Origin of the sequence: Acinetobacter sp. YH12208 (assembly GCF_013418055.1) — a bacterium.
GTDB lineage: Bacteria > Pseudomonadota > Gammaproteobacteria > Pseudomonadales > Moraxellaceae > Acinetobacter > Acinetobacter pseudolwoffii.
In genome coordinates this window covers 1-57,671 of record NZ_VPCT01000014.1, presented here as the reverse complement: position 1 = coordinate 57,671, position 57,671 = coordinate 1, and the positions used below count along the sequence as shown (strand labels likewise).

The window sequence follows — 57,671 nt, the reverse complement described above, 5'->3', positions numbered from 1 at the left end:
TAAATGCGCCTGTTTAATCAGCTGCTCCAGTTTTTGTGCTGCAATCCGAATATGTAAATGCAGCTGACCTTCATCATCATAATGTTCTGACTGGATTACATTTAAACCATAAAGCTGGTTGCGCAGCTTGCCGTAGGCGGGTTTCAGAATCAGGTCAAAGGATTGCAATTGTCCCATCAGGGCTTCATGTACCGCTTTACGCAGCAGGTCGATCCCTTCGCCACTATGTGCTGAAACATAGACACGTTCTGGCTCGCCCGGGCGTCGATAAATAATTTTGGCCTCATCGCCGCTATAGTCAATTTTATTGTAAACCTGCAGGATCGGAACATCGGCACCAATTTCTTTCAGGACTTTTTCAACCGCTTCAATCTGCTCCAGCATTTCTGGACTACTTGAATCGATGACATGCAGCAACAGGGTAGCTTCTACGGTTTCTTCCAGGGTCGCCTTAAAGGATTCAACCAGCGAGTGGGAAAGATTGCGAACAAAACCCACCGTATCTGCCAGTACCAGATTACCGATGCCATCCCATTCCAGACGTCTTAAAGTCGGGTCCAAGGTGGCAAAAAGCTGATCGGCTGCATAGACATCACTCTTGGCCAGCAGGTTAAACAGGGTCGATTTGCCGGCATTGGTATAACCGACCAAAGACACAGTTGGGACAGCTGCTTTTTGACGGGCAATACGACCTTGCATTCGGGTCTGGCGGACTTTATCAATTTTGGCTTTCAGTTGTCCCATGCGAATACGCAGTAAACGACGGTCAGTTTCAAGCAGGGTTTCACCCGGGCCACGCAAGCCAATGCCGCCTTTTTGGCTGTCGAGATTGCCACGGCTGCGAATTAAGCGGGATGATAAATGTTGCAGTTGTGCCAGTTCGACTTGCAGCTTGCCTTCATAGGTACGGGCACGCTGGGCGAAAATATCTAAAATCAGTTCGGTACGATCGACCACACGGCACTTGATGACCTGTTCCAGATTACGGGCCTGGGCCGGTGTCAGGGCATGATCGACAATGACCAGATTGGCGTCCAGTTCTTTTACGCGTTCGGCGATTTCTTCTGCTTTGCCTGACCCGATAAAAAATTTGGCATCCGGTTTGACGCGTTGAGCATGAATATGTTCCAGAATTTCGGCATCTGCAGATTGCGCCAGCAGATTAAACTCTTCAGCATCAAGGTCATCCAGCATTTGTACGCTGACACTCACCAGAATGACGCGTTCTTTCCCCCGATGTTGTTCTAAATATTCCACTCAGGCCAATCTCCACTTGAAAGCTTTAGTGTAGTTGAAAAAGAGCGAGGCAGATACTGAATTAGCGCGGCTTTGGTTTAAAGTGCGGTGACAAACAGTTGTGCAAGTGTTACCAGTACAGCGGCATAGATACAGGTACCACCCAAAATATATTTGAGCACTTGTAAAGGCTGAAGCTTTTCATTCGCAGGCTGGGTTTGATCTGGCATGGCAGCGATCCTTTTTGATCCAATATTCCGATATTTTTATTATAAATAATTCATTAATCCAATTAAAATTGAAGATATAGATCTTATTGGTCGGTTTTTATTATCAATGCATGTTGCGAATGAACAGTATAGAATGAGTTTAATTCGTGGATATTCCCTGTATCTAGCTTAGGATTTAGTGACGTTTTTATGAACCCAACTGTACAAGATCAAACATCTCACCGACATGGCTTGGCAAAATTCTGGCTTTATATGCGAAAAGTAACAGCTTCACTGGCTGTTATCAGTGAAGGGTTCTATTTGGTTTTCCGTCACGGTTTATACAAAAATCCGAACAATCCAACCAATACCCGTTATGTGCAACATTTTTGTCGACAGTTGTGCAAAGTATTCAATATAGAAGTCCAGGTGCACGGTGAAATTCCGCGCGAACCCGCTTTATGGGTGAGTAACCATGTGTCCTGGCTCGATATTGCAGTTTTAGGTTCAGGGGCACGCGTATTTTTTCTGGCCAAAGCAGAAATTGAAAACTGGCCAATTCTGGGTAAATTGGCCAAAGGTGGCGGCACTTTATTTATCAAACGTGGTTCTGGTGATTCGGTGCGTATCCGCGAACAGATTACCGGATTTTTAAAACAGAATATTCCCGTATTATTTTTTCCTGAAGCCACCACTTCAGATGGGCGAGCCATTAAAAAAGTACACGGCCGGATTTTGGGTGCTGCGATTGAGGCACAGCGTCCTGTGCAAATTTGCCTGATTTGTTATGTGAATCAGCAGGGCGACCTCGATGTGGTTGCGCCGTTTATCAATGACATCAGTTTTGCAGCCCATGTCAAAAAAGTACTGGAAATGCCACAAGTGATTGCACATTTAGTGGCTTTACCTGCAATCGCGACTGAGGGGCACACTGTTGAAAGCCTGACCCGTGTGGTACAGCAAACCATGCAGGCTGGCTTGGTGGAGTTGCAATCGCGTGTACTAGAAAAGACTTAATAAAAAAAACTGGATGAGGAATTTAGGCATTTGATGTCTATTCTTAGGAACAGACGTGTATAGCTTCATCTTTGCTTTAAACATTTAAATGGCTTTGTGTTGGCGAAACTCTACTTTTGACAGACCCAAAGTAGGCAAAAGTCTTTATTAGCCATACACGACGTCCTGTCGTGATAGATAATATGTGACATCCTTGCCACACTCGTATCTTTGAAACTTGGGTAAATCCACTAGAAGCAGGCAGCGTTAAAGAAGAGGCTATTTTAAATAGTTCAACTCAAGCTGTTTGTCACTTACATAAACCCTTCGATTGGTAACCATGACACCAGTTTGAGTCCAGCTTTTTGGTACCATTTTATTCCGGGTTCTTTGGTGAAGGTTTTAATCTCTCCATTGGCTTTCTTGATTTTCCAGTTAATATTCTGGTTGGCATCCAGCACCAGTTTATAGGCATATTTACTTAAGTTCTGATCCATGGTTTGGTGCACTGCCTGTGCTAAAGAGGGACTATTCAGTAAGACACCAATTTCAGTGTTGAGATAGGCAGAACGTGGATCAAAGTTAAAAGAACCAATAAACACCTGTTTTTGATCGATTGCCATTAGCTTGGCATGCAGGCTGGAGCGGCTTAAACCTTTCAGGCTGACTTTGGCTTTTTTGGAAATTTCCGCTGTATTGGCATTGAGATGATCGGCATCTGGCGCTGCAAGAAACTCATACAGCTGCACATCATTTTCCAATAAATCCTGACGATATTTGGCATAAAAGGCATGTACCACGGCAACATCATTGGCTTTAAACGAATTGGTCAAGACACGGACCTCGATATTTTCATCCGCCAGTTTCTTTAAACGATCTGCGCCAATTTTTTCCGGAACAAAATAGGCAGAGACAATATCAACACTTTGTTCAGGTTTTTCCAGATGTTGTAATAACTGGAAGTTGAGATGTTCTTCGGCTTTGGCCTTGGCCTTGATTTTGCTTGGAGGATCTTTGACCACTTCGGCTTCGACCCAATCCAGTTGAATGTTTTGTTCCAGCCATTGGTCAAATGCTCTGGAACGATTGGCCAGATCCAGATAATTCTGTGTGGCCTGATCCTGACTGTGCTTTTCCAGTTGTTGCTTCAGGCTTGGAAAGCGTAAGCCATGATGGCGCGGATTGACAATCTGTTGCACCGGATAGGCATAATCATCATTCCAGTATTCATCGAAGGAATGAATGATTTCATCCGATGCTGCACCGACCAGCATCACATCGACATCGGAAAACTGATAAATTTCACTGACATTATAATACTGGTTACTCATATTGCGTCCACCAATCAGGGCAATCTGGTTGTCGGCAATAAAGCTTTTATTATGCATGCGGCGATTAATACGTTTTAAATCCAGCACCATGTCCATGGCACGATATTTTCGAAAACGGTAGGGATTATACAGTTTGACATCGATATTCTGATGCTGGTTTAAGGCCAGATAAATGCCTTCCATTTTCTTGGCATTATTGTCATCCATTAACAGACGCACTTTTACGCCACGATCTGCCGCCTGAATAATCGCATGCAGGGCAAGGGTGCCAATCCGGTCGTTGTCCCAAATATAATATTGTAGATCCAGACTACGCTCGGCCTTCTTAATCAGCTGGATACGCGCACCCAGTGCTTCGAGTGGGTCATAGAGCACACGATAGCCGGTCAGGCCGATGTTCTGTTCACGTAAAGGTTCAACAATTTGCGCCAAACTGGTTTGTGAGGTATCTGTTTCAAATGCCATCTGGCTAGGCTGCTCAGTTTGCTTGGGCAAAGTACTGCATGCAGGAAGACCCAAGATCATGCTACAGCTCAGTAAAATCCCAGCTTTATAGCGGTAAATTGATGAAAAGCTGGGAGATTTTGAATGAGCTTGAACGTGGGGAGCAGTGGCCATATAAGTCGAAGAATGAAAAATTAGAATTGAGTATAATTGCCAGCTATGAAAAGATAAATATAAAGCCAGTAATCAGCTTCTCGACTCGACAAGGCAAATCTATGTGGGATACCAGTTCCGTACTTTTTTATTTTTATTTAGGCATGGCCATTCTGGCCATCTGGGCTGTGTACCAGGCATGGTCGAGTCAATCTCGTACCGAGACCATTCATCCATTTAAAGCATTTTGTCATTTGTTGGCTTTTTACCTGTCCTATTTACTGGTTCCACTGGTGTTCTTCAGTATTTATGCCGGATGGAGCGGTTATTATTCCTTGCATGAAGCTGTTTTTGTATTTTTCATCAGCGCCGTCTTGAGTTATGCACGCTTTATCGAGCCGCATTTAATTCAAGTGAAAACGACACAATATCAGATCAATGCGGATAAACGCTTAAAGCAACCCGTCCGGATTGCCCTGATTGCAGATTTACATATCGGTCTGTTTTCTGGTCATGAACGGCAGTTGCGACAAATTGTGCATAAGTTAAATCATGTTCAACCCGATTTGGTGGTGGTGGCCGGAGACTGGACTTATGAGCCGGAAAATAAACTGGCACAAGAACTGGCAGTTTTAAAAGAAATTCATGCCCCAGTCTATTCCGTCAATGGCAATCATGACGAGCAATATCCGGGACCACCGATTCAGGAACTGCTGCGTTATGCACTGCAAGTCAATCAGGTCATGGATATTGAAGGGCAAATTGTCGAATTTGATGAATTTCGGCTCTTGGGTGTGGGCGATCTCTGGGCGGGTAAAGCCGATATGCGCAGTCTGCCAGATTTACCTCAGGACAAGCCTTGGGTCATTTTGTCGCATAATCCCGATACGGTGGATATGATTCCCAAATTGCCGACACGTCCTCTCATGCTGGCTGGACATACCCACGGCGGACAGGTGGAATTGCCTTGGCTGACCGATTATGTCATGAAAAAAGTGTCAATTTTGGGGCATAAGAAGGGCATGTACCGTCATGAACATGCAGATGTGTTTGTCACGGTTGGCACCGGTTTGGTCGGCGTACCTTTTCGTTTTAGAGTACCACCCACCATTGATATTATTGAACTGATCTAAATGGAGATATTGTCCTGTTCAGCTTTAACTGATGATCCAGATCAGGATCAATAACAGCACTGCAATGGCTGCCAGAATCCAGATTTTATTTTCAATTTTTCGGGTTGGGACGTCTTCGCGTAATTGTCGTGCGGTGATTTCAGCTTCTGTGGGGGTATTCAGGCTCGGATGGGTCGGAATTTCAAGGGGAGGCGTTACCAGGTCAATCTCACCCGCATCATCACTAAAGCGCGGTCCTGTGCTTTCAGTTTTCATGACCACATCGTGCTCACGGACAATTTCCTCAATCACTTGCAGCGCCTGGATTTCATCCAAGGTCGTGTGCTCGGTGATATAGCGAACGGCCTCTATTTTTTTATCATCTTCCAGCAAAATAATAATATTGACCAACTGTTCCTGGGTTAGGGATTCAATAAGTTCCTGCATTGCCTTGCCTCATTGTCTGGTTGAGTCCATTTGATTGTTGAGCAAATTTAACGAGATAAGTAGCAGAGTTTTGTTGTGAAATCATAAAAAAGCCAGCATCGAATGCTGGCTTTTAAATCAAACTAAGACTTTAAATTTGATTATTTACATCATCATTCTTGGTTTCACGAATCAACAGAAATGCAATCAGTGACAGGATTGATGCTGCGGTCAGGTAATAACCGACTGCAGACAGACCATAAGTTGTTGCCAGTTTGGTGGCAATCAGCGGAGCAAAGGATGCACCAAAGATGCCTGCCAGGTTAAAGGTCAATGCAGAACCGGTATAACGTACTGAAGTCGGGAATATTTCAGACAATACAGTACCGATTGGCCCATAGGTTAAGCCCATGATCGCCAGACCAATACACAAGAACAGGAATACCACCAGCGTGCTGCCAGATTCCAGCATATCTGCAAAGAAAATCCCGAAGATGGCAGAGATAACACAGACTGCAATCGAGGTGGTTTTACGGCCAAATTTCTCGGCCAATACTGCAGAAAGTGGGATAAAGGCAGCAAAACATAGGGTTGCAACCAACTGCAATTGCAGGAATTCTTCACGAGAATAACCTAGCTGTTTAGTACCCCATTGCAATGCAAATACTGTGGTGAGGTAGAACACCACGAAGGTACAGATTGCAGCGATGGTGCCGAGTACCAGCATGCGAGAATGTTTTTTGAAGACTTGAACAAATGGAATGTTCACTTCTTTTTGTTTATCTAGCACCTTTTGGAATGCCGGGGTTTCATGCAGTTTTAAACGAATCCATAAACCGACAATCACCAGCAAGGCACTTGAGATAAATGGAATACGCCAGCCCCAAGCCATAAAGTCAGCCTCAGACATGAAAGCGCCCAACGTCAGGAAAGAACCTGTTGCCAGAATAAAGCCGATTGGAGCACCCAGTTGCGGGAACATGCCATACCAGGCACGTTTACCTTCAGGTGCATTCTCGGTGGCAAGAAGTACTGCACCTGACCATTCACCACCCAGCCCCAAGCCCTGACCTAAACGACAGAGTGCAAGCAAGAGTGGTGCAGCAATCCCGATTTGCGCATAAGTGGGCAAGAGGCCAATCGCAACGGTGGAAATACCCATGGTCAGCAAGGCAGCGACCAATGTGGCTTTTCGCCCGATCCGGTCACCCAAATGACCAAAGAGTGCCGCACCAATCGGGCGGGCAATAAAGGCAATGGCGAAAGTGGCAAGCGACTGAATGGTGGCAGTCATCGGATCTGTACTTGCAGGGAAGAACAGATATGGAAAAATAATGACAGCAGCAGTGGCATAGATATAAAAATCGAAGAACTCGATTGTAGTACCGACCAAGCTCGCGGTTAAAACGCGAAATTTTGAATTTTGTGCTGGCTGAGCAGCAGAATTAGACGACGCCATGAAGAACCTTACACTTACTAAAAATAAAAAAGCTTAGTTTTAAAAGCGTAATCTTTTTAAAAAAGGCGTAATTTTTTAAAAAAACAACTGCAATCTTCTCGCTTTAACTCGCTCAGGGTCACTGAAATGAAAAAGAAGATGATTAAATCACGTAAAGATAGATAGACAGAAAATGTGATCCTGCGCCTATCAATACAAATATGTGCCAGATAGCGTGGGTATATCTTACTCTTTTTAAAGCGTAAAACAATGCACCTACGGTATAAGCCAATCCGCCAATGATCAGAAAGGTCAAAGATTGAGCACTGAGATATTGTTGCATATCATCCATCACCAGCAGCGCCAGCCAGCCCATGACCAGATAAGCCACTAAAGAAATTTTCTGGAAACGATGAATGAAAACGAACTTGAACAGTGTACCAATGAGGGCGATCACCCAGAGTGCAATCAATAAATACTGGGCTTTGGCTGTTGGAATGGCAATTGACAGGAAAGGCGTATAGGTTCCGGCGATTAAATAATAAATTGCAGTATGATCAACTTTTTTATAAAAATAACGACGGTCTGCTGCGGTGGCCATGTGATAGAGCATGGACGCAGAGAACAGCAAGATCATGCTCAGCGCGTAGACCCAAAGTCCAATCCATTGTCCAGTACTGAGATAAGACCCTTTAATAATCAAAAGAATACCAGCAATTACCGATAATCCAGCACCCACAGCATGACTGATATAATTAATTCGTTCCTCAGTGTGATCATAATCTGGAACCAGCGGCGCATTCTGCATGATTGTCATTCTTCTTTAAAATATACATTTGTATAGTAATTCAATTTTGCTTTTAGGTTAAGAAGATTTAAACTTGAGGGGCAATTCATTTCAGGTTTTATCTATGTCAACGTTGGCAACTCTCTCAGACCAAGAACAGCAGTTTTTAGATGTATTTCAGCAAGCTGTTGAAAGTGATCAATTTGATCGTCTGATCTTAAGCCAGTATAAAGGTGAACTACAGGATTTAGAGAAAATGACCTTGCGAGTCATTTCATTAAATGGGCAAAAAGTAATGAGCTGTCTGTATCGCCATAAAACTCAGGATGTCACCAAAAACTATCCTCTAGCGGATGCACTGGCGCAGGTGACGGCATTATTAGCATGTTGCAAGCAAGCCAATTTGCTGACGCTAGATGAAGAGTTACAGCTGAAAAAAAACAAGAAAAAAGCCATGTTGACCCGTACTAAAAACAAAAACTCGACGCTTCAGGCCAAGTCCGCTGAACAGGGTCATGACCGGATTAAACAACGTCATGTTGATCAGGACAGCATCTTTTTACAGCATCTCGGCATTAGCGATCATAATGCGCAGATCATTCCGAGCATGGCGCGTAAATGGAAACAGATTAATAAATTTGTCGAGATTTTTTCGGGTGCATTGGCGCAGCTCAAGCCACAAGTCGAAGGTCTGCGTGTGGTGGATTTTGGCTCCGGTAAAGGCTATCTGATGTGCTTTATATGACTATATGCAAAAACATGGTGAGATGCCGTGGGTTACAGGGGTGGAACTGAATCCGAAAATGGTCGAGTTCTGCCAAAAGGTCGCGCAACAATCTGGCTTTGATCAGCTCGACTTTTTTCAGGGCGATGTGCGTACTTATGCACCGAAACGCCTGGATGTAATGATCGCTTTGCATGCCTGTGATGTGGCAACGGATTTTGCGATTCACAGCGGTATTCGCCTGAATGCACAGATGATCATGTGTGCGCCATGTTGCCATAAGGAATTGCGCCCACAGTTACAGGCGCCAAAAGTGCTGAGTCCGATGCTGCAATTTGGTATTCATGCCGGTCAACAGGCAGAAATGCTGACCGATACCATTCGTGCGTTATTGCTGAAAGCCTATGGTTATGAAACCAAAGTTTTTGAGTTTGTGGCACTGGAACATACCAGTAAAAATAAAATGATTCTGGCGACGAAACGCAAAGATTACCAACAACCCGATCAGGAGGTCTTGAAACAGATTCAGGACTTGAAAGAAATGTACGCTATCCAAAAACATTCACTGGAATTGTTATTGAATAATCAGTGGAATCAGCAGGGGATTGGTTCTAAATGCTAAAGGATTCAGAGCTTAAAATTGTTTCGGGTGGTTGGGAGGATTTAGCGAAGCATGCCAAAACCATTCGCGAAGCCGTGTTTATTCAAGAACAGAATATTGCCGCTGAAGAGGAATGGGATGAGCAAGATGCCATTTCCATCCATTTTGTGGTCTATGAAAAGGGGCATGTGATAGCCACTGCAAGATTGCTGGCGAATAACAGTGTAGGTCGTGTTGCAGTGTTAAAGTCACATCGTGGTTTGAAGATTGGGCAGCAATTGATGCAGGCCATTATCGATTATGCCAAAGCAGATCATCGAAAAGATTTAAAACTGTCTTCGCAAGTACATGCCATCGGTTTTTATCAGGCATTGGGTTTTAAGGTTCAGGGCGAAGACTATCTGGATTGCGGCATCCCGCATATTGATATGTATTTAAAGCTTTAATTTTTTAGTTATTGAGATACAAAAAAGCGAGGCATTGACCTCGCTTTTTTACGCCCTTACTGAATCAAGATCAGTGGCCATGCGCTGAGCTATGCTCGGCACTCTCCATGTTGGCATGTTCTTCAGTTGACATATTATGTTCATTCGCTGTTGTATCGGAATGAGCCGTATTGGCAGTCGCACGTGCCTCACGATCTGCTTGAGCCTTCGAAATTGCTTCAGGAGACATGGTCGGTGCATTTTTAAAAGCATGCTGCTGGGTCGTCTGTTTATTTTGCTGGCTTGGCATGTAATCCGGTTCATTCGTCACCGCAAGCCAAAAAATAAACATGAATAATCCACCTAAAATACAGAAGATAATAAGTGCTTTCCAACCCCAAGGGGATTTTTCAGGTGAACTGTGATCAGTCATAGGTCTTACCCACGTGGATATCAAACTTATGTAACTTTATAACATAAATTGATCAAAAAGCAGATCGAAATCTGTCATTAGACGAGTGTATCCAGTGATTCAGCCAAATCCGGAAAATAAAAAGAGCAACTCAGTTCCTCTTTTTATTTAGAGCTCAAAATTATTGAATCGGCTGGCCTTCTGCTGCCCGGTCTTTCAGGAGTTGCGGTGCTTTGAAGCGTTCACCATACTTGTTTTCGAGTACCTTGGCACGGGTCAGCGCCTTGGCCAGACCATACTGATTTAAGAATTGCACCGCGCCACCCGTCCAGGCTGCAAAGCCAATGCCAAAAATGGAACCGACATTGGCATCGACCACAGACTCCAGCACGCCTTCTTCCAGACAGCGCACGGTATCCAGTGCCTGCACAAACAGGAAACGATCCATCATTTCCTGTTCAGAAAGATCAACCTCTTTTTTCCAGTGGTTGAGACCCGTCCAGAGCTGCTTTTTACCATTTTCTGGATAATCATAAAAACCTGCACCGGCAGCCTTACCTTTACGGTTAAACTCATGAATCATACTGTGAATGACTTCATCTGCGGGTGATTTGGTGATGGTCTGACCTTGTGCTTCTAAGACTTTGTATCTTTCATTGGCCACATGTTCGGAGAGGGTCAAGGACACTTCATCCTGAATGGCCAATGGCCCGACTGGCATACCGGCTTTGAGTGCGGCCATTTCAATCCGTGCCGGATGCACGCCTTCTGCCAGCAGGCGCAAACCTTCTTGAACGAACGTACCAAAGACACGACTGGTAAAGAAGCCACGGCTGTCATTTACCACAATTGGTAATTTGCCAATCTGCTGGACAAAGTCAAAGGCTTTGGCCAGTGTTTCTGCTGAAGTATTTTGCCCCTTGATGATTTCGACCAGCTGCATTTTATCGACCGGACTAAAGAAATGCAGACCGATAAAGTTCTGATCATTTTTTGAAGCCTGGGCTAACTCTATAATAGGCAGGGTCGAAGTATTCGATGCCATCACGCCATGACTGGCAAGATACTGTTCTGCTTCTTGTGTGACTTGAGCTTTCAGTGCGGGATTTTCAAACACCGCTTCAATGATCAGGTCACAACCGGCCAGATCTTGATTGGATGCAGTCGCTTGAATCAGGCTTAAAACCTGATCTCGTTGATCAGCAGATAAACGTCCTTGAGCTACTTTTTTATCCAGCAGTTTCTGGCTATAAGCTTTACCTTTTTCAGCCGCTTCAATCGAAATGTCTTTTAAAATAACCTGGATGCCTTTGCTGGCAGTCACATAAGCAATGCCTGCGCCCATCATGCCTGCGCCCAGAATGCCAACTTTAGTGGCTTTCCATTTCGCAATCTTTTGGGGACGGCTGGCACCGGATTTGATCGCATTCAATCCATGCCAAAAAGTAGCGATCATATTTTTAGAAATCTGACCGGTGGCCAGATAAGTAAAGTAACGTGATTCAATGGTCAGCGCCGTATCGACATCGACCTGAGCACCTTCCACCGCTGCCGACATGATTGCTTCAGGTGCAGGATAGCAACCTTTGGTTTTATCACGCAGCATCGCCGGGGCAATCGCCAGCATCTGTGCAACTGCTGGCGTTGAAGGGCTACCACCCGGAATTTTGTAGCCTTTTACATCAAAAGGCTGTTGTGACTTCGGATTGGTTTTGATCCAGACAATGGCTTTGTCTAAGAGTTCATCGGTATTGTCTGCAATATCGTGAATCAGCCCTAAAGATCGGGCTTTCTCTATACCCAACTGTTTGCCTTCCATCAACAAGGGAAAAGCATTTTGCAGGCCGAGCAGGCGGACGCTACGGACAATACCACCGCCACCGGGTAGTAAACCCAGTGTGACTTCAGGCAGGCCAAACTTGCTTTTAGGGTCATTCAAGGCAATACGATGATGGGCACACAGAGCAATCTCCCAGCCACCGCCCAGTGCTGTGCCATTTAGTGCAGCCACAACCGGAATGCCGCGGGTTTCGATATAACGCATCTGTGCTTTCATCTCTTCAATCATGTTGAAGAATTCAGTCGCATGTTCAGGTGTAGCTTGAATCAGTTCATCCAGATCACCACCGGCAAAGAAAGTTTTTTTCGCAGACCGGAAAATGATGCCTGTAATATTTTCATCAGCTTTGAGTTTTTCTACGGTTTCAGCCAAAGCGCTACGAAAATCTGCATTCATGGTATTGGCAGACTGGTTTGGAGAATCAAAGGTCAGAGTGACGATATTATCTTCAGTTTTTTGATATTGAATTGCGCTCATAAATTTTTATCCAGATCATAATGGGATGAATTTGGAATTAATATCCTGATTAGATTTTAGAAATTTTCCTTATTCCGGAGCCTTTCCAAATTCATCTAAATTCTTGGTTTAAGCTTCAGTTCGACCTGCCTTACGAAATGTATTTCTCATTTAGCAAAAGTAGGCAAAACCATTGTCATACGCAAAATCTATTAATTTTGTAAAACAATGATCTTGCGCTAAAACCAAAGCAGTGCTTTGGTTTTGCTCAGGTTGCATATGACTAAAATGTGAATCAAACACTTTAAATATTTGAGTTAAACCAATTCAATAATGGTGGCGATGCCCATACCGCCACCGACACACAGTGTGGCTAGTCCACGTTTTTTGCCTTGGCGTTCTAACTCATCCAGTAAAGTTCCCAGAATCATCGCGCCTGTTGCGCCCAATGGATGACCCATAGCGATTGCACCACCATTCACATTCACTTTCGCTGGATCAACATTGAGTTCGCTAATAAATCGCATCACCACCGCAGCAAAAGCTTCATTGACTTCAAACAGGTCAATATCATCAATCGTCAAGCCAGCTTTAGCCAAAGCTTTACGTGCTGCCGGGGCAGGGCCGGTCAGCATAATGGTAGGATCAGCCCCGACCAGCGCCGTGGCCAGTACTTTGGCACGCGGTTTTAAACCTTGTTCTTTGATCGCTTGTTCCGATGCGATGAGAACCACGGCTGCACCATCGACGATTCCGGAAGAATTCCCGGCATGATGCACATGATTCACCGTGCCAACTTCAGGATATTTTTGTAGGGCGATGGCATCAAAGCCCATCTGTCCTATGGTCGCGAAACTAGGATTGAGTTTGCCTAAGCCTTCAGCAGTTGTGGTCGGTTTGATAAATTCGTCTTTGTCCAGAATCACCACACCGGCCTTGTCTTTGACCGGGATAACAGAAGCGTTGAAATAACCATTGGCTTGTGCGGCAGCGGCTTTCTTCTGGGATTGCTCGGCAAACTGGTCTACGTCGGTGCGGCTATAACCATCAATCGTGGCAATCAAGTCCGCGCCAATACCTTGCGGAATAAAATCACAGGCCATATTGGTTTCAGGATCTAGTGCCCAAGGGCCGCCATCGGAACCCATCGCTACGCGGGACATGGATTCGACGCCGCCTGCAACGACCAGATCTTCCCAGCCAGAACGGATTTTTTGTGCAGCCAGATTGACAGCTTCCAGACCGGAAGCACAGAAACGGTTGATTTGTACACCGGCGACATCATTGTCCCAACCCGCTGCGATCGCCGCGGTTTTGGCAATATCGGCGCCTTGATCACCAATCGGTGTGACACAACCCAGCACAATATCATCGACTTTTGATGTATCAAATTGATGACGTGCCTGAAGTTCGTTAAGTAAGCCAGTCAGTAATGAAATGGGTTTGACTTGATGTAAAGATCCATCTTTTTTACCTTTTCCGCGTGGCGTGCGAATGGCGTCGATAATATATGCCTCGCTCATAGCATGTCCCTTTTATTAATTTGCTGAAAATTATTCTAATGACTCGAGTGTAATACTTAAATTTTGAAGTGCAATGACGAGAACGGACCAGATCATTTGACGATTTTTGCCAATAAAAAAAGCCCAGGTCTGGAAGCCTGGGCTGGAGAAGAGGATATCGAGAATTTTAATTAATGATAACCATGCAACTGGCGATATAGACCTGGGGTTACACCGGTCCATTTCTTGAAGGCACGATGGAAGGTACTGGTTTCACTGAAACCGACCTGCTGCGCGACATCTTCGAGGGTTAGATCTGGATTCAATAACAGATGAATCGCGGCATCACGGCGCAAGGCATCTTTCACACCTTGATAGCTTTTACCTTCGGCTGCCAGACGGCGGCGCAAGGTTTGAGGAGATAAATACAGCATTGACGCGACATCATTCAATGTCGGCATTTCTTCGCCAATCTGGCTCTTCAATACATCACGGATTCTTGAGGTCAGCGAGTTGGTATTTTTAAACTTCACCAGGAGCTGAGCAGGCGCAGCTTTTAAGAATTCCTCTAAGGTTTCTTCATTCTGACGGATCGGCAGGTCCAGATAGTCCGCAGCAAAGGTGATTTCGGTACGTGGCATGTCGAACTGCATTACCGGCGCAAAGAACAGGGCATCATATTCATCGGCATGGACTGGACGTGGATAGCTAAAATGCACACGTTCCAGCGGTAAACGACGTTCAATCAGCCAAGATGCCAGACCATGCCAGATCATCAGCATGCTTTCGGTAATAAAATGATCCGGATCCATCGCATTTGGAATGAGGGGCACCAGACGTGCTTCGTGTTTGTCACGTTCCAGGGTCACCGACCAGTCATCACCGAAGAGTTTATAGAACTGCGAGGAAAGTTCCAGTGCATCACCTAAGGTTTTGGCATGAATGATGAGCTGACACATGATGGCAAAAGTGCCTAACCGGCGTTGCTGTTTGTCAAAGCCGACATGCTCGTCCTGGGTCACCATCCATAACATTTTAATAAAGCGGGTATATTGTTCAGGTGAAATACGGGCTTTGGGTTGATGCAGCAGTTCTGCTTCAATTCCGACGTGAGACAATAAAGTATCGACATCCATGCCTAAGCGCTTGACGCCAGATAAGGCTGCATTGACGAAATGGATACTGATCGTATCACGACTCATGTTTAATCCTTCAGTCTCTTTAATGTTCACTAATATTTGACCTAAATGACGAAAAATAATAAAGCAATGGCAATTTACAAGAACACCTTTGCCATTTTCTTACATATTAGATTGCCGAAACTATCAAGGTAAATGGCTGAACATGACATTGTTTTTATGCATTTATGTTTCTATGATGCTGAAAAAAGCAATATAAGTAGAGTAAATACTCCAATGTCATATACCTTAAAAGGATTGAAAATTCTAGACTTTTCTACATTATTACCAGGCCCATTCGCGACATTATATCTGGCTGATCTCGGCGCCGAGGTTGTGCATATTGAATCACCGACCCGCCCGGACCTGTTGCGATTAATGCCCCCCTTTGCCAATGGACAGGCCACTTCACAGAGTTATCTGAACCGAAACAAGCAATCGGTAGCACTGGATTTGAAAGATCCGACCAATATCGAACTGGTCAAATCCAAGGTTGCAGATTATGACATTGTGATTGAGCAATTCCGTCCCGGCGTGATGCAAAGGCTTGGGCTGGACTACTCAACCTTAAGCGAAATTAACCCCAAATTAATTTACTGTTCCATCACTGGCTATGGCCAAACCGGTACTTACAAAGCGAAAGCAGGACATGATATTAACTATCTGGCCTTGTCCGGTATTGCTGGACACAGTGGCCGGATCGAAAGTGGGCCACCTGCTTTAGGCATTCAGGTTGCCGATGTAGCCGGTGGTTCTATGCATGCCGTGATTGCAATTCTGGCGGCAGTGATCGAACGCCAGCGCAGCGGTAAAGGTCAATATATTGATATTTCCATGACCGATTGTGTGGTCACCATGAATAATCTGGCCGCATCCGCCAGTCTGGCTGGCAATCAGCATCAACGACCTGAGTCTGGCTATCTGAATGGCGGGACTTTCTATGACTATTATGCAACACAGGATGGACGTTATCTGTCGATTGGCAGTCTGGAACCTCAATTTATGCAGGGATTGGCACAGGCTTTAGAACTGCCGATTATTCTAGAAAAAGGCAATTCTTTTGCTCCAGAAGATCGTGCTGCGGTGAAACAGGCAATTCAAAATAGAATAAAGTCAAAACCATTAGCGGAATGGCAAACACTATTCGCAGCGCTGGATGTCTGTGTCGAGCCGGTGCTAAAACTTGAAGAAGCTTTACATTCTGATTTAGCGCAACAGCGAGAATGGCTAGTACAGGTTCCATTAAAACCCGATAGTCAGCAGACCGAAGCACAACTGGCCTGTCCGATTAAATTTTCACGTTCAAAGATACGTTATGATTTTGCCGGTCAGTTTTTGGGTGAGAGTGAAAAATGGTAATATTTTTAATTATTTAAAAGACAAAAAGGGTAAAAGATTGAAATATCACTATATGAAGATAACTGCTAACGATTGATGAATTAAAGCATTATTGCTTTAAAACTACACTAAATGCGCTAAACCGTGATATCAGTGAAACTTTGGCAGGCTTATCAATAAAACAGCTATGAAATATGTATAAAAAGCATTTTATTGATAGGTTTAATCTCGCTATCCTTGCGATCGATATAATAGAAACTACTAGCAGCTGTACGCCATGTATTTATATACTGATTTCGATCAGCAACTGATTAATGAACGTGTTGCACAGTTCCGTGACCAAACGGAACGTTATTTAGCCGGTAAACTCACCGAAGATGAGTATCGTCCGCTTCGTCTGCAAAATGGTCTGTATGTACAGCGTTATGCGCCGATGTTACGTATTGCAGTGCCTTATGGTTTGATGAACTCAAAGCAACTGCGTAAAGTGGCTGATTTGGCTAAAGAATATGACCGTGGTTACGCGCATATTTCGACCCGTCAAAACATCCAGTTTAACTGGCCGGCACTGGAAAACGTGCCAGATATGCTGGCTGAACTGGCGACCGTGCAAATGCATGCGATTCAGACTTCAGGCAACTGTATCCGTAATACCACGACGGATCAGTATGCCGGTGTAGTGGCTGGTGAAATTGCCGATCCGCGTCCGACCTGTGAATTGATCCGTCAATGGTCAACTTTCCATCCGGAATTTGCCTTCTTGCCACGTAAGTTCAAGATTGCAGTCTCTGCGCTTGAAGAAACCGATCGTGCCGCCACTGCATTCCACGATATCGGTGTATATATTGTGCGTAATGAAGCCGGCGAAATGGGCTATAAAATCAAAGTGGGTGGTGGTCTTGGCCGTACGCCAGTGATTGGCAGCTTTATTCGTGAGTTCTTGCCACGTGAAGACCTGATTGCTTATTTGGAAGCAGTACTTCGTGTGTATAACTTGCATGGCCGTCGCGACAACAAATATAAAGCGCGTATCAAGATTCTGGTAAAAGCCTTAACGCCAGCAGTATTTGCCGAGAAAGTTGAAGCTGAATTTGAGCATACGATTAAAACACTGAAAATCGATGCAGACACCTTGGCGAAAATGGATGAGAACTTCACGCCATTCGATTACCAAGATTATGCAGATGAAGATTTCACTGAATTGTTCGCGCAATATCCGAAATTCAAACAGTGGTTCAACATCAATACCAATGCACATAAAGTGAAAGGTTATCGTATTGTGACGATTTCACTGAAACGTGCCGGCATTGCACCGGGTGATGTCAGCACTGAAGAAATGAACCTGATTGCAGACCTTGCCGATCAGTACACTTTCGGTGAATTACGTACCACGCATGAACAAAATATCTCGCTGGTCGATGTGCCGCAAAAAGATTTGTTTGCTGTATGGCAAACCCTTGAACAAAACAATCTGGCACGTGCGCATATCGGTTTCTTGACCGACATCATCTGCTGCCCGGGCGGTGATTTCTGTTCATTGGCCAATGCAAAATCGATTCCGATTTCTGAAGCGATTTCACGCCGTTTTGATGATCTGGATACCATTTACAACTTGGGTAAACTGGACTTGAACATCTCTGGTTGTATGAATGCCTGTGGTCATCACCATGTCGGTAATATCGGGATCTTGGGTGTTGATAAAAAAGGCGCTGAATTCTACCAGATCACGCTTGGCGGTAATGCAGACCATGATGCCTCAATTGGCGACATTCTTGGGCCGTCATTTGCAGCAGATGTGGTGCCGGATATTGTAGAAGAAATTCTAAATACCTATCTTGATCTACGTCAGGACGCTGAAGAGTTTATCGATACTTATCGCCGTGTTGGCATCCAACCATTCAAGGAGCGTGCATATGCTTAATACCGCACTCGCAGTGCTCTCTAAAGATGGCACAGTGACAGAAAATACTTACCAGCTCATCGGTGAAGAGGGTGTTTTACCACAAGGTGATGTGGTTCTGACGGTAGATCAGTTAGATCAGCTTCGCCATGTTTCAGGTAAAAAAGCATTGTACTTAACCGTTGATGCTTCACCTGAAAGCAATGAATTTCCGCTAGCTCAATTAGATGCAATCTTTATTGAATTCGCCGGTTTTAATGATGGCCGTGGCTATTCATTTGCGGCACTTTTACGCCGTCAAGGTTTCCAAGGCGAACTTCGTGCCACTGGTGATGTATTCAAAGATGTGTTGAACTACATGAAGCGTTCTGGTTTCGATACTTTCGTGATTAAAGAAGGTAAAGACATTCAGGAGGCGGCTGCCGGTTTAAATGATTTTAAAAATCCGTACCAAGCATCGACCGCGGTGAATCAGGCAAATTATCAAACAGGTGCCTAACCTGAAAGTTAAAAAGCTTGTCTGTAAATAAGTCTGTTTTTCTTATAAACAAAAAGCCTGCAATGCAGGCTTTTTGTTTGCTTTGGACGATAGATATGATTGTTTCTATACTATCCTGAATGCTTTAAATTGCTGCGAATTGCTGTAGCATAAGTATCTTTATGCTGAGAGTAACGCGAGCAGAGTGCTAATTTTCGAGTATGCAAAATCAATCAAGAGGGCGATTTTAATGGGATCGTCATCTGATTTATTTTTTTAATTTTTTCATGATGAAGTGACTTGTCTTTATGCAAAATTCTATCCGTATTGGTATTGCTGGTTATGGCAACTTGGGTCGTGGCGTTGAAACCGCCATTCAAAAGAATCCAGATTTACAACTTGTGGGTATTTTTACCCGTCGTGCGCCTGAAACGGTATCTCCTTGCTTCGCAGCAACCCAAGTGTTCCATATGGACTCACTGACAGATTTCCAAGATAAAATTGATGTGCTGATTTTATGTGGCGGTTCAAAAGACGACTTACCGCAACAAGGTCCGATCTTGGCCAGCCAGTTTAATATTGTCGATAGTTTTGACACCCACGCACGTATTCCTGAATATTATGCAGCGGTCGATGCACCTGCAACAGCCAGCAAGAAAACTGCGATGATCTCCATTGGTTGGGATCCAGGCATGTTCTCGATCAATCGCTTATTTGGTGAAGCTTTACTGCCAGACGGTGAAACCTATACTTTCTGGGGCAAAGGCTTAAGCCAGGGTCATTCAGATGCCATTCGTCGTGTAGAAGGTGTGAAAGCAGGGGTGCAATATACCATTCCTTCAACAGAAGCAATTGAGAAAGTACGTAGTGGTGTTCGTCCAGTATTAACGACCAAAGAAAAACATACCCGTGAGTGTTATGTGGTGCTTGCAGAGGGTGCAGATGCAGAAGCAGTGAAGCAAGCGATTGTGACCATGCCGGATTATTTTGCCGACTATGACACGACTGTGAATTTCATTGATGAAGTAACTTTAGCACAAGATCACCAGCGTATGCCGCATGGTGGTTTTGTGATTCGTAGTGGAAACACCAGTGATGCACATAAACAAGTGCTTGAGTTTTCATTAAAACTAGAAAGTAATCCAGAATTTACAGCCAGCGTTTTAGTTGCTTATGCACGTGCAACTTATCGTTTAAATCAAATGCAGCAGTATGGTGCAAAAACAGCATTTGATGTGGCACCGGGCTTGTTGTCAATGAAATCACCTGAGCAACTTCGTAAAGAAATTCTTTAAGTCTTATCATTTAAAGTACAGCTTTGAATATTTGACGATAAAAAGCCTCCAATCGGAGGCTTTTTGATTTCTAAAATTCCCCCTCCTTTATTAAAGGATGAGGAACGATGTTCCGCAAGAGGGGAGGATTTATAAAATCCCTCTAAATCTCTTTTTTAAAAGGGAGGCTTTTAATTAAAGCAACTCAATCGCCACAGCAGTCGCTTCACCGCCACCGATACAAAGTGCAGCAATACCACGTTTACCACCGGTACGTTTCAGCGCATGAATCAAAGTCAGGATAATACGTGAACCGGTTGAACCGACAGGATGACCCAGGGCACAGGCACCGCCATTAATATTGACTTTTTCAGGATCAAGCTTGAATTCATCCATTGGACACATGGTCACCATGGCAAAGGCTTCATTGATTTCCCAGAGGTCGACATCTTGAGCATTCCAGCCTGCTTTATCGAGAACCTTTTGAATTGCACCCACTGGCGCTATGGTAAATTCAGAAGGATGCTGTGAATTTGAAGCATAGGCAACAATTTTGGCCAAAGGATTTAAACCTTTTGCTGCGGCATGATCCGCTGAGCTAATCACCAGAGCTGATGCACCATCAGAAATTGAGCTGGCATTGGCAGCGGTAATGGTGCCGTCTTTGGCAAAGGCTGGACGCAGGGTTGGAATTTTATCAATATTGGCATTGAAGGGTTGTTCATCTTTATCAACAACCACATCACCTTTACGTGTTTTTACCGTAACTGCTACGATTTCATCAGAAAAATAGCCTTCATTCACAGCAGTTTGTGCACGTTTCAATGAGCGAATGGCGAAATCATCCATCTGTTCGCGAGTATAGCCTTTGGTATTTGCCATATCTTGGGCAAATGAACCCATCAAACGACCTGTCTCAGCATCTTCAAGACCATCTAGGAACATATGGTCTTTGATTTCACCATGCCCCATACGGAACCCGCCACGTGCCTTAGGCAGCACATAAGGTGCATTGGTCATTGATTCCATACCCCCTGCCACAACAATATGTGCAGAGCCGGCTTTAATCATATCGGCTGCTTGCATCACTGCTTTCATGCCAGAACCACATAGCTTATTAATGGTTACTGCCCCAGTCGAATCCGGAAGACCTGCCTGACGCATCGCTTGACGTGCAGGTCCCTGTTTTAAACCTGCAGGAAGAACACAACCCATAATGACTTCTTCAATATCTGCGGGTTGTAAACCTGCACGAGCAATTGCTTCTTTAATTGAAGCGGCACCAAGTTCAGGAGCAGTTACACTGGCAAGGCTGCCTTGAAAGCCACCCATGGCTGTACGTGCACCATTGACAATCACGATGTCGGTCATTGTTATATCTCCGTATAAGTTTTAATTAATTTCTCAAACATAAGCAGTATATTGAAAAAAAACTAGGATTGAAGGGTTAATCGCAGTCAATCTTAAACTGGATAGTTCTGTTAGCATGAGGAGAGGCTTTCTACCCGGATATGCCCCATTTTACTCAGTACAATACGCTGCTGGCTGGAGATTTGCGCCGAACAATAATAGAAACTGCCATTCGAACCAATCGGAAGGGCGGTACGTGCCTGATAAGTGACACTTGGTGAACTTAATGCGCCTCGCCAACTCAGGTTGCCATATTTAAGATTTAGAGCATCAATGTGTAAAATTTGTTCGCCCGCATCGACTTGCCGATTTTTATTTTTATCAATAAAGACCAGCATATTCTTATTCCATTGGTTAGATTGACAAGTCAGGGAATCCTGGCTTGGACAGATGACAATATTCTGATGAAACACTGCTGCCTGGCTGCGTGCATAGCGGTTAATCGCAGATAATTTGATTGGGATATTTTTGGCTTCCTGTTTGGAACGATACTCATGAAAGTAAGGTAAAGCAATACTGGCTAAAATTACAATCACTGCAATACAGATAATTAACTCAACAATAGTGAACGCTCTTGTTATTTTTTTATACATAGAGTTACCTGATTTATATATTATTTTTATAAGAAACATGTTATTAATTATGCGTTTTTTATGCTTTGTTGAGCGTGTGATTTGGTCGTTACTCAAATTTCAAGAAAGCGATTAAAAAATAATTGGCAATCACAATAGGTCATTCAGAATAAAAAATTGAGTAAAAAATTACTGAATTACAACGGAAATTGTAAGTAATTTTGTCAATAATTTACTTGATTAAATTAATCAAGCACTTGGAAAAATAATAAAGTGTTTGTATGATGCCATGTGAATAGCTTAAGAATAAAACTGGGGTAATAAAAAGCCTATCTCAGGATGGCCTATTACGGGCTTGAGCTTGAACAACAATTGTTATCTCTGGAGGATAAATCCATGAAAATGAGTCGTATTGCTTTAGCTATGCTTGTAGCTGCACCTTTTGCTGTTGCAAATGCAGGCGTAACTGTTACTCCGTTGATGTTAGGTTATACATTCCAAGACACTCAGCACAACAATGGCGGTAATGATGGTGAGTTATTAGTTTCTAATCAAGGTGAAATGCAAGACGATTTATTCGTTGGTGCTGCGATTGGTGTAGAACTTACTCCTTGGTTAGGTTTTGAAGCTGAATACAGCCAAGTTAAAGGTGATGTTGACGGTGCTGAGCCTGGTGCAGAATATAAAGGCCAAAACATCGCAGGTAACTTCTACGCAACTTCTGATGTATTTACTGGTAACTATGACAGCAAGATCAAACCATATGCATTGTTAGGTGCTGGTCACTACAAATACAAATTTGATGGTGTAGATCGCGAAGGTCGTGGTAATGAAGAAGAAGGTACGCTAGGTAACGCTGGTATCGGTGCATTCTGGCACATCAACGATGCATTGGCACTACGTACTGAAGCTCGTGGTACTTACCACTTTGACGAAAAATTCTGGAACTATACAGCGCTTGCTGGTCTTAACGTAGTTCTAGGTGGTCGTCTGAAACCAGCTGCTCCAGTAGTAGAAGTTGCTCCAGTTGAGCCTGTAACTCCGGTTGCTCCAGCTCCACAAGAGTTGACTGAAGACCTGAACATGGAACTTCGTGTGTTCTTTGATACCAACAAATCAAACATCAAAGATCAATACAAACCAGAAATCGCAAAAGTTGCTGAGAAGCTAGTTGAATATCCAAACGCTACTGCTCGCATCGAAGGTCACACTGATAACACTGGTCCACGTGCACTGAACGAACGTTTATCTTTGGCTCGTGCTAACTCTGTTAAATCTTCACTTGTGAACGAATACAACGTAGATGCATCTCGTTTGTCTACTCAAGGTTTCGCTTGGGATCAACCGATTGCTGACAACAACACTAAAGAAGGTCGTGCTATGAACCGTCGTGTATTCGCGACGATCACTGGTAGCCGTACTGTACTAGTTGAAGGTCAACAACAAGCTCAATAATTAATTATTGAATTGTTAAAAAAGCGGCTCCTATGAGCCGCTTTTTTTATATCTGAATTTTGACTACACTGAGTCATTAAAGATGTAATTGAGTGATAACATGGGTGTTGAAATTCCTGAAGATTTACAAAATCTGGAAGCCAATAGCGGAATTTTCTCGATCTGGATGATTTTCCATCATTATGGAATTGACCTGCATATTCCGGACTTGGTTCAGCTCTGTCGTCACAATCCGGAAATGGGAGCCTCAACTATTGGCCTTGCAGTGGCTTTGCAGACGCTGGGACTGGATGTTGCTTTTTTTAGCGAATATGATGCAGATAAACAGCCAGTCGAGCTTGATTTTTATCAACAAGCACAGACACTTAAAATACCTGTTGAAGAGCGTGTGATCTCTTATGCAGAAATCCAGCAGCAGGTGGAAGCAGGCCGTTTCGTGATTGTTTTCTACGATACCTTAGAAGGGGTCGGTAATCATTCATTGATCTATGCAATAGATGAACATGAGATCAGTTTCTTTGACAGTTTTGATGCGATGCCGGCAGATGTATTCGAGCAGCAGCGTCAGGCAGAGGGGATCTGTCAGCAAGTGATTGTGATTGATGACCGTAATTTTGTCATGCGGCATAACTAATCTAAGAAATTAAAAAATCAGCCCGTAGGCTGATTTTTTAATTTCTGATGGTTTATTCCTGATCAAGTTTCATAGGTTGTACATCCATCTCTTGATAAGACACCAGTTTGGATTTTTTCTTCCATTTGTATCCGAACCAGATTGCTAGGAACAATGGAATACTGATATAGGTCGAGAGAACCCCCATCCATTGACCTGCCAGAACATCCTGATAGTTTTGACCAAGGACGACAATTGCACAGAGAATAAAAGCAAACCAAGGAGCAAAGGGGAAGAACTTGGCGCGATAAGCCAGATCTTCCAGTTTGTAGCCTTGAGCCAAGTAACCTTTGCGGAAGCGATAGTGTGAAATCGCAATCCCGAGCCAGACAATAAAGCCGCACATGCCCGACATATTGAGTAGCCAGTTAAAGACTTCCTGTTCACCGAAGAAGGTGGTCAGGAAACACAGTGCTGCGATTGCAGTGGTGGCATACAGGGCATTCATCGGTACACCACGTGGATCCAGACGGCCAAACAGTTTTGGCGCACTACCTTTACGTGCCATATCAAATAGCATGCGCGTAGAGGAATACATGCCTGAGTTACCCGCAGACAGAATGGCTGTCAAAATCACCGCATTCATAATGCTCGCAGCAAAGGCAAAGCCGGCCTTTTCATAGAGCAGGGTAAAAGGAGAAAGCGCAATATTGTCGGTCGCAGCCGCCTGTAATAAGCGTGGGTCATTGTAGGCAATTAATGTGCCGATAATGAAAATACACACGATATAAAATAACAGGATACGCCAGAAAATCTGCTTGATTGCCACCGGAATGGTTTTCTTTGGATCTTTCGATTCGCCCGCAGCCACCCCGACCATTTCGGTTCCTTGAAAGGAGAATCCGGCAATCATCGCCACGCCAATTAAGGCTTGGAAACCACCGACAAAAGGTGCGTCACCAATACTCCAGTTGGCAAATGCTTCTGCGCCTGGGGTCAGCATAATCTTCACGATCATCCAGATACCGATAATGATAAAGGCAATAATCGCGACAACTTTCACCAGAGAGAAGAAGAATTCAGATTCACCAAAGCCTTTAACTGTCAGGGCATTAATCCCAAAAATAATGGCCAGGAAAATTGCACTCCAATAAACACCAGGAATATCGGGAAACCAGAATTTCATGATGAACTGAACGGCAACCAGCTCAAAAGCTACGGTAATGGCCCAGTTGTACCAGTAGTTCCAGCCCAAGGCGAAACCAAAACCGCCCTCGACATATTTAGTGCCATAAGTGAAAAATGCACCCGAGGTGGGATTATGCGTGGCGAGTTCGCCCAAACTGGTCATCAAGAAATAAATCATGACACCAATCAGTGCATAAGCAAGTAGTGCTCCGCCTGGCCCGGCATTGGCAATGGTCGCACCCGAGGCCAGGAATAGACCTGTACCGATGGATCCGCCAATAGCGATCATATTCAGATGACGAGCACCCAGCTTACGCTGCAGCTGCATCGTATTTTGCGTTTCGCTCATCACGATTCCTTAACATTTTTTTGTGTGCTAGCGAACAGCACTTTAAAGCCTTGTTGATCCGCTTTCACTGTGCAGCGACCAAAGTTTTGTTCAATCAGGGTCGGGTAGTTTAAGAAACGGTTGGCCACGATCCAAAGCTCGCCACCTGATTTTAAATGACGACGCGAAGTTTTACACAAGGTTTCGCTGGCCGTGTAATCGGTCTCGATTCCCATATGAAAAGGCGGATTGCTGACAATGGCATGCAAGAACAAGGGTGCATCAGCAATGCCAGTGACCGCTTTAATTTCGATCTGTTCAGGGCTAAGCTGGTTTTCATCAAAGGTCATTTGGGTGGAGGCCAGCGCAAAGGCATCCACATCCATGGCAAAAATCCGGTTTTTCGGATTCAACTTTGCCAGATACGCACTAATTACACCTGCGCCACAACCAAAGTCAGCGATTTTACCCGAGGTGACTTGTGATAAATAAGGTAATAAGGTGGCAGTCCCAATATCTAAACGGTTTTGACTAAACACGCCTGGCAGGGCACAAATATTCAGGTCACCATTCGGGGTCGAGATGCTATAACGCTGTGCCCAGTCAGCAAGTGATTTTTTCTCGACCGTGTGGTCTAGAACCAGTTGCCAAAGCTGGCAATGACGTGCGCTATCCAGTTTGAGGGTTTTACCATAAGGCTGCAACTGTTTGGCTGCACGCTCTATCCCGCCTTTCTTTTCACCGACCAGGAAAATACTGCTGCCCGGTTTAAGTTGTGCTGCCACATTATGCAGTAAATAATTGAGCAGTTCTTTAGACTTGGGTACAAAAATAACCGCCTGATCAAACTCAGCTTCAGGCATCTCTGCGCCAAAGTGGACATCTGCTTGTTGCGACTGGAAATATTGAAAATCATTAAAATTCCATGTCCAGACAGCGGGATTGATAGAGGCATCGAATTCAGCGAGTAGATCATCTGTCGGTGCATTAATGAGTAAGATGCGACCCGACAAAAAATCATATTGTCTTAATAAAACTTCGCTTTTAGGATCCATAGGTATCTCTCCAATATAAAGAACACTGCCTAAGTCTGACCTAGACAGTGTTCTTTGGACATGAAATTACTTCTTTGTTTCAGGAAGTACAACATTCAGAATAAGGGCAGCAATACCGCCAGTGGCAACGCCTGAGCTAAAGATATTACGGAATAACTCAGGAAGATGCTCAAGAATTTGTGGAACTTGTGCAACACCTAAACCCAGTGCCAGTGAAATCGCAATAATCAGCAAGGCACGGCGGTCCAGATGTACGCCAGACAGAATATTAATGCCGGAAGCTGCTACTGCACCAAACATCACCATCACTGCACCACCCAGTACCGCTTGCGGAACCGCCTGGATAATCCCGGCAACCGCAGGCAGCAAACCCAGAATGATCAGTAAAGCAGCAATCCAGATACCGACATAACGGCTCGCTACACCCGTCAACTGAATCACACCGTTATTTTGTGCAAATACCGAACTTGGGAAGGTGTTAAAAATACCGGCAAGGAATGAATTGGCGCCATTGACCAGTACACCGCCTTTAATGCGCTGCATCCATTTTGGCCCATCGACTGGCTGGTTAGAAAGCTTTGAGGTCGCCGTGATATCGCCAATCGCTTCTAAAGAGGTCACCAGATAAATGAATGCCATCGGAATAAACAGGCTCCAGGAGAAGCTTAAACCGAAATGCATTGGAGTTGGAATCTGTACCAGTGGGGCATCTTTTAAGCCGGAAAAATCCAGATGGCCCATAAAGCCGGCCAGAATATAACCACAAACCAGGGCAATCAAAATGGCAGAACTTTTTACCCAGGTAATCCGGATACGGTTCAGGATAATGATCAGCGCCAAGACTGTGCAGGACATGATCAGGTTGTCTGCATTGGCAAAAGTTTTATCGCTCATGGCCTGATAACCACCGCCCATACTGATTAGACCTTCTTTAATTAAGGTTAAACCAATCAGAAGGACGACAATCCCGGTCACCAAAGGGGTAATCAGTTTTTTTATCCAAGGCAGAATCTGGGACACGCCCATTTCAATAAATGCACCTGCAATCACCACACCAAAAATTGCTGCCATGACTGACTCAACTGGCGTACCGGCAGCAACCATGGCTGAACCAATACCAATAATTGGGCCGATAAAGTTAAAGCTGGTTCCCTGAACAATCAACAGACCGGCACCAAAAGGTCCGACTTTTTTAGACTGTAAAAAAGTCGCGATACCTGAGATCACCAGGGACATGGATAAAATCATGTTGGTGTCTTCTTTGGATACCCCAAGTGCCAGACAAATTAGCAAGCCAGGGGTCACGATCGGGACAATAATTGCCAATAAATGTTGGAATGCAGCTAAAAAAGCAATAAATGGTTTTGGACGATCATCCAGACCATATACCAGGTCGAGTTGATCTTTAGGAGGAGGAGATTGATTAAAATCAGACATGTGTCAATGCAAATTAAGGCAGGGTGGCGCTATTCTAATCGAGTTACACGCCTTTACAAAATCAAAAAAAGCCCATCTCCTTAAAAAAAGTTGAGGAGTGTGGTAACAGTGACTATAAAAGTTTTGTATTTTTCTGTATAATTTGCCCTCAAATTACATACGCATTGAATTTACATGTCAGATATTAAAACTCTCCGTAACATCGCCATTATTGCGCACGTCGATCATGGTAAAACCACTCTTGTAGACAAACTTTTGCAACAATCAGGTGCTCTCGGTGATCGCGCGGGTGAGATTGAGCGTGTCATGGATTCTGGCGCTATCGAAAGTGAACGTGGTATTACCATTCTTGCAAAAAACACTGCAATTAAATGGACGGATGCACGTACCAATACTGAATATCGCATTAACATCGTGGACACCCCGGGACACGCCGACTTCGGTGGTGAAGTTGAACGTGTAATGTCGATGGTTGACTGCGTACTTCTTCTTGTCGATTCACAAGAAGGCCCGATGCCACAAACACGTTTCGTAACGCAAAAAGCGTTCGCACGTGGTTTGAAGCCAATCGTAATTATTAACAAAGTTGATAAGCCAAGCGCACGTCCAGACTGGGTGATTGACCAGGTATTCGATTTGTTCGATAACTTAGGTGGTTCTGACGAACAGTTAGACTTCCCGGTCGTTTATGCATCTGGTCTTCGTGGTGTGGCGGGTCCTTCTCCAGAAGAACTTGCTGACGACATGACGCCATTGTTCCAAACAATTGTAGACATCGTTGAACCGCCAGCAGTTGACGTTGATGGTCCATTTCAAATGCAAGTGTCTTCACTTGACTATAACAGCTTCGTAGGCGTTATCGGTGTTGGTCGTATTCAACGTGGTTCAGTTAAATTGAACACGCAAGTGACTGTAATCGATAAAGAAGGCAAAACACGTAACGGTCGTATCTTAAAAATCATGGGTTATCATGGTTTAGATCGTGTGGACATCGAAGAAGCCAATGCAGGTGATATCGTTTGCGTAACAGGTATCGATGCATTGAACATTTCTGACACGATTTGTGATCCGAAAGCTGTTGAAGCGCTTCCACCGCTTTCTGTAGATGAACCTACAGTCACAATGACATTCCAGGTAAACAACTCACCGTTTGCTGGTAAAGAAGGTAAATTCGTAACTTCACGTAACATTCGTGAGCGTCTAGATCGCGAATTGATCCACAACGTCGCATTACGTGTTGAAGACACTGACAGTCCTGACCGTTTCAAAGTGTCTGGCCGTGGTGAACTTCACCTTTCAGTTTTAATTGAGAACATGCGCCGTGAAGGCTTCGAGATGGGTGTATCTCGTCCGCAAGTCATCTTGAAAGAAATTGACGGTCAAATGCAAGAACCGTACGAAAACGTGACGTTTGACGTTGAAGAACAGCACCAAGGTTCTGTAATGGAGCAAATGGGCAGCCGTAAAGGCGAGATGACCAATATGGAAGTTGACGGTAAAGGCCGTATCCGTATTGAAGCAACTGTTCCTTCACGTGGCTTGATCGGTTTCCGTTCTGAATTCATGACGATGACTTCAGGTACGGGTATCATGACATCAAGCTTCTCGCATTATGGTCCAATGAAACAAGGCCAAGTTGCGAAACGTCAAAACGGTGTGTTGATCTCTATGGTTCAAGGTACTTGCCTGGGCTATGCATTGTTCACATTACAAGACCGTGGTCGTCTATTCGCTAAGCCTCAGTTAGAAGTTTACGAAGGTATGATTATTGGTATTAACTCACGTTCTGACGACATGACTGTGAACCCGACTAAGGCAAAACAGTTAACCAACGTACGTGCATCTGGTACTGATGAAGCATTAACACTTGTTCCTGCAGTTGAATATACGCTTGAACAAGCGCTTGAATTCATTGAAGATGACGAACTAGTTGAAGTAACACCGAAGTCAATCCGTATCCGTAAGCGTTATTTGACTGAAAACGAACGTAAACGTAACCGTTCAGGTAAATAATCTGTAGATTATTGATCTAAGATTCCTAAAGCCGCAATCTTTTCAAAGATTGCGGTTTTTTTTGTATTAAAATTTTAACTAGAACCATAAAACTTATAAAAAACATCACCTTATGTGAAAATGAAATCACTTATAATTAATGTATAATTCATCACAAACTTTAAAATGAATTATTGGAGAAAAAATGAGTATTATTCAAGAATTTAAAGAGTTTGCTGTCAAAGGCAATGTGATGGACCTCGCGGTCGGTGTTATTATTGGTGGAGCATTTGGTAAAATTATTGATTCTTTTGTAAAAGATATCATCATGCCAATCGTTAGCTGGATTTTAGGTGGTGATGTTGACTATTCTAACTGGTTCCTGGTACTGGGTGATAATCCTAATAATGTCACTTCTTTGACAAATGCACAGGCTGAAGGTCTGAATGTATTTGCTTATGGTAACTTCCTAACGATTCTGATTAATTTCCTGTTGTTGGCATGGGTGGTATTCTTACTGGTGAAAATGATGAATAAACTTCGTCGTAAACAGGCAGAAGAAGCACCTGCACCTGAAGCCACCCCTGAAGATATCGAATTATTGCGTGAAATTCGTGATGAATTGAAAAAACGTCCTGAAGCATAAGCGTTCTGACACAAATAAAAAACGGCGCCTCTTGTGCCGTTTTTTTAATCCTCCTAAATCCCCCCTTTTGTTAAAGGGAGGTGGGGAGAGATTTATAAGATTAAAAATCCATCCGGAACTTAATTTCTACCAAATGAAAACCAAACTGGCTTTTGACCGGACCATGTAAGACCCGTTCAGCAGCCGTAAACACCAGCTTATCAATGACAGGCACCAGTTGGCCTTTTTTTACTTCGCCCAGTTCTCCGCCACGCTTGGCAGAATTACAGGTTGAATATTGTTTGGCGATTTTATTAAAGTCAGCGCCACTCAAAATCTTCTTTTTAAGCTGCTCGGCAGTTTCTTTATCTTTAACCAGAATATGACGCACAATGGCTGTTTTCATGACTTTTCCCCTCGTACAGTTGCCAGTTTTTTGACAGGGAGTTGCATCTTTTTCAAAGGCTGACATTCTGGACAGAACACAGAAGCACGTTGTCCCAGTTTAATATTTTCAAGCGTGGTCTCACAGTTCACGCACATTTCCCCGGCACGACCATAGGCCAGCAGCGTTTGCTGAAAATAGCCATTTTCCCCCATGGCGTTGGTGTAATCCCGTAATGTCGACCCGCCTAAATCAATGGCCTGTTTTAATATGCGCTTGATTTCCAGCACTAATTTTTCGATCTGTGCCAAGCTTAAAGTCGAGGCGGGTTGTGCTGGATGAATGCCCATATTGAACAGACTTTCGGTTGCATAAATATTGCCGACACCTACCACCACATGGTTATCCATAATCGCAACTTTGGTGCCAACATTTTTATTTTTCAATTTTTCAAATAAATACTGAGAATTAAAATTTTCACTCAGGGGTTCTGGTCCCAGCGTATCAATCAGTTTGCTTTGTGACTGCGCATCCAGCCATAAAATACAGCCAAAACGACGCGGATCATGATAACGCAATTCAATATCATCAAACTGAATAATCAGATGATCATGTTTGCGTAATTCTTCAGTTGTTTCACACAAACGAAAGCTGCCAGACATGCCTAAATGCCAGAGCATGGTGTCGTGCTCAAACTCAGCCAGAATATATTTGGAACGGCGCGACAGGTTGAGTAATTTCTGCCCGACCAGCTTTTGTATATTTTCGGGAATGGGCCAGCGCAAACTTGACTGACGGATTTCAACCCGTTTTACACGTTGTTCTAACAAGGGTAATAAACTGGTTTTGGTGGTTTCTACTTCTGGTAATTCAGGCATAACACATCAGAGGCGAGGGAGATGCAGCTAATATTGGGCGAATTTACGGAGATTACAAGTCTTAATGGGGATGCAACCATTAGAAAATGACTGGGGATTTCATGTTTATTGGAGGTGTAAGAGCTTAAAGAATAAGCTGTTTTTTTGCATGTTTAGACCAAAAATTAAAGAAATAAAAGGAATGAAAAAATAAATAAATCCTAAGTTTTTGAAAAACATATAAATAATTTAACTATTTTGAAATAAAATTATATTTTTTGTATTAAGGCATAACTAAAAGTTTAATCAATAATAAAAAAAATAATAAGAATTTATAGGAAAAGTTATGTAAATTCATGCACCTAATAGCAATTTTAAAAACCTTGCTTGTTTTTCTCTCCGAATGTTTAGGTTTTACATGAAATATTTAGGTTTCGCTTTATTGCCATTAATGGCTGCCATGACAACCGCGCAGGCAGAATCTGCATTTGATCCGCAAGGTCAATATTTACTAGGGGGTTGGAATGGTCAACGTACAGAACTGGCTCAGCAAGGGATTAAATTTGAAGCCAATCTGCTAACTGATACAGCCTATCTTGCGGATGGTGGCCGGAATGCAGGCGCAGATCCATTAACTTCTGCCCAGTTATGGTTGGGAACTCAACTGGACCTGGAAAAACTGGCAGGATGGAACGGTGTCACGGTACGTGCTGCAATGAGTGCGCGCCAAGGCCAAAGTACGTCTATCCGTGATTTACAAGATCCATCAGCGCCACAGATGGCCAATGCACAAGGTACGTTTGGGCGCGGCAATCAGGATAGCCGTCTGAGTGAACTTTCGATTGAAAAGAATTATAAAGAGCAAGGACTGAGTATTAAGGCTGGCCGTTTGGGTCTGGGCATGGACTTTAATGTGATGGCCTGTGACTTTGCCAGTACAGCATTTTGTGCTGCGCAGATGGGTAAATGGCAAGGCAATATCTGGATGAACACGCCAGTATCACAATGGGGTGCGCGTATAAAGCAGCAGCTAAACCCTGAACTTGCAGTACAAGTCGGTGTTTATGAGTTTAATCCGGACAATGGCAATGGTGCTAAAGAAGGTCAAGGCTGGAGTTTGGATACTAAGCATGCCGATGGCGTGACCATTCCAGCAGAAATTGTATGGACACCCAAATCACTCATCAATAACTTGCCGGGTAGCTACCGTGTGGGTGGGATGTACAATACTGCGGATGATCCAATCAATCAAAAAGATATTGTCACTGGCCAAGCTGAAGATCGTACCTTTGCAGGCTGGTTGGCCATCGAACAGCAATTAACTTCAACAGGTCAGGGGCGTCAGGGCCTGCATTCATTTGCCAATTTCACCTGGCATGACCGTGTAACCAATAAAGTCGATCATTCACAACAGCTTGGGGTGAAATATATTGGCCTGCTCGACAGTCAACCGAATGATATTTTGGGTCTGGCAGTTAACCGTGTGCACGTGAATAATCGCTTTGCAGATTCGCGTCCAGCATTCAATGCCGATGCAGAATACAATATCGAACTTAACTATAGCTATAATGCAACAAAATGGCTGATGCTACGTCCAAACCTGCAATATGTAGTCAATCCAGGGGCAACCAACAACGTAGATAATGCACTGCTACTTGGTTTAACCAGCCGCATCATCTTCTAAAAAGTGATCGTTCACGTTATAACTAAACAGGCTTTTTAAAGCCTGTTTTTTATTGCCCGATCATACTTCACATGAATAAAGAGGGATTGCCACGTGACATTATTATTTCAACCGCTAAAGTTTGGTTCATTATCACTCAGCAATAAAATTATTATTGCACCCATGTGTCAATATTCAGCCACAGATGAGGGTGAAATCACGTATTGGCATGAGCAGCAATGGGCGAATTATGCGCTCTCTGGCGCCGGACTCTGTATTGTCGAGGCGACTGCTGTACAACCAGAAGGTCGTATCAGTTATGCAGACCTGGGATTGTGGAATGATCAGCAAGCTGCCCAGATCAAAGCATTATTGGCCAAAGTTAAATCTATATCGCCAATGCCATTTGCTATCCAGCTTGCACATGCCGGACGTAAAGCCTCTACAGATAAACCATGGGCAGGTAGAGGCCAGTTTAAACCGGATGAGGCACATGGCTGGCAAACTGTTTCTGCCAGTGATCTTCCTTTTCAGGCAGACGAACATCCTCCTAAAGCGCTGAATCAGGCAGAGATTGATCAGGTCATTGCAGACTTTGCAGAAAGTGCCAAACGCGCAGTTGATGCAGGCTTTGACCTGATTGAACTACATGCAGCACATGGTTATCTGTTACATCAGTTTATGTCGCCACTTTCCAATAAGCGTGAGGATAAATATGGTGGTTCACTGGAAAACCGGATTCGCCTGACGCTGGAAGTATTGCAAGCGATGAAGGCAGCAGTTCCGGAAGATTATCCAATCGGAGTGCGTATTTCAGCGAGTGACTGGATGGAGCATGAGGATAGCTGGAATATTGATTCTTCGGTTGAACTCTCTAAAGCCCTCGAAGCGGTGGGCGCAGCTTATATTCATATTTCCAGTGCCGGTTTACATGTCAAACAGAACATTGATGTGAAACCGAACTATCAAGTACCTTTTGCAGATACCATCAAAAAAGCCGTCAATATTCCGGTAATTGCTGTAGGTTTAATTACCGAAGCAGAACAGGCAGAACATATTCTGCAAAAAGGGCAGGCCGATGCCATCGCTATTGCACGCGCGATTCTCTACGATCCACATTGGCCTTGGCATGCAGCTGCGGCACTTGAAGAAAAACTAAAAATTTCACCCCAATATCTTCGCAGTGCTCCGCATGGTCTAAACCATTTGTTTGAGCCTTTTTAACAATCTTTTCTAAGCAGGAAGGTCGTATAATAGTCACTCATTGCAAATGAGGACGCTGCATTATGATTTTTGCGGTCATTGTGCCCATTTTTTTATTGTTGGCACTGGGTTATCTGACTGTAAAAAGTCAAGTGTTAGACAAAGAACAAGTGGGTACAGTCGGTGCTTTTGTCATTAAAGTGGCGTTGCCTCTGCTGTTTTTCCAGTCTCTCGCCTCTAAAGACCTGCATGAAATCTGGTATTTTGAATACTTTGCGGTGTATAGCAGCGTAACTTTACTGCTCTATGGTAGCGGTTTCTGGATGATGCGCCGTTATTTTCAGAATACGCATTCGCAGAGTGCAGTATTGTCGCTGGGCGCCGCGATGTCGAATACCGGACTTATTGGTACGGCCGTGCTTAGTCTGTTAATCGGGCAGCAGGCCATGACTTATACTTCTCTGGTGGTCATCATTGAAAGTATGTTGCTGATTCCTTTGGTACTGGTCATGGCTGCGCTGGGAACACAGCATCAGGCAAATCTTGGCTCCATTTTTAAAAGTGTGGTGCTGACTTTAGTAACAAACCCCTTATTTATGGGGGTCGTACTGGGTATGGCCTGTGCGATTTTCCAGATTAAAATTCCGCTCTATATCGATCAGGTTTTTGCCTTGATCGGGCAGACAGCATCGCCATTGGCCTTGTTTGCAATTGGTGGCGGTATTGTGGGAATGAGCCTGAAATACGTTAATCTGCAAAGTTTCTATCTGGTGTTTTCTAACAACATTATGATGCCGCTGCTGATGTATCTTGGCCTCAGTCAATTGACCAGTTTAAGTCAGGAAATGGTTCATGCGGGTACTTTGATTGCTGCCTTACCGATGCCAACAATCTTCGGTATGTTGGGACAGGCCTATGGTTTAAATGATCGAGCCTTAACACCACTGCTGATGAGCACCATCGCTGGTTTTATCGTGACCAGCGGCCTAATTGCCTTGTGGTGGGGATAGCTCATTCCAGGATTGATTCTCTCCTTATAAAAAGCCCCATATTGGCATTTTCTTTTTTAAATTTATGATTATATTTTACAGGTAGAAAAGTCAGCCGCAACTGTTTGAGGCATACGGTGTATTGTACCGCAAGATTAAAAATGATTGTTTTTGCGACAAATTTACCAGTGGATGCTGGCTGACGAGTTTTGCGATGAGAGTATGGCTCCGCAAGATACTTTTCTTGCGAAGCTCCGCTTTTCATTGGGGCGAAACCAAATTAACTCTTTTTGGCAGGTATTTTTTTCTGCTCCGCCATCATTTTGTCTACTGCTGCCAAAGACTCTTTAGCCTGCGGAATATTTTGCTGTGCCAATGCAGCAAAGATTTTTTTCGCTTCAGGCAAGTTTTGCTGCACGATACTGCCATTGGCAAACATATTGCCGACAGCCATCAGGGCAGGGATATAGCCTTTTTTCGCCAGATCCTGAATACTGCTTAAACCTTGCTGAATCGGTTTTTCATCTTTGTTTTTAAAACCAGAGCTGATGTCATATAAGGCTTTGGCGTGAATCGCTTGCATATTACCTTTTGTAATTAATGGTTGCAGCTTTTGTAGTCCGATTTTATTTGAGGCAGGGGTATTTTCAGCAAATAACAGCACAGCCAGATCTACACTGGCATCATCAAAGTTGGCTGCTGAGGCATGTTCCAGATACTGTTTGGCTTTGCTTAAATCCTGCTTTAGTCCTAATGTACCCGCCGCATAATTTTTGCCCAGTACATAATTGGCCACAGGGTAACCTTTGCTGGCTGCCTGTTCATAGAGCTGGATGGCTTTTTTCTCGTCTTTGGCAGTGCCCTGGCCGGTCTGGGTTAAATAGCCTAAGTTATATATGGCTTGGGCATTTCCCTGACTAGCCAATTGATTTAAAGCGTCATAGGCGCCTTTGAAATTATTGGCTTTCACCATGGCTTCAATTTTTACAAACTGGGGGTCAGCCTGATCTTTTACAGTATTTGCCAGAGTGAATTGCGCAGAAACTGCAAGAACAGTAGCGAGTATTAACTTTTTCATGGTTCCTATAACCTTATTATTGCTGGCACCTAAGTCCTTGGTGCGGTTTTAATCATTTTCACTTACATCATAAAAGGATTTTGTGCTTTGTAAATATACAATTTGTCATTAGAGTTCTTTCATAAATCATTTTTTAATTATTATAAATGAAATTCTATCTTCTTGTCGGAGACTTGCGCAGCATGCTCCTCCTCCCGAAGGGAGAAGGAGCGTTCAACCTCTATTTAAATATGAATAAAATTATCATTTCTTGAGTTATGAAAGGGATTTAATCAAAATAAATCATCAAAGCAGGATATACCGATTTAACCAGATCACTGATCTGGATAACTTTCCTATCAATCATTCAGATATTGAAAGGATTACTTTGCTTAAAGGAACTTCTCTGGTTAAATCTCGGTTTAAATCAGCCTCCCAGGATTGAGCCATGTTTGTCAAAACGATTAAACGCCACTATGACAGAATTAACGTAGATGACACGATTGCGGATGAAGACAAGATTGACGCACTGCTGATGAAGCTCGGTGCAGAATTTTTGATTAGTCAGGAAGACCGGATCTACACCTTTCAAAAAGGTGAATTAACCACAAAATTTGATGCCAAACATGCTCGTGCTTATCACTTCAAAGATTATGTGGTGAAAGACATGAATAAGCTGTTTCATGGTTTCTAAAACAAAAAAGCCAAGAGTTAAGTCTTGGCTTTTTTAGGGCCTAAACCGGAATTATTGCGGACGTGCTACATCACCGCTCAAAGCTTCAGGAAGTTCCAGAACCTCTAGACCCAACTCGGCCAATGCTTCAGGTTTGGCTACGACCAAGGCTTTATAGCCATCCTTCAGACTGATGCTATTCACGACTTCAACATTGTTGTTGAGCTGAGTGCCGACTACAGGTGCTTCACCCGTCGCTTGAATCAGATGCAGCCAATGTTTTGGCTTGGCTTTAAACCATAAGCGTGCGATGACTTCCTGACCTAAATAACAACCTTTGTCATAGTGAATGCTTTCACGTTGATGTAAGCGCAATTCCTGTGGTTGAAACAGGGTCGCAGTGGCCGCCTGAATCCAGGCTTGACCTGATTCAATGGCTTGCTGCTCCCAGGTCGCCACATCGGTTTCAGTTGCAACAAAGTCAGTATGAATATCATTGATCACAGGATAAACCGCACCGACCAGTTCCAGTTTCATTTTTGAAAAGGCACCAAATTTTTTAATATGATTCGCCAGTTCAGTGGCCTGATCGTCAGTACTTACAATTTCAAAGCTTTCCGGACTGAGCTTTTTAAGCCATAAGCCAAATTGAATACGGCCTTTCAGGCTACAGATCGCGGTATAACGTGTCTGGTTTTTAGCCAATGTTTCAGTATTCAAAGTCACCTGACCTTGAAGGAATTTTTGTGCATCAACACCATTCAGACTAAACAATGTAAAAGCAGGAGACGTTGCCATGATAAGCCCCAGTTTGAATACTATAAATCAATGCAGTTATTGTGCAGCAAGCATCAAATAGAGGCAAACAAAAAAGCCAACAATCTAAATCATCGGCTTTTATGGAATGATAATATTTAGTGGTGATGGCTAGCCGGCAATGGCGAATCACAAGGGAATTTACCGCCACAAATCCGAACATATTCCATCATGCCCTGATCTTCATGATCGAGAATATGACAATGCTGCACAAAATCACCTTCAAATTTCTTGTAATGGCTGCGGACAATTACCTGATATCCCTGTTTAACAAAGATTGTATCTTTAAACTGTCCTTTTAAGCCGCGGTATTGAATATCTTCCAGATTAGGATTTGGATCTACTGCCAGCGGAATATCGCTGACATCCTTACCCGTTGGATCCAGTACTTTTACAATCTGGAAGGGGTTCACATGGATATGATAAGGATGATTCAGGTTATTACTGCTAAGAATCCATTCATCAATTTGCCCAAATTCCAGTTTCCGTACATATGCACCTTCTACTGCATCCGCGCCGGTAAAGAGGTCACCAAAACTATAGATTCCCTCAATATCACTGTAACGGTAGCCAAACTTACCATTTGGACCAAAGCTGGCATCGAAGGTTGAGCGTTGTGGTGGACGGTTTTTTAAGCGATTTTCAATTTCAGTGGTCATCAGCGATGGATGGTCGATAAAGGCAGAAAGCTTTAACTGTGAGAGCTGGGTCTGAATTTCTTTGTTTAAGCCAATTTTCTGTGCCTGAGTTTGTAAAAACTGGGCTGGCGTTTGCGCTTTTAATTTACTCGCTTTGACATTCACCCATCCCAGTAGTTGGGCATTTAACGTATTACCCGGAGCGAGTTGAGGGGTAATTTGTCCGGATGTAGGGATGGTATTGATTTCATCATCAATGTTCAAGTTGGTGTCAAAAATACAGTATCTATTCGTGCTTGGAAAGGCGACCATCGCATCGTGACGGTAACCGGGTTGAAATATCGAGATTCTACGTGTCTGCACATGATCCATGGTTAAACCATCCTGAGCAATGGTATAGACCGGCAAGCTGGTGAGCTGATCAAAATCTGCTTTTTTGTCTTCTTCCTGAAATTCAGAACAAGCTTTAATGGTTTGTTCAGCGGTAAATTTTTGTGATTTTGGCAGTTCCTTAATAATAAGACCAAGGGTGTCGCGAACACCACCATGAATCATACGCCAGCGCTTAAACTGGTTTTGCTCAACTTGAATCTCGCCATGTACTTTGCCATTAATCGAGGTGTAATAATGATTTGCTCCCCATGAATTAAAGGCATTCAGGCCTTGATAATCTTCCAGCATACCGACTTCACCAGCATCACAATTATTGAGATTGGTTGTACCTGCCGGGTGAGTGCATCGATACTGAATTTGCTGAAACAGGAGGATATTTTCATTAGAATAGCTGTTCTTGCCTTTATCTTTCCACAGAATATCCATGTCTCCCGTCGATGTGATTTTGCCATTCCTGACTTGAGGAATACGGCTGCCTTCTACGATTAATGGGCCAGCCATGCCGCTAGAGACCTGAATAGCCGTTGAACCATGTAGATGAGCGTGATACCAGTAAGTACCCGCAGGATGATTCGGTTCCATTTTGAATTGATAGTCAAACTTTTCCTGTGGTTTGAACTTCAGGAAAACATTGTCACTATTGCCTTGCGGGCTGACCCAGAGGCCATGAGTGTGCAGATTGGTGGTATTAAAACAATGCGGGTCATTCGCATCGAGAATATGTTCTGGGCAGGTTGCTGTGGACTCCGTGGGCAGTTGGTTATTCAAATGCACAGAAAAGGTTTCTCCCTGTTTGACCCGAATCTGTGGCCCAACCAGCCGGTCTTCGACATATTCACCTGCTTTTTTCTTATTAAATAAACTGGGCTTGGTCACATAGCCACGGAGCACCAGTTGATCCCATGTTCCTTTTCTGGGGTTATACAACTTATCCATTTTATACGCGATGATCAGTTCGTATTTGCCTTTGGCATTTTTCTGTAGCAATGGCGGATTACTGATCAGAGAATCCGGTGCTGTTGGAGCAGGTGGTGGCTGAGTCGGGTTGTTTGGGTTACTTGGATTTGACGGATTATTTGGATTTGAAGGGTTATAAGGATTAGGAGGGTTTTTAGCTCCATTCCAGTTTGATGCCAGTACGGCTATGACCGCTGCTATGACACCGATAATCGCAAGCTGTAACATCGTAATCACCTTTATCTACTTTTGTGATGAGTATTGTTGTTGTGAAGTAATTACTGTTTAGATTTACTTAATTGAGAGAAAAACTGTTATCACCAAATTAGGGGGAGGCAGATAAACGGTATGTCTAAAGTATTTTTTCTTTGGTGTTGAATGTGCTAATTTTTATGTAAATCTTTAATTATTCGATAATATTTATACATATTAAAATAGTTGTAAAATTTGTAAGAAAGTCTTACGAAAATTATGGAATTGAATCAGGACACAGCTTTTAAATGGTTCTATCGCTGAAATACGATGATTTTCGGAATTATTGTATAAGGATGTTTTGAAGATATGCTTAATATCCAGTTTTTATCAACAAGCCGCTTGCATATAAAGACCTAAATGTAAGAGAAGAGACTTATTTGGCTTTTAATAGTTGGCTTTTAATCGGTTATAGGGTCTATTCGCTGCTTAAAATACAGCTCATAAAAGTTGCATGAATATGAAATAAAGCCTGTTTATTGCGCCTATATGTTGATTATTTTTTATGCTGTTGTGAGTGTCTCATACTAAAGAATGAGATGAATTTTCTACGATTTTTCAAAAAAATAGAAGTTTAGAGCCAAAATTCTAAAGGCCAGATAACAAATTTATTAAAATAGACCGATTTCTATAATTAAACTATTGAAAATTATAAGATTTGGGAAATGGACTTTCGGCAGCGTACAATGCCTTTATTAAAAAACAAGTCATCAATAAATTTTGATGTGCAAAAAAGAGTAATAAACGAGGGCAGGCAAGCTATGAACAACAACTACCGTAAACCGCTGCAATCCACCCAGCTGGAATATTATGACGTGCGTCAGGCCGTAGAAGATATTCAGCCAGGCGCATATGCCAAACTTCCTTATACCTCCAAAGTGCTTGCTGAGCAGCTGGTTCGTCGTTGTGATCCTGCCATTTTAGAACAGTCTTTGCGCCAGCTGATTGAGCGTAAACAGGAACATGATTTTCCATGGTATCCGGCACGTGTGGTCTGTCACGACATCTTGGGACAAACAGCTTTGGTCGATCTTGCCGGCTTACGTGATGCGATTGCAGATCAAGGGGGTGATCCTTCTAAAGTCAATCCAGTGGTACCGACCCAGCTGATTGTCGATCACTCGCTCGCAGTGGAATTTGGCGGTTTTGATCCGGATGCCTTTGAGAAAAACCGCGCGATTGAAGACCGTCGTAATGAAGATCGTTTCCATTTTATTGAATGGACCAAAACTGCCTTTGAAAATGTCGATGTGATTCCTGCCGGTAATGGCATCATGCACCAGATCAACCTGGAGAAAATGTCTCCGGTGATTCAAAACCGTGACGGTCTGGCATTCCCGGATACCTGTGTCGGTACAGATTCGCATACGCCACATACAGATGCATTGGGCGTGATCTCGATTGGTGTTGGCGGCTTGGAAGCTGAAAACGTGATGCTGGGCCGTGCATCGTGGATGCGTCTGCCAGATATTATCGGTGTGGAGTTTGTTGGTCAGCGTCAGCCGGGCATTACCGCAACTGACATCGTCTTGGCATTAACCGAATTCCTGCGTAAGGAACGTGTGGTTGGCGCATATTTAGAATTCTTCGGTGAAGGCGCAGACAGCATGTCAGTCGGTGATCGTGCCACGATTTCTAATATGACCCCGGAATATGGTGCAACGGCAGCCATGTTCTATATCGATCAGAACACGATTGATTATCTGACTTTGACCGGCCGTGAACCTGAGCAAGTCAAACTGGTCGAAACTTATGCCAAAGAGATCGGGCTTTGGGCATCGGATATGACTCAGGCGGAATATCCACGTGTATTGCGTTTTGATCTTTCAACAGTAACCCGTAACATTGCTGGCCCATCCAATCCGCATGCTCGTGTCTCGACATCTGACTTAAAAGAAAAAGGCATTGCAGGCAATCTAGATGCTGCACGTGCGCAAGAAGCTGAAGGTTTAATACCGGATGGGGCTGTGATTATCGCGGCGATTACGTCTTGTACCAATACCTCAAACCCGCGAAATACTGTGGCGGCAGGTTTGCTGGCGCGTAAGGCCAATGAATTGGGCTTGATCCGTAAACCTTGGGTGAAATCATCTTTTGCACCGGGTTCTAAAGCAGCAGCGTTATATCTTGAAGAAGCTGGCGTACTCAAAGATTTAGAAAAACTGGGCTTTGGTATCGTGGCTTATGCCTGCACCACTTGTAACGGCATGTCGGGCGCACTAGATCCAAAAATTCAGCAAGAAATTATTGACCGTGACCTGTATGCCACAGCGGTATTGTCGGGCAACCGTAATTTCGATGGCCGTATCCATCCTTATGCGAAGCAGGCTTTTCTGGCATCTCCACCACTGGTGGTGGCGTATGCGATTGCCGGTACGATTCGTTTTGATATCGAAACGGATTCACTTGGTAATGACAAAGAGGGCAACCCGATTTATCTAAAAGACATCTGGCCATCGGATGAAGAAATTGATGCACTGGTGAAAGAAGCAGTGAAGCCGGAACAGTTCCGTCAAATCTATATTCCGATGTTTGATTTGGGTGTGAATGAAAAGGCAGCAAGCCCGCTATATCACTGGCGTCCGCAAAGTACCTATATCCGCCGTCCGCCGTATTGGGAAGGTGCCCTCGCTGCACCGCGTACCTTGGCCAATATGCGCCCGCTGGCGATTCTGGGTGATAACATTACCACTGATCACTTGTCACCATCCAATGCGATTGTGCTCGACAGTGCTTCAGGGGAATACCTGAAAAAAATGGGCGTGCCTGAGGAAGACTTTAACTCTTATGCAACGCATCGTGGTGATCACCTGACCACGCAACGTGCAACTTTTGCCAACCCGAAACTGTTTAATGAAATGGTGGTGCGTTCTGATGGCAGCATCAAGCAGGGTTCGAAAGCACGTGTGGAGCCTGAAGGCGAAGTGATGCGGATGTGGGAAGCGATTGAAACCTACATGAACCGTAAACAACCGTTGATTATTATTGCCGGTAAGGATTATGGTCAGGGGTCAAGCCGTGACTGGGCAGCGAAAGGTGTACGTCTGGCTGGTGTGGAAGCGATTGTGGCAGAAGGTTTTGAGCGTATTCATCGTACCAATCTGGTCGGTATGGGCGTGTTGCCGCTTGAGTTTAAGCCGGGTACAGATCGTAAAACGTTGAAGTTGGATGGCACGGAGCTGTATAGCGTGATTGGTAATATCGCGCCACGTTCGACACTAACTTTAGTAATTGAGCGTTCAACCGATGATGGTAAAAACCAGATTATTGAAGTGCCAGTCACCTGTCGTCTGGATACTGAAGAAGAAGTGCATGTGTATGAAGCAGGTGGGGTATTGCAGCGCTTTGCACAGGATTTTTTGGAAGGCCTAGTACATTGATGGTTTAAGTGAAAACTTATTGAAATATATTATGAAAAAACTTACTTTAGGGTAAGTTTTTTTATTTTAAAATTTATAAAATGTCTCATAAAATTAGTGATCTAAAATTAGCGAGTGAATTCACAGAGGAAATATATGAAGATTATTGTGTAGCTTTAGAATTTCTTAATCATAATCCAGATTATAGTCTTCTTAAATTTAGGCTCATTATAGAAAATACTATCAATGAAATAGCTAAGAGTAAAAAAATTGAGTTTGATACAGAAATTATTTTTAACCAAATTGAAGAATTATATGATATTCAAATTATTAATAAAGATTTGAGAGATAATCTACATTTAGTAAGAAAATTATGTAATAGCGGAGTGCATAAAAATAGCAATAGCAAATATGATAAAGATGAAAATGATTTTTATGAAAAAAGTAAGGAATTGCTTATTCAAAAATCACATGAGGTTAGGCAGAAACTGATAGTAATTTTTGTGGATACTCTAAATATTTTAAAACGTTGTCTCTATATAAGTATTAAAGATATTCAACTTACAAATATTAAGCAGCTAGAATTTAAAGATATTTTGTTCCAAGCAACTACAGAATTGGATTATAAAAAGAAGTTAATAGCAGGTGTTGCTTGTGAAACAATTATAAAGGAACAGTCATTTGATAAAGGTTTAGTCGTAAGTTCAGCATTTAGTGCACATACTGATTCATTAAATGAAATTGCAATTAACTTTTATGATGCAGCATGTAAAATTTCTGCAGATTTAGATAAAAATATTTATATTTTTAAAGGTGATAAAGAAAAAGCTATTAATAAATGTGCAGCCTTAGAGGCTCTATATAGATATGCAAATAGTCTTTTAACTACACAAGATATAGAAGAAAACCCCAATTCAATCGCTTGGAAAAGATTGGAAGCTGCTGCTTTTAGAGGCTATTCACCTGCCCAAGGATTATATGGAGCTTATTTATACAAATTGAAAAAGTATGAGGATTCTCTTAAATATTTGATTGAAGCCCAAGCAAAAGATGATGTTATGGCTTTAAGGTTTTTATTTTATTACTACTCTGATGTTGATACAGGTGTCTTTGACAAGGAATTGGCCATAGACTACTTAGAAAAGGCAATTGATTTAGGATGTCCAGATTCATTAGCAACATTAGGTATGGAATATCATAAAGGCATTTTATTGACTAAAGATGATGAAAAGGCAGAACGGTATTTAAAAGAATCAATACATTTAGGAAGTGCTTTAGGGCGAAATTATTACATGATTGAGTTTAATGATTTAAAAGGTTTCTTAGCTTCAGGGCTTAAAGCCTTTGCAGATGCCTTGGATAAAGCTGCAAATAAAAACAAAAAGCAGCCGATTAGGAATATAAGCCAAAAAGTTAAGCCTAATGATCCATGTACTTGTTTATCAGGTAAAAAATATAAAAAATGTTGTTATTTACATGGAGATATCAAGGTAAAGGAATCATTACAGGAATTTGTCAGAACCCAAATTTCATAAAATTTGGGTTAGCCCAAACGACATCATCATTTACAAAAATGGACAATAGACATTCATCACCAGAGGGTTATACTAGACAGACCATTTCTAAAACCATGGAGAACAAAGATGGTTACTGCTGGCGAAAAACCCGGAACAGGCTTCTATTTTTGTGTTCAATGCGGACACCGCACCTACTTAGAAATTGGTACTGATCGTTTACCACCGTGTACCAAATGCCAAGGCAATCAATTTAACAATAAGAATGCCTAAGCAAAACAACTCAAACAGTTACCCTCTGTTTTGAATGAAAGCCCTATTACTCCATAGGGCTTTTTGCTGTTTATTAGCTAACCTTTTAGGTAGCAATCAAAAGATCAGGGTGAAAAAGCCAATCATATATTTATAAAACTTATTAATTTAAAGTAAAACCTAATAAATTCAAAAAATTATTTGAAATTTAAATATAAACGGTATAGCTTGTCTGCTTTAAAAAATTAGCTAACCACTTTTAAATTAAGGTTAGATATTTCCGGGGTGAAACAATGAAAAAATTTGCAGCTTTAGTACTAGGCAGTGCAATCTTATTTACTTCAGGCTGTGCCACGATGTTTAATGGTTCAACCCAAACTGTGAATATCCGTAGTAATGATGAATTGGCTAAGTTATATGTCAATGAAGAATATATGGGACAGCGTAATACTGTCTATACTTTCAAAAAGAAAGAAAACTATGTGATTAAGGCAGAGAAGCAAGGCTGTCAAACCAACACCGTTATTCCACAGAAAACATTTGATCCAACAACTTTATTAGGTATTTTCCTGGATTGGGGACTTATTTCTATTCTGGTTGTAGATGGTGCTGCTACTGGAGCATGGCAAAAATTTAGCCAGACAAGCTATGTCGTTGATCCTAATTGCTAATTAATTCAATTAGATTGAAAAAAATATCCCATCATTGAGTGGGATATTTTTTTGTAAATTTACATCTTTTTTGAACCTTGATTTTGATTGAAAATTAACCAAATCATCTCCATATAAAAGCCTAGATTCACCGTATTTAAGGCTGCCGAATTGCAACATTATCTTGATCTTAATCACGACTCAGGTGTTGCCAATTACGAGATTGGTAACGAATTTATTCGCGTGCAATTTAAGAAAACCTCGAAAGTTTATACCTACAGTTATAGCAGTGCCGGTGATCAGCATGTGGAAAACATGAAACAGCTTGCCCGATATGGCGATGGCCTGAACGCCTATATCAACCAACATACTCGTCAGCTTTTTGTACGCTAAAACTGGTCTGCTTCTTGCTTCAATCAAAGTCCTAATCGGCAAATATTTAATAACAGCTAAATATCTGCCTTGAAATAGTGCATGTGCACATATTGGAAAGAGGGCAAACACATATGGAAATCACAGAGTACGCACCCGAATCAGGAAAATTAGATAAAAAAGCCCATTTCTACTCCGCATGGCCATTAATTCTGATCCTGTTTGGAGGTGCAATTGGTTTGCTCTACGGCGTGATGGCATATTTACTGAATCTGAAAATCTATAGCTCTGAACTGACGAGACTCAATAAAGTTCTGGCCAATCTGCTCTGCGGGATGACCGCAATCAGTATCTGGTGGTTTAGCGCACAATGGATTCAGGCTGCTTTGTTTTAATAAATAGTCATAATGTCTTGAAGATAAATTGCAATAAAGGCCATTTTTATAGAATAAAAAAGCGTAAAAAGTGAATAATAGAATTTATTTCCCTAAATTTAGTTTAATAATGAAATAAATTTTCAAAAAATCTAAAAATTAAAAAAACATAGGAAATTAATCCCGTCCATCTTTGCCTAATATAGCTCTCAAGGGTGTGATGGGATCGGAAAGAGTAGCATGCTGTGAGCGGCGCAAAACGCGAGTGCAGTACGAACCCAAAAGGTCTCGATCCGGCTTAGGACGCTATAGACCACAAGTTTATAGGCTATAAGATCAAGTCTTACAAAGATTGATAGTTGAAGTAAACCATTAGACGTTTTCCCAACACCCTAAAAAATTCTCCAGCAGTGCAAATATGATAAATCATTAAAATAACAATAAATCAAAAGCTTAAACCAAGATTCAATTCAAGCATGATACAAATCAGCCCTTCATTTTCCCAGATCAAATCTGTTATTTTTAAAGCATCAGCTGCGCCCAGTGGGGAATTGTGATGAATCTCGATATTTGGTGTCGTTTTCTGCTATTTTCCTTGCTCATCAATTACGTCATTCTTATGCTCTGGTTCACAGTTTTTGTATTTGCCCGAAACTGGATGAAACAAGTGCACGGAAAATGGTTCCGGCTGTCTGAAGCCAGCTTCGATGTGATTCATTATTCGGGTATGGCGCTGTATAAAATTGGAATTTTGCTGTTTAACCTGGCGCCTTTAATTGCAATCTATTTGATCAAACAAAGTTAAGCGCGATTCTGAACTGCATTTTTTAATGACAAAAAATAGCTTGGGATTAGTCTAGTTAAATAACAATTAAAACAGGATTTCAAAGGAGTGGATGCAGATGAATCAAGTCAAACCGGCACTGATTTTGGGTGCCTTGATTGCTTTAGGGATGATGCTTGCTGGCTGGATTCTAGGCAATAGTGCCCTGAAAATTAAACAGTATGAACGTATTGTTTCGGTCAAAGGCTTGTCAGAACGTGAAGTCAAGGCGGATGTAGCAGTGTGGCCGATCCGCTTTAACGCTGGTAGTCAGGATCTGGCCGAGTTATATGACACCATGCAAAGCAATACCCAGGAAATTCAGACTTTTCTAAAAAATGAAGGTTTTAGTGCCGAAGAGATCACCAGTGCCTCACCGAGTATTACCGATAAATACGCCCAGCAATACGGCGGTGATGCCAATGTCGCACTGCGCTATACTGCCAGTCAGACCATTACCGTCTATACCCACAACATCGATGCAGTACGCAAGGCACAAAGCCGTCTGGTGGCTTTGGGTAGAAAAGGCATTGCCTTTGCTGGAGATGATTCCGGACAAAGAACCGAATATTTATTTACCAAGTTGAATGACATTAAGCCGGCGATGATTGAACAAGCCACCGAAAATGCCCGCAGTGTGGCAGAAAAATTTGCCGCAGATTCAAAAAGCAGTCTGGGGAAAATCAAGTCCGCCAATCAGGGCATGTTTAGTATCGAAGATCGCGACAGCAATACCCCCTATTTGAAGAAAGTCCGTGTAGTTTCGACGGTGGATTATTATCTGGCAGATTAATTTATCTGGCTATGCGCGGTGATTGACAGGTTAAATACAGCTTGTTATTTTGCGCACATTGTTCCAGATGCTGTATTCCTAAAATGCCCATCAACCCCGACTTTGTCTATTGCCCACCGCAAGAACCGTTGCATATTGTTTATGAAGATGATGATCTGGTGGTGATTGAAAAGCCGGCCGGATTATTGTCGGTTCCCGGGCGTTTAGCTGAACATCATGACAGTGCTTATTTGCGGGTTCTGGACCAGTATCCGCAGGCTAAAATCACCCATCGTCTGGATATGGCCACTTCAGGTATTTTGATGTTTGCCAAACACCGTGATGCAGAAGTGGCGGTGAGTAAAATGTTTCAGGCACGTACCGTGCATAAAAATTATGTCGCACTGGTACAAGGCAAACTTGAAGGTCAGGGCAGCGTCGAAGTGCCTTTGATGACCGACTGGGAAAACCGTCCGCGTCAGATGGTGCATTATGAACTGGGCAAAACTGCCAAAACCTTATATCGGGCAATAGAATATTTGCCCCAGCAAGACATTAGTCGGGTTTTACTCACGCCCATCACCGGCCGTTCTCATCAGTTGCGAGTACATATGCTGTATCTGGGTCATCCCATTACTGGCGATAAAATCTATCATCCAGAACCACAGCGCAGTCCTTTAAATCGTATGGCTTTGCATGCCAATTATCTGGCTTTTAGCCAGCCGCTGAGTGGTGTTCCGGTTGAGATTGAAGTCGTAGTCCCGTTTTGATGTGGATTATGAAAACGATGGTATCCGGTCAAATTAGTTCTATTTTGTGTAATCATTCAAAATGGTATTTGCCATTTAAAATGGGCTGCCTGAATTAAAAAGTGTGAGAATTTATTTCAGTCAATGCTCTGAAAATTAACAGTTTTTCATGTTTTTTATTTGAAATCTAATACTTATGCATTGCCCAATCTTCTGTCGATGTAGAACATACCGGTGAATGCTGGCTGCATATCTTGATGATGAGTTTAGGAATTTTTATTGTCTTTATCTGCTTTTATAAGTTTGATATCTTTATTTCTATTGGTTTTTTTAATTTTACTGTCATTAATTTTAAACTTTTAAATTATATCCTTTGATATAAAAAATACCGTTAGCTGTTTCAGGATCGTTTTGATTTAAGCTGCAAATCAATTCATGATGTATGACTTGCACATAAAAAATTATAGAAAAATAAAATGAATGAACGACTTAGTGGCGATTAATGGCTTTGATTATCTGGTCAAAGTGATGCAAAATTAACCAGTACTTTATAATAAATTTTTAATTTGATGTTTTAGGGCAATGCCCGGGGTTAAAGGACAGAACAATGCTCAGTATGGCTTTTTTCGTTCTCGCGAGTATTTTATTATGTGCCTTGCTCTGGAGCTTGAAGATCCAGACTTCATTACGCAGCAATATCCAGTTTTTACAGGAAAATCTGGATCATTCACGCAGCAGACTGGCAGATTATGACGCTCAAGTCGATGAACTGAATTATGACGTGACCCAACTGCGGGTACAGCATGGCAGTTTAACGACTGAGCTGAATAAATATAAAAAATATCAGGATATCTGTGATATCGAACAATATATTATCAACCGGACTTTGCAGGCCGAAAATTTTGTTGAAGTGACCAAACTGGATGCTTCGATCATGATTGATGATCTCAAGGCTTATATTGAAAGCGTGAAAGACTATCTCGCCCAGTTTCAAGCGAAAGCCTTAGTCGAAGTTAAACAGCAGGCCAGAAAAAGTTTAGCGGGTTATTATCAACAGGCCAAGCAACAGCAGCACTTAGAGGACGTAGTGAATGCCCTGGAACATAAAATCCAGGCCAAGCATTACGGTTTATGTCTGCCAGTACCGCAACTTTTACAACAGCTGATCGCAGGATATAGTGAAACGGATGCGGCTCGGCATCTGCTCGATGTACGTGAAAAAATTCAGCAGGCCATAGCAACACAGCAGATCGCCAGTTGTAATTATATCGATGACAGCCGCCGTAGAAGTATCATTGAAATCTTTAGTTTGGCCTTTAATAGCAAGGCAGATTTATATCTTGCTCAATTAAACAGAGAAAATTTGGGACAGATGTTGCAAGCCTTAAGGGATGATTATGTCCTGCTGAATTATACCGGACAGCAACTGAGTCAGGCCACGATTCAGTCATCCTATCTGGATTTACGTTTAGAGGAATTAAAGTTTGCTGCGCTGGTTGTGCACATGAAGCAAGAAGGCCGGCATCCAGAGACCGTATAGTTTTGATAGGCATCAAGCGCACTAAGTCTTGATGGTAGCTGATAACGAATAGGGTTTTAGCGAAAGATCGATATTCCCGGACGTGATAGGCTGTAAATATTTAAGAAATACCCATTTGACAGATAATTTTTATATTTATAAAAATCATATGTTTATTTATGGTTAAAAGATAATATTTTTTGTCCGGATCTCGATAATTGTCTAAAAATCAGCTAATCTTAGATGCAGAATAAAACAGCATCATAATAAGGATACTTCTATGTCACGTGATTACAATCAATTCCCTGACGATGAAAATGGCAATGTACTGTGGCAAATGCATCAGGATGGCGACGACCTGCAAGAAGCACATGAAATCGAATTTTCGCTGGTGTTTAGTGATGAAGAGCAGGCAGATCGTTGTGCCTTGTATCTCTTAAAGGAAGAACAAAAAATCAGCCTGTTTCAGGATGAAGAAAGCGCGACCCTGGAATGGATTATCACGATTTATGTCTATATGGAACCAACCTACGAGGATATTGTGGATCTGGAACAGTGGTTCAGCAAAATCGCTGCAGAATTTCAGGGTGAATATGATGGTTGGGGCTGCATGGCCTATGTCTATGATGATGAGCTGGATGAAGAAGAAAGCAGTCTACGTAATAGCTGATTGTGCCTGTATTTAAATAAAAAAACCCCGGTGCTGCCGGGTTTTTTTATCCTTTATATTTAGTTATATCGGAATGTCAGGACTTTAATACAGATACATAGTCATTATATATACCAGATTGAGGATTGCGTAAAATCAGTTCTATGGATGCTCAGCTTGGTCTGGTCAGTCTATACAAGAGAAGGGCAATATCCCTCAATAAAAATACATAATAACAATAAGGGACTAGGCAAAATGAGTTACACCCTAAAAATGCATCGAGTGTTTAGTGCACCTCCGGAGCGGGTGTATCGTGCTTTTGTTCACCCGGATGCCCTGGCAAAATGGTTGGCACCACATGGTTTTATTGCCAAGGTAGAACATGCGGAAGTCAAACCCGGCGGCAGCTATAAAACCACCTTTACCAATTTTTCCACTGGTACCCAGCACCATTTTCATGGGATTTATCATGAGGTGATTCCCAATCAGTTACTGCGTTATACCGATCAGTTTTCGACACCAGATCTGCAAGGTGAAATAGAAGTCACTGTGATCTTTGAAAAGGTTTCAGTCGGTACAGGCCTGCATATTATTCAGGTCGGCTATCCCGATTTAGTGCCGCCTGCGGTATGTCACTTAAGTTGGCAGGAATCATTCCAGCTACTTTCCTTGCTGGTGAATCCGCATATCCCGGATAATTAATGCTTGATGATTATGAGCTGGCCTTCAACGAAACTCCTGTTCAAAAGCGCATCTCTGCAAAGATGCTATACTGTGATCTTATTTGTTTCATTTATTTAATTTTTCTCTTTTTCGAGGTTCTTATGGGTCTGCCAAACTGTCCAAAATGCCAATCTGAATATACCTATGCAGATGGCGATCTACTGATCTGCCCTGAATGTGCACATGAGTGGAAAGAAGGCGAAATTACTGAAGAACAAGTGATCATTAAGGATGCTCATGGCAATGTGCTGGCGGACGGCGATAGCGTGACGGTGATTAAAGACCTGAAAATCAAAGGTTCATCTTCAGTGGTGAAAGTGGGTACCAAAGTCAAAAGTATCCGCCTATTGCCCGATGCTGCTGATGGTCATGATATCGATTGTAAAATCGAGGGAATGGGCCCGATGAAGCTAAAATCTGAATATGTAAAGAAAGCTTAAATCTGGCATCAGACTAGAATTTTAACTGGACATGAGACGGTGGATAAATCGTCTCATTGCTAAAATTCAGCGTTTATTTTTTATATAGTCCCAATCCTCACGTTTTTGATTCGAGATCACTCGTATGCCACATCTGCATCTGGAATATTCTGACAATCTTCAATATCTGCTCCAGACTCAGCCGCTCTTGCTAGCCATGCATCAGGCATTGTTCAATGCAGGCTATGTCACCGATCCCGATGATTTAAAAAGTCGTGCAATTATGCAGCAGGATTATGTGATTGGACTGAGTCCACAGACAGATCAGGCCTATGCACATGCCAAAGTCTCACTATTGAGTGGACGTAGTGTCGAAGTGCGTCAGGCGATTTCTGCATTGGTGCTTGAGGTGATGCAGCAATCTATTGCTCCACAGCCCGAATTAAAAATTCAGCTCTGTGTCGAAATTATTGAAATGCCAAAGCAGACCTATAGCAAAGTCACGATTTAAATTCTGGCTTTTAGCTGTGTGGCATCGCGACAGCTTAAGAGTTGTATTTAAACTCTTTACAATTGCTCAGTCTAAAATAAATCAGACGACCGAACATGAATACTATTCCTAAATTCATTTCATCTTATTAAAATATAAACATATTTTTTTTATAAATGACATTTTTGATCATTTACAATAATACCGCAGAAGTCTTAAAGTGGGTTCAGATAACTCTCTATTCCTGATTTAAATAAAAATAAAGATTGATAGGGCTGTAATGTGGTATGTCTATGCAGATTGCATGAAGTTTTGGACTTAACTTAAAGATTGAAATCAAAATAATGTTTTAAATAATATTCAGATGAATTGCAGTGAATAACACAAAGGGGATAGCCAAGCAATTATAGTGCTTGAGCATAATCAAAATAAGAAAAGCAAAAGACCAGAAATTGGGGACAATTTTAATTCCGATTTCAGGTCTGAATACCTGATTGAGGGGGACTTTATGCAGGTTTTTGGGGATGAACAACTGAGTCAGGAAGTCATGGCATTTCTTCAGCAATGGGACCATGCCATATGCAGTCTGGAGATCCAGGATATTATTCAATTATGCCGGCCAGATATCCGTCTGGTCGATGTCAGTACTGAAATAAAAGGCATAGATGCCTATCAGGCGCTCTGGCTGCAATATCGGCCTTTTATACCTGAAGGAATCCGGATAGAGCGTCAAGAGGTCAATATTCATGTGAGCACTGATTTAGCCTTGGCCGATGGCTATGTTCGGGTGAATTATGCGGTAATTGAGCCGATTTTCCAGTTGGGCTGGTGCCGGGTCAGTATGTGTCTCAGCAAGCAGCAGGGACGATGGCAATTGTTGCATCAATATACCTCAGTACCGGTACAGCTAGAAGCCCGTAAGATGCGCAGGATCAAAAGCGTCAGTTAAGTCATAAGCTTAAAAAATTAAGTGCAATATCTTTGCAAATGATTACAGGCATGCTTTATCAGGACACCATTCAGCAAAAACTGAATATACTCAAAGCCTATTGTCAGGGAGCCGGGATGTGGGACGGTGCAATTCAGACCTTTGACAGGCTAGAAAATTCGATCGATACCCCGAAGCAGGAAGCGAGGAATCCAAATGTGCAGAATGTCAAAGTGGTCGACCTGAAACCTTCGAGTGAAGAAGCCGCACTGGACTGGCTAAATACAATTCTGAATCCACTGGCCATGATCGGGATTGTGTTTTTGTTCATGGTGCTGATTTTGCTGAATGGTAAAGAGATGCAGTCAGCCACCTCGGCAAGCATTTTAAATAAGGACTAAATGATGAAACAACAATGGAAATACAGCATCAAAACCATGAGTGTCGCATTTGGTCTGGCCAGTATCAGCTCATTAAGTCTTGCTGCCATTCAGGGGCTGCATTTTTCACATAAAGATTGGGAAATGGCCTGCGACAATACCGGCACCTGCCGCGCTTCAGGTTATCAGTCGGATCAGGAGATTGATCGACCAGTTTCGGCTTTATTAACACGCGCAGCAGGAACGACCAGTGCGGTACAAGCAAAAGTCCAAATTTTACCTCTGCAAGCTGCAGCATCGACAGCTCAGCTTCAGTTACAAATCGCGGGCAAGCCCTATGGTGTCATTCGTTTAGATCAGCAAGGGATAGGTCAACTGAGTCGTACACAAACACAAGCCTTATTAAAAGCAGTTCAAGGCACGGATCCAGTGATATTTAAGAATGCACAATCACGCTGGACTTTGTCAACAGCCGGAGCCAGTGCCGTTTTGCTCAAGATGGATGAATTTCAGCGCCGCCTCTCCACGCCCTCAGCCTTGATCAAGCCTGGAAAAAAATCCAGTCAAGCGGTGCTTAAAGCTGCAGCGATCCCGCAAATTGTGATACCCAAATATCAGTCAGGCAAGATCACTCAAGCGAAACTGAATACGGCGGCGGGTCAGCAGATGATTCGGAAACTGCAAGCAACCACTAACGAAGATCAATGTGATTTGCTGTTTAGCCAACATTTTATGTCGGATGATGTCATGACGATTTATCCCATCAATGCTCAAAATCAGCTGATTCAGATCCCTTGCTGGCGTGGAGCCTATAATATGGGCAGCGGTTTTTGGCTGATAGATCAAAACAAGCAACCGAGACAACTGGTGACCACCTCCGGAGAAACCTTTAGCCAAGGCCAGATATTTTCCGGGCATAAAGTACGTGGTTTGGGTGATTGTCTGAGTCAGGACGAATGGGCATGGGATGATAAAGCATTTGTCAAAAGTTTTAGTAGCCTAACCGTACAATGCAAGGGCTTTGCTGGCGGTGCCTGGAATTTGCCGACTTATGTGAGCAAAGTCATTCCCCTTAAATAGTCATATCCTGCATAAAAATAAACGCTATAAAAAAAGCCTGAATCATTCAGGCTTTTGAATTTAAAAAAATATTATCTTAGAAGCGCTTTGGAATTCTCTGACCATTCGGAACAGGGATGTCGGCAATTTTTAATACCCCAAACAACCAGGTTTCTGCATGCTGTACCGCCGTTTTGAGTTGATCACCCATGGCCAGACGCCCGGCGATAAAGCTGGCCAGTGAACAACCCGAACCATGATATTCACCCTCCAGACGTGGACAGCGGGTCTCATTAATCAACTTGCCCGCGATATACAGACTGTTCTGAATATAATCCGGCGTATCTTCATGACCGCCTTTAACCAGAACTGCTTGTGCACCCATATCAAATAGTTTTTGAGTGGCCAGCTGTAGGTCTTCTTCACCTGTTAAAGCACGCAGTTCAACCGTATTCGGAGTTAGAAGGGTAGCCAATGGAATCAGTTGGGTAAATGCTTTGACCAGTGTCGCCTGATTGCCCAATGAACCGCCACTATTTGCCACCAGAACAGGATCGAGTACATACAGATAGTCCGAATGTGCAGTCAAAAACTCCGCCAGTGCTGCGATATTCTCTGTGGTGCCTAACATGCCAGATTTAATACAGCGAATTGGCAGGTCATTCACCACGGCATTGGCCTGAGCCAGCAGCAGCTCTTTAGATGTCGCTTCAAAACCAAAAACCTGCTGTGAATTTTGAATGGTGAGGGCTGTGCAGGCAATTGCTGCATGTGCACCACTTTGACCAATGGCTTCAATATCTGCCTGAAGACCGGCTCCACCTGAAGGGTCTAAACCGGAAAAGCAAAGTACGGTAGGGCGCAAAATGATGTCCTTCATTCACTAAAATTACATTAGTATAGGCAAATTTGAATGAACTCTCGATATTAATTTATATCGGTGCTGATGAGAGGGGATGGGCTGTGATTAAGAATATTTTAATTGATCTGGATGGGACATTAACTGATCCTAAAGTGGGGATCACCACGTCTGCGCGTTACGGTCTGGAAAAGGTGGGTCATCCGATTAGCGATGAGATCAATATCGACTGGATTATCGGTCCTCCCTTAAAAGCCTCGCTGGCCAAACTTTTAAATATCGAGACCGATCATATTCTGGCTGAGCAGGCGTTGATGGCTTATCGCGAACGTTTTGCAGTGAAAGGCCTATATGAAAATCACGTTTTCGAGGGTGTGGCAGAAACGTTGGCAGAACTGAAACGCCGTGGTTATCGTTTGTTTGTCGCTACGGCAAAACCGACGGTTTATGCCAAACAGATTTTAGAGCATTTTGATCTGGCTCAGTATTTTACTGAAATTTATGGCAGCGAACTCAATGGTGACAGAACCAATAAAGGTGAGCTGATTCAGTATATTTTAGAACAGCAACATTTAAAGGCCGAGGGCTGCATCATGGTCGGTGACCGTGAATACGATATTTTGGGTGCACACCGCAATGGAATCAAATCTATTGCAGTTACATATGGCTATGGCAGTGCAGATGAATTACAACGTGCACAACCTGAATATAAAATAGAAAACTTTGATGACTTATTAGATTATTTAAAATAAATATTTATTTTTGTGGTTAAATTTATTTTAAACCCCTTAAAAAATTATTTTTTGAGGGGTTTTTTAATTGAATTTGTTAATAACTAGGGTGTGTCCTCATTTGAAGAATTGGTTTTAAATACTTAAAATCCTCCTTTGAGTTATTTTTATTTCTACACTTTCAATGGCACGCACACTTCTTACCGATGATATCTGGCAGAAAATTCAAGA

General features: G+C 42.8%; 55 protein-coding genes and 1 pseudogene (1 of these 56 running past the window's edge). 34 read left to right on the top strand and 22 right to left on the bottom strand.

Annotated features, from left to right (window positions below; genetic code table 11):
• Positions 1–1,257: the 5' portion of a ribosome rescue GTPase HflX gene (gene hflX, locus FTU95_RS12250; RefSeq protein ID WP_180078666.1), read on the bottom strand. It extends 84 nt beyond the left edge of the window; 1,257 of the gene's 1,341 nt are visible here — the first part of the coding sequence; it begins with the start codon at positions 1,255–1,257; the stop codon falls past the left edge of the window.
• A 77-nt stretch (positions 1,258–1,334) separates the two neighbouring features.
• Positions 1,335–1,466 (bottom strand): hypothetical protein, encoded by a 132-nt coding sequence (locus FTU95_RS15055; protein ID WP_005098021.1) that lies wholly within the window; start codon positions 1,464–1,466, stop codon positions 1,335–1,337.
• 189 nt (positions 1,467–1,655) lie between these two features.
• On the opposite strand from FTU95_RS15055, the gene FTU95_RS12245 reads away from it, so the two are divergent.
• Positions 1,656–2,462, top strand: a complete 807-nt coding sequence (locus FTU95_RS12245; RefSeq protein WP_005169470.1) for a 1-acyl-sn-glycerol-3-phosphate acyltransferase — start codon at positions 1,656–1,658, stop codon at positions 2,460–2,462.
• A 293-nt stretch (positions 2,463–2,755) separates the two neighbouring features.
• Here the strand turns inward: FTU95_RS12245 and FTU95_RS12240 are convergent, their stop codons facing one another.
• Positions 2,756–4,390: a phospholipase D family protein gene (locus FTU95_RS12240; protein WP_180078665.1), complete on the bottom strand. Its 1,635-nt coding sequence runs from the start codon at positions 4,388–4,390 to the stop codon at positions 2,756–2,758.
• A 101-nt stretch (positions 4,391–4,491) separates the two neighbouring features.
• On the opposite strand from FTU95_RS12240, the gene FTU95_RS12235 reads away from it, so the two are divergent.
• A complete protein-coding gene (locus FTU95_RS12235; protein WP_159138925.1) occupies positions 4,492–5,502 on the top strand; it encodes a metallophosphoesterase in 1,011 nt (336 codons plus the stop codon).
• A gap of 24 nt (positions 5,503–5,526) precedes the next feature.
• Here the strand turns inward: FTU95_RS12235 and FTU95_RS12230 are convergent, their stop codons facing one another.
• From FTU95_RS12230 to FTU95_RS12220, 3 genes are all read right to left on the bottom strand, one after another.
• A complete protein-coding gene (locus FTU95_RS12230; RefSeq protein WP_100357973.1) occupies positions 5,527–5,928 on the bottom strand; it encodes a hypothetical protein in 402 nt (133 codons plus the stop codon).
• 130 nt (positions 5,929–6,058) lie between these two features.
• Complete coding sequence (locus FTU95_RS12225) at positions 6,059–7,366, bottom strand: MFS transporter (protein WP_074383499.1); 1,308 nt, start codon at positions 7,364–7,366, stop codon at positions 6,059–6,061.
• A gap of 142 nt (positions 7,367–7,508) precedes the next feature.
• Positions 7,509–8,153: a hemolysin III family protein gene (locus FTU95_RS12220; RefSeq protein WP_005098015.1), complete on the bottom strand. Its 645-nt coding sequence runs from the start codon at positions 8,151–8,153 to the stop codon at positions 7,509–7,511.
• Between the two features lie 103 nt (positions 8,154–8,256).
• Here FTU95_RS12220 and FTU95_RS12215 point away from each other — a divergent pair.
• Positions 8,257–9,478, top strand: a pseudogene (locus FTU95_RS12215) (SAM-dependent methyltransferase).
• Positions 9,472–9,903 carry a GNAT family N-acetyltransferase gene (locus FTU95_RS12210; RefSeq protein WP_100354772.1) on the top strand — a complete coding sequence of 144 codons (432 nt, stop codon included), beginning with the start codon at positions 9,472–9,474 and terminating at the stop codon, positions 9,901–9,903. Before FTU95_RS12215 ends, FTU95_RS12210 begins: the two are co-directional and overlap by 7 nt.
• A gap of 70 nt (positions 9,904–9,973) precedes the next feature.
• On the opposite strand, the gene FTU95_RS12205 is transcribed toward FTU95_RS12210, so the two are convergent.
• From FTU95_RS12205 to FTU95_RS12190, 4 genes are all read right to left on the bottom strand, one after another.
• Positions 9,974–10,315, bottom strand: coding sequence for a hypothetical protein (locus FTU95_RS12205; RefSeq protein ID WP_180078664.1), 342 nt, complete (start codon positions 10,313–10,315; stop codon positions 9,974–9,976).
• A 160-nt stretch (positions 10,316–10,475) separates the two neighbouring features.
• Positions 10,476–12,611, bottom strand: a complete 2,136-nt coding sequence (locus FTU95_RS12200; protein ID WP_180078662.1) for a 3-hydroxyacyl-CoA dehydrogenase NAD-binding domain-containing protein — start codon at positions 12,609–12,611, stop codon at positions 10,476–10,478.
• Between the two features lie 296 nt (positions 12,612–12,907).
• The gene (locus tag FTU95_RS12195; RefSeq protein ID WP_180078660.1) at positions 12,908–14,113 is read right to left on the bottom strand and encodes an acetyl-CoA C-acetyltransferase; all 1,206 of its coding nucleotides are present in this window, start codon (positions 14,111–14,113) and stop codon (positions 12,908–12,910) included.
• A gap of 170 nt (positions 14,114–14,283) precedes the next feature.
• Entirely contained in the window at positions 14,284–15,294 is a 1,011-nt protein-coding gene (locus tag FTU95_RS12190) for an AraC family transcriptional regulator (protein WP_005098008.1), read from the bottom strand.
• A 213-nt stretch (positions 15,295–15,507) separates the two neighbouring features.
• On the opposite strand from FTU95_RS12190, the gene FTU95_RS12185 reads away from it, so the two are divergent.
• The 4 genes from FTU95_RS12185 to FTU95_RS12170 all read left to right on the top strand — a co-directional run bounded on the left by FTU95_RS12185 (position 15,508) and on the right by FTU95_RS12170 (position 20,281).
• The gene (locus FTU95_RS12185) at positions 15,508–16,629 is read left to right on the top strand and encodes a CaiB/BaiF CoA-transferase family protein (RefSeq protein ID WP_180078658.1); all 1,122 of its coding nucleotides are present in this window, start codon (positions 15,508–15,510) and stop codon (positions 16,627–16,629) included.
• 256 nt (positions 16,630–16,885) lie between these two features.
• The gene (locus FTU95_RS12180) at positions 16,886–18,529 is read left to right on the top strand and encodes a nitrite/sulfite reductase (RefSeq protein ID WP_180078656.1); all 1,644 of its coding nucleotides are present in this window, start codon (positions 16,886–16,888) and stop codon (positions 18,527–18,529) included.
• Positions 18,522–19,007: a DUF934 domain-containing protein gene (locus FTU95_RS12175; protein WP_005098005.1), complete on the top strand. Its 486-nt coding sequence runs from the start codon at positions 18,522–18,524 to the stop codon at positions 19,005–19,007. The genes FTU95_RS12180 and FTU95_RS12175 overlap by 8 nt, the downstream gene beginning before the upstream one ends.
• 287 nt (positions 19,008–19,294) lie before the next feature.
• Entirely contained in the window at positions 19,295–20,281 is a 987-nt protein-coding gene (locus FTU95_RS12170) for a diaminopimelate dehydrogenase (RefSeq protein ID WP_100535384.1), read from the top strand.
• Between the two features lie 174 nt (positions 20,282–20,455).
• Here FTU95_RS12170 and FTU95_RS12165 read toward each other — a convergent pair whose 3' ends face one another.
• Positions 20,456–21,631 (bottom strand): thiolase family protein, encoded by a 1,176-nt coding sequence (locus FTU95_RS12165; protein WP_159516686.1) that lies wholly within the window; start codon positions 21,629–21,631, stop codon positions 20,456–20,458.
• A 110-nt stretch (positions 21,632–21,741) separates the two neighbouring features.
• Positions 21,742–22,263 carry a GspH/FimT family pseudopilin gene (locus tag FTU95_RS12160; RefSeq protein ID WP_180078654.1) on the bottom strand — a complete coding sequence of 174 codons (522 nt, stop codon included), beginning with the start codon at positions 22,261–22,263 and terminating at the stop codon, positions 21,742–21,744.
• Between the two features lie 375 nt (positions 22,264–22,638).
• Here FTU95_RS12160 and omp38 point away from each other — a divergent pair, with 375 nt between their 5' ends.
• Both omp38 and FTU95_RS12150 read left to right on the top strand, forming a co-directional pair.
• A complete protein-coding gene (gene omp38, locus FTU95_RS12155; RefSeq protein WP_180078651.1) occupies positions 22,639–23,697 on the top strand; it encodes an outer membrane protein Omp38 in 1,059 nt (352 codons plus the stop codon).
• Between the two features lie 100 nt (positions 23,698–23,797).
• On the top strand, positions 23,798–24,331 hold the full coding sequence (locus FTU95_RS12150; protein ID WP_180078649.1) for a peptidase C39: 534 nt from the start codon (positions 23,798–23,800) through the stop codon (positions 24,329–24,331).
• A gap of 52 nt (positions 24,332–24,383) precedes the next feature.
• Here FTU95_RS12150 and FTU95_RS12145 read toward each other — a convergent pair whose 3' ends face one another.
• From FTU95_RS12145 to FTU95_RS12135, 3 genes are all read right to left on the bottom strand, one after another.
• Positions 24,384–25,847, bottom strand: coding sequence for an amino acid permease (locus FTU95_RS12145; protein WP_005097999.1), 1,464 nt, complete (start codon positions 25,845–25,847; stop codon positions 24,384–24,386).
• A complete protein-coding gene (locus tag FTU95_RS12140; protein ID WP_180078647.1) occupies positions 25,847–26,881 on the bottom strand; it encodes a methyltransferase in 1,035 nt (344 codons plus the stop codon). Before FTU95_RS12140 ends, FTU95_RS12145 begins: the two co-directional genes overlap by 1 nt.
• A gap of 66 nt (positions 26,882–26,947) precedes the next feature.
• Positions 26,948–28,318, bottom strand: coding sequence for a uracil-xanthine permease family protein (locus tag FTU95_RS12135; protein WP_005097996.1), 1,371 nt, complete (start codon positions 28,316–28,318; stop codon positions 26,948–26,950).
• A 174-nt stretch (positions 28,319–28,492) separates the two neighbouring features.
• Between FTU95_RS12135 and typA the strand changes: the two genes are divergently transcribed.
• The gene (gene typA, locus FTU95_RS12130) at positions 28,493–30,331 is read left to right on the top strand and encodes a translational GTPase TypA (RefSeq protein WP_005097994.1); all 1,839 of its coding nucleotides are present in this window, start codon (positions 28,493–28,495) and stop codon (positions 30,329–30,331) included.
• A 184-nt stretch (positions 30,332–30,515) separates the two neighbouring features.
• The gene (mscL, locus tag FTU95_RS12125; protein ID WP_074383487.1) at positions 30,516–30,956 is read left to right on the top strand and encodes a large conductance mechanosensitive channel protein MscL; all 441 of its coding nucleotides are present in this window, start codon (positions 30,516–30,518) and stop codon (positions 30,954–30,956) included.
• A 100-nt stretch (positions 30,957–31,056) separates the two neighbouring features.
• Here the strand turns inward: mscL and FTU95_RS12120 are convergent, their stop codons facing one another.
• A complete protein-coding gene (locus tag FTU95_RS12120; RefSeq protein ID WP_004281718.1) occupies positions 31,057–31,341 on the bottom strand; it encodes a peptidylprolyl isomerase in 285 nt (94 codons plus the stop codon).
• On the bottom strand, positions 31,338–32,198 hold the full coding sequence (gene mutM / locus FTU95_RS12115; RefSeq protein WP_159516689.1) for a bifunctional DNA-formamidopyrimidine glycosylase/DNA-(apurinic or apyrimidinic site) lyase: 861 nt from the start codon (positions 32,196–32,198) through the stop codon (positions 31,338–31,340). The genes FTU95_RS12120 and mutM overlap by 4 nt, the downstream gene beginning before the upstream one ends.
• Positions 32,199–32,595: 397 nt before the next feature.
• On the opposite strand from mutM, the gene FTU95_RS12110 reads away from it, so the two are divergent.
• The 3 genes from FTU95_RS12110 (at position 32,596) to FTU95_RS12100 (ending at position 36,053) form a co-directional block, all read left to right on the top strand.
• A complete protein-coding gene (locus FTU95_RS12110) occupies positions 32,596–33,861 on the top strand; it encodes a carbohydrate porin (RefSeq protein WP_180078645.1) in 1,266 nt (421 codons plus the stop codon).
• A gap of 93 nt (positions 33,862–33,954) precedes the next feature.
• The gene (locus tag FTU95_RS12105; protein WP_100329168.1) at positions 33,955–35,064 is read left to right on the top strand and encodes an NADH:flavin oxidoreductase/NADH oxidase; all 1,110 of its coding nucleotides are present in this window, start codon (positions 33,955–33,957) and stop codon (positions 35,062–35,064) included.
• 62 nt (positions 35,065–35,126) lie between these two features.
• Positions 35,127–36,053 carry an AEC family transporter gene (locus FTU95_RS12100; RefSeq protein ID WP_005097988.1) on the top strand — a complete coding sequence of 309 codons (927 nt, stop codon included), beginning with the start codon at positions 35,127–35,129 and terminating at the stop codon, positions 36,051–36,053.
• A 1-nt stretch (position 36,054) separates the two neighbouring features.
• On the opposite strand, the gene FTU95_RS12095 is transcribed toward FTU95_RS12100, so the two are convergent.
• Positions 36,055–36,297 (bottom strand): hypothetical protein, encoded by a 243-nt coding sequence (locus tag FTU95_RS12095; RefSeq protein WP_180049532.1) that lies wholly within the window; start codon positions 36,295–36,297, stop codon positions 36,055–36,057.
• A gap of 15 nt (positions 36,298–36,312) precedes the next feature.
• Positions 36,313–37,110, bottom strand: a complete 798-nt coding sequence (locus FTU95_RS12090; RefSeq protein ID WP_180078643.1) for a tetratricopeptide repeat protein — start codon at positions 37,108–37,110, stop codon at positions 36,313–36,315.
• Between the two features lie 427 nt (positions 37,111–37,537).
• Between FTU95_RS12090 and FTU95_RS12085 the strand changes: the two genes are divergently transcribed.
• Complete coding sequence (locus FTU95_RS12085) at positions 37,538–37,783, top strand: hypothetical protein (protein ID WP_180078641.1); 246 nt, start codon at positions 37,538–37,540, stop codon at positions 37,781–37,783.
• 51 nt (positions 37,784–37,834) lie between these two features.
• On the opposite strand, the gene FTU95_RS12080 is transcribed toward FTU95_RS12085, so the two are convergent.
• Positions 37,835–38,560, bottom strand: a complete 726-nt coding sequence (locus tag FTU95_RS12080; protein WP_100329167.1) for a folate-binding protein YgfZ — start codon at positions 38,558–38,560, stop codon at positions 37,835–37,837.
• Positions 38,561–38,676: 116 nt separating this feature from the next.
• The gene (locus tag FTU95_RS12075; RefSeq protein ID WP_180078639.1) at positions 38,677–40,794 is read right to left on the bottom strand and encodes a multicopper oxidase family protein; all 2,118 of its coding nucleotides are present in this window, start codon (positions 40,792–40,794) and stop codon (positions 38,677–38,679) included.
• A 785-nt stretch (positions 40,795–41,579) separates the two neighbouring features.
• Between FTU95_RS12075 and acnD the strand changes: the two genes are divergently transcribed.
• From acnD to FTU95_RS11990, 17 genes are all read left to right on the top strand, one after another.
• Positions 41,580–44,198 carry a Fe/S-dependent 2-methylisocitrate dehydratase AcnD gene (gene acnD, locus FTU95_RS12070; RefSeq protein WP_180078637.1) on the top strand — a complete coding sequence of 873 codons (2,619 nt, stop codon included), beginning with the start codon at positions 41,580–41,582 and terminating at the stop codon, positions 44,196–44,198.
• A gap of 80 nt (positions 44,199–44,278) precedes the next feature.
• Positions 44,279–45,712 (top strand): tetratricopeptide repeat protein, encoded by a 1,434-nt coding sequence (locus FTU95_RS12065; protein ID WP_180078635.1) that lies wholly within the window; start codon positions 44,279–44,281, stop codon positions 45,710–45,712.
• A gap of 108 nt (positions 45,713–45,820) precedes the next feature.
• Positions 45,821–45,964: a zinc ribbon-containing protein gene (locus FTU95_RS12060; protein WP_004645925.1), complete on the top strand. Its 144-nt coding sequence runs from the start codon at positions 45,821–45,823 to the stop codon at positions 45,962–45,964.
• Between the two features lie 272 nt (positions 45,965–46,236).
• Positions 46,237–46,614, top strand: a complete 378-nt coding sequence (locus tag FTU95_RS12055; protein ID WP_005169548.1) for a hypothetical protein — start codon at positions 46,237–46,239, stop codon at positions 46,612–46,614.
• A gap of 150 nt (positions 46,615–46,764) precedes the next feature.
• Complete coding sequence (locus FTU95_RS12050) at positions 46,765–46,986, top strand: hypothetical protein (RefSeq protein ID WP_180075569.1); 222 nt, start codon at positions 46,765–46,767, stop codon at positions 46,984–46,986.
• 113 nt (positions 46,987–47,099) lie between these two features.
• Positions 47,100–47,360, top strand: coding sequence for a hypothetical protein (locus tag FTU95_RS12045; RefSeq protein ID WP_180078633.1), 261 nt, complete (start codon positions 47,100–47,102; stop codon positions 47,358–47,360).
• A gap of 535 nt (positions 47,361–47,895) precedes the next feature.
• The gene (locus tag FTU95_RS12040; RefSeq protein ID WP_180078631.1) at positions 47,896–48,144 is read left to right on the top strand and encodes a DUF6868 family protein; all 249 of its coding nucleotides are present in this window, start codon (positions 47,896–47,898) and stop codon (positions 48,142–48,144) included.
• Between the two features lie 97 nt (positions 48,145–48,241).
• Positions 48,242–48,955, top strand: a complete 714-nt coding sequence (locus tag FTU95_RS12035; protein WP_180078629.1) for an SIMPL domain-containing protein — start codon at positions 48,242–48,244, stop codon at positions 48,953–48,955.
• An 83-nt stretch (positions 48,956–49,038) separates the two neighbouring features.
• Positions 49,039–49,704, top strand: a complete 666-nt coding sequence (locus FTU95_RS12030) for a pseudouridine synthase (protein ID WP_100535368.1) — start codon at positions 49,039–49,041, stop codon at positions 49,702–49,704.
• Positions 49,705–50,290: 586 nt separating this feature from the next.
• Positions 50,291–51,223, top strand: coding sequence for a DUF4041 domain-containing protein (locus FTU95_RS12025; protein WP_005169563.1), 933 nt, complete (start codon positions 50,291–50,293; stop codon positions 51,221–51,223).
• Positions 51,224–51,482: 259 nt separating this feature from the next.
• Positions 51,483–51,872 (top strand): ribonuclease E inhibitor RraB, encoded by a 390-nt coding sequence (locus tag FTU95_RS12020; RefSeq protein ID WP_005097967.1) that lies wholly within the window; start codon positions 51,483–51,485, stop codon positions 51,870–51,872.
• Between the two features lie 234 nt (positions 51,873–52,106).
• Positions 52,107–52,553 carry an SRPBCC domain-containing protein gene (locus tag FTU95_RS12015; protein WP_005169565.1) on the top strand — a complete coding sequence of 149 codons (447 nt, stop codon included), beginning with the start codon at positions 52,107–52,109 and terminating at the stop codon, positions 52,551–52,553.
• Between the two features lie 122 nt (positions 52,554–52,675).
• Entirely contained in the window at positions 52,676–53,014 is a 339-nt protein-coding gene (locus FTU95_RS12010; RefSeq protein ID WP_005097964.1) for a zinc ribbon domain-containing protein YjdM, read from the top strand.
• A gap of 124 nt (positions 53,015–53,138) precedes the next feature.
• Entirely contained in the window at positions 53,139–53,504 is a 366-nt protein-coding gene (locus FTU95_RS12005) for a 5-carboxymethyl-2-hydroxymuconate Delta-isomerase (protein ID WP_180078627.1), read from the top strand.
• Between the two features lie 487 nt (positions 53,505–53,991).
• Positions 53,992–54,432 carry a nuclear transport factor 2 family protein gene (locus FTU95_RS12000; RefSeq protein WP_180078624.1) on the top strand — a complete coding sequence of 147 codons (441 nt, stop codon included), beginning with the start codon at positions 53,992–53,994 and terminating at the stop codon, positions 54,430–54,432.
• Positions 54,433–54,464: 32 nt separating this feature from the next.
• The gene (locus FTU95_RS11995) at positions 54,465–54,812 is read left to right on the top strand and encodes a hypothetical protein (protein ID WP_244783343.1); all 348 of its coding nucleotides are present in this window, start codon (positions 54,465–54,467) and stop codon (positions 54,810–54,812) included.
• Positions 54,813–54,815: 3 nt separating this feature from the next.
• On the top strand, positions 54,816–55,871 hold the full coding sequence (locus FTU95_RS11990) for a DUF1176 domain-containing protein (protein WP_180078669.1): 1,056 nt from the start codon (positions 54,816–54,818) through the stop codon (positions 55,869–55,871).
• Between the two features lie 76 nt (positions 55,872–55,947).
• Here the strand turns inward: FTU95_RS11990 and FTU95_RS11985 are convergent, their stop codons facing one another.
• A complete protein-coding gene (locus FTU95_RS11985) occupies positions 55,948–56,715 on the bottom strand; it encodes a hydroxymethylpyrimidine/phosphomethylpyrimidine kinase (RefSeq protein ID WP_100357951.1) in 768 nt (255 codons plus the stop codon).
• A 98-nt stretch (positions 56,716–56,813) separates the two neighbouring features.
• On the opposite strand from FTU95_RS11985, the gene FTU95_RS11980 reads away from it, so the two are divergent.
• Positions 56,814–57,461 carry an HAD family hydrolase gene (locus FTU95_RS11980; RefSeq protein ID WP_159516153.1) on the top strand — a complete coding sequence of 216 codons (648 nt, stop codon included), beginning with the start codon at positions 56,814–56,816 and terminating at the stop codon, positions 57,459–57,461.
• The last annotated feature ends 210 nt before the right edge of the window (positions 57,462–57,671 follow it).

Coding starts and splice junctions, on each gene's coding strand:
- FTU95_RS12010 (WP_005097964.1), top strand. CDS start 52,676: ATGGGTCTGCCAAACTGTCCAAAATGCCAATCTGAATATACCTATGCA.
- FTU95_RS12020 (WP_005097967.1), top strand. CDS start 51,483: ATGTCACGTGATTACAATCAATTCCCTGACGATGAAAATGGCAATGTA.
- FTU95_RS12180 (WP_180078656.1), top strand. CDS start 16,886: ATGTATTTATATACTGATTTCGATCAGCAACTGATTAATGAACGTGTT.
- typA (WP_005097994.1), top strand. CDS start 28,493: ATGTCAGATATTAAAACTCTCCGTAACATCGCCATTATTGCGCACGTC.
- FTU95_RS12190 (WP_005098008.1), bottom strand. CDS start 15,294: ATGAGTCGTGATACGATCAGTATCCATTTCGTCAATGCAGCCTTATCT.
- FTU95_RS12140 (WP_180078647.1), bottom strand. CDS start 26,881: ATGGATCCTAAAAGCGAAGTTTTATTAAGACAATATGATTTTTTGTCG.
- mutM (WP_159516689.1), bottom strand. CDS start 32,198: ATGCCTGAATTACCAGAAGTAGAAACCACCAAAACCAGTTTATTACCC.
- FTU95_RS12170 (WP_100535384.1), top strand. CDS start 19,295: ATGCAAAATTCTATCCGTATTGGTATTGCTGGTTATGGCAACTTGGGT.
- FTU95_RS12145 (WP_005097999.1), bottom strand. CDS start 25,847: ATGAGCGAAACGCAAAATACGATGCAGCTGCAGCGTAAGCTGGGTGCT.
- FTU95_RS12055 (WP_005169548.1), top strand. CDS start 46,237: ATGAAAAAATTTGCAGCTTTAGTACTAGGCAGTGCAATCTTATTTACT.
- FTU95_RS12030 (WP_100535368.1), top strand. CDS start 49,039: ATGCCCATCAACCCCGACTTTGTCTATTGCCCACCGCAAGAACCGTTG.
- FTU95_RS12230 (WP_100357973.1), bottom strand. CDS start 5,928: ATGCAGGAACTTATTGAATCCCTAACCCAGGAACAGTTGGTCAATATT.
- FTU95_RS12040 (WP_180078631.1), top strand. CDS start 47,896: ATGAATCTCGATATTTGGTGTCGTTTTCTGCTATTTTCCTTGCTCATC.
- FTU95_RS12135 (WP_005097996.1), bottom strand. CDS start 28,318: ATGTCTGATTTTAATCAATCTCCTCCTCCTAAAGATCAACTCGACCTG.
- FTU95_RS12000 (WP_180078624.1), top strand. CDS start 53,992: ATGCAGGTTTTTGGGGATGAACAACTGAGTCAGGAAGTCATGGCATTT.
- mscL (WP_074383487.1), top strand. CDS start 30,516: ATGAGTATTATTCAAGAATTTAAAGAGTTTGCTGTCAAAGGCAATGTG.
- FTU95_RS12165 (WP_159516686.1), bottom strand. CDS start 21,631: ATGACCGACATCGTGATTGTCAATGGTGCACGTACAGCCATGGGTGGC.
- FTU95_RS12195 (WP_180078660.1), bottom strand. CDS start 14,113: ATGAGCGAGGCATATATTATCGACGCCATTCGCACGCCACGCGGAAAA.
- FTU95_RS12220 (WP_005098015.1), bottom strand. CDS start 8,153: ATGCAGAATGCGCCGCTGGTTCCAGATTATGATCACACTGAGGAACGA.
- FTU95_RS12060 (WP_004645925.1), top strand. CDS start 45,821: ATGGTTACTGCTGGCGAAAAACCCGGAACAGGCTTCTATTTTTGTGTT.
- FTU95_RS12085 (WP_180078641.1), top strand. CDS start 37,538: ATGTTTGTCAAAACGATTAAACGCCACTATGACAGAATTAACGTAGAT.
- FTU95_RS12185 (WP_180078658.1), top strand. CDS start 15,508: ATGTCATATACCTTAAAAGGATTGAAAATTCTAGACTTTTCTACATTA.
- FTU95_RS12005 (WP_180078627.1), top strand. CDS start 53,139: ATGCCACATCTGCATCTGGAATATTCTGACAATCTTCAATATCTGCTC.
- acnD (WP_180078637.1), top strand. CDS start 41,580: ATGAACAACAACTACCGTAAACCGCTGCAATCCACCCAGCTGGAATAT.
- FTU95_RS12095 (WP_180049532.1), bottom strand. CDS start 36,297: ATGAAAAGCGGAGCTTCGCAAGAAAAGTATCTTGCGGAGCCATACTCT.
- FTU95_RS12100 (WP_005097988.1), top strand. CDS start 35,127: ATGATTTTTGCGGTCATTGTGCCCATTTTTTTATTGTTGGCACTGGGT.
- FTU95_RS12075 (WP_180078639.1), bottom strand. CDS start 40,794: ATGTTACAGCTTGCGATTATCGGTGTCATAGCAGCGGTCATAGCCGTA.
- FTU95_RS12235 (WP_159138925.1), top strand. CDS start 4,492: ATGTGGGATACCAGTTCCGTACTTTTTTATTTTTATTTAGGCATGGCC.
- FTU95_RS11990 (WP_180078669.1), top strand. CDS start 54,816: ATGAAACAACAATGGAAATACAGCATCAAAACCATGAGTGTCGCATTT.
- FTU95_RS12080 (WP_100329167.1), bottom strand. CDS start 38,560: ATGGCAACGTCTCCTGCTTTTACATTGTTTAGTCTGAATGGTGTTGAT.
- FTU95_RS12150 (WP_180078649.1), top strand. CDS start 23,798: ATGGGTGTTGAAATTCCTGAAGATTTACAAAATCTGGAAGCCAATAGC.
- FTU95_RS12015 (WP_005169565.1), top strand. CDS start 52,107: ATGAGTTACACCCTAAAAATGCATCGAGTGTTTAGTGCACCTCCGGAG.
- FTU95_RS12210 (WP_100354772.1), top strand. CDS start 9,472: ATGCTAAAGGATTCAGAGCTTAAAATTGTTTCGGGTGGTTGGGAGGAT.
- FTU95_RS12025 (WP_005169563.1), top strand. CDS start 50,291: ATGCTCAGTATGGCTTTTTTCGTTCTCGCGAGTATTTTATTATGTGCC.
- FTU95_RS12160 (WP_180078654.1), bottom strand. CDS start 22,263: ATGTATAAAAAAATAACAAGAGCGTTCACTATTGTTGAGTTAATTATC.
- FTU95_RS12065 (WP_180078635.1), top strand. CDS start 44,279: ATGTCTCATAAAATTAGTGATCTAAAATTAGCGAGTGAATTCACAGAG.
- FTU95_RS12175 (WP_005098005.1), top strand. CDS start 18,522: ATGCTTAATACCGCACTCGCAGTGCTCTCTAAAGATGGCACAGTGACA.
- FTU95_RS12200 (WP_180078662.1), bottom strand. CDS start 12,611: ATGAGCGCAATTCAATATCAAAAAACTGAAGATAATATCGTCACTCTG.
- FTU95_RS12205 (WP_180078664.1), bottom strand. CDS start 10,315: ATGACTGATCACAGTTCACCTGAAAAATCCCCTTGGGGTTGGAAAGCA.
- FTU95_RS12245 (WP_005169470.1), top strand. CDS start 1,656: ATGAACCCAACTGTACAAGATCAAACATCTCACCGACATGGCTTGGCA.
- FTU95_RS12035 (WP_180078629.1), top strand. CDS start 48,242: ATGAATCAAGTCAAACCGGCACTGATTTTGGGTGCCTTGATTGCTTTA.
- FTU95_RS12110 (WP_180078645.1), top strand. CDS start 32,596: ATGAAATATTTAGGTTTCGCTTTATTGCCATTAATGGCTGCCATGACA.
- FTU95_RS12225 (WP_074383499.1), bottom strand. CDS start 7,366: ATGGCGTCGTCTAATTCTGCTGCTCAGCCAGCACAAAATTCAAAATTT.
- FTU95_RS15055 (WP_005098021.1), bottom strand. CDS start 1,466: ATGCCAGATCAAACCCAGCCTGCGAATGAAAAGCTTCAGCCTTTACAA.
- FTU95_RS12120 (WP_004281718.1), bottom strand. CDS start 31,341: ATGAAAACAGCCATTGTGCGTCATATTCTGGTTAAAGATAAAGAAACT.
- FTU95_RS12240 (WP_180078665.1), bottom strand. CDS start 4,390: ATGGCCACTGCTCCCCACGTTCAAGCTCATTCAAAATCTCCCAGCTTT.
- FTU95_RS12090 (WP_180078643.1), bottom strand. CDS start 37,110: ATGAAAAAGTTAATACTCGCTACTGTTCTTGCAGTTTCTGCGCAATTC.
- FTU95_RS12045 (WP_180078633.1), top strand. CDS start 47,100: ATGGAAATCACAGAGTACGCACCCGAATCAGGAAAATTAGATAAAAAA.
- omp38 (WP_180078651.1), top strand. CDS start 22,639: ATGAAAATGAGTCGTATTGCTTTAGCTATGCTTGTAGCTGCACCTTTT.